49 protein-coding genes, 1 other RNA gene and 1 pseudogene (2 of these 51 running past the window's edge) are annotated in these 55,851 nt (G+C 72.8%); 24 read left to right on the forward strand and 27 right to left on the reverse strand.

Annotation, left to right across the window (positions count from 1 at the left end; translation table 11 throughout):
* A protein-coding gene (locus WFI16_RS13320) for a hypothetical protein (protein ID WP_419898302.1) crosses the window boundary here: on the reverse strand, positions 1-104 show its beginning. The gene continues 289 nt to the left of window position 1, outside the view; the window shows 104 of its 393 coding nt (coding positions 1-104); its start codon is at positions 102-104; its stop codon lies beyond the left edge, outside the window.
* 670 nt (positions 105-774) lie between these two features.
* Here WFI16_RS13320 and WFI16_RS13325 point away from each other — a divergent pair.
* Complete coding sequence (locus WFI16_RS13325; protein WP_419898303.1) at positions 775-2,445, forward strand: MFS transporter; 1,671 nt, start codon at positions 775-777, stop codon at positions 2,443-2,445.
* A gap of 125 nt (positions 2,446-2,570) precedes the next feature.
* Positions 2,571-4,457 (forward strand): AMP-binding protein, encoded by a 1,887-nt coding sequence (locus WFI16_RS13330; protein ID WP_419898304.1) that lies wholly within the window; start codon positions 2,571-2,573, stop codon positions 4,455-4,457.
* Positions 4,458-4,502: 45 nt separating this feature from the next.
* On the opposite strand, the gene WFI16_RS13335 is transcribed toward WFI16_RS13330, so the two are convergent.
* From WFI16_RS13335 to WFI16_RS13360, 6 genes are all read right to left on the reverse strand, one after another.
* Positions 4,503-4,865 (reverse strand): VOC family protein, encoded by a 363-nt coding sequence (locus WFI16_RS13335; RefSeq protein ID WP_419898305.1) that lies wholly within the window; start codon positions 4,863-4,865, stop codon positions 4,503-4,505.
* A 47-nt stretch (positions 4,866-4,912) separates the two neighbouring features.
* Positions 4,913-5,602, reverse strand: a complete 690-nt coding sequence (locus WFI16_RS13340; RefSeq protein ID WP_419898306.1) for a helix-turn-helix transcriptional regulator — start codon at positions 5,600-5,602, stop codon at positions 4,913-4,915.
* Entirely contained in the window at positions 5,599-6,222 is a 624-nt protein-coding gene (locus WFI16_RS13345) for a DUF1643 domain-containing protein (RefSeq protein WP_419898307.1), read from the reverse strand. The genes WFI16_RS13340 and WFI16_RS13345 overlap by 4 nt, the downstream gene beginning before the upstream one ends.
* A 129-nt stretch (positions 6,223-6,351) precedes the next feature.
* A complete protein-coding gene (gene prfB / locus WFI16_RS13350) occupies positions 6,352-7,482 on the reverse strand; it encodes a peptide chain release factor 2 (protein WP_419898308.1) in 1,131 nt (376 codons plus the stop codon).
* A gap of 162 nt (positions 7,483-7,644) precedes the next feature.
* On the reverse strand, positions 7,645-8,592 hold the full coding sequence (locus tag WFI16_RS13355) for a hypothetical protein (RefSeq protein ID WP_419898309.1): 948 nt from the start codon (positions 8,590-8,592) through the stop codon (positions 7,645-7,647).
* Between the two features lie 240 nt (positions 8,593-8,832).
* On the reverse strand, positions 8,833-11,454 hold the full coding sequence (locus tag WFI16_RS13360) for a penicillin-binding protein 1A (RefSeq protein ID WP_419898310.1): 2,622 nt from the start codon (positions 11,452-11,454) through the stop codon (positions 8,833-8,835).
* A gap of 185 nt (positions 11,455-11,639) precedes the next feature.
* On the opposite strand from WFI16_RS13360, the gene WFI16_RS13365 reads away from it, so the two are divergent.
* Positions 11,640-13,376, forward strand: a complete 1,737-nt coding sequence (locus WFI16_RS13365) for a cation:proton antiporter domain-containing protein (protein ID WP_419898311.1) — start codon at positions 11,640-11,642, stop codon at positions 13,374-13,376.
* Complete coding sequence (locus tag WFI16_RS13370; RefSeq protein WP_419898312.1) at positions 13,373-14,149, forward strand: alpha/beta hydrolase; 777 nt, start codon at positions 13,373-13,375, stop codon at positions 14,147-14,149. The genes WFI16_RS13365 and WFI16_RS13370 overlap by 4 nt, the downstream gene beginning before the upstream one ends.
* On the opposite strand, the gene WFI16_RS13375 is transcribed toward WFI16_RS13370, so the two are convergent.
* The 9 genes from WFI16_RS13375 to hisB all read right to left on the reverse strand — a co-directional run bounded on the left by WFI16_RS13375 (position 14,143) and on the right by hisB (position 22,784).
* On the reverse strand, positions 14,143-14,565 hold the full coding sequence (locus tag WFI16_RS13375) for a hypothetical protein (protein ID WP_419898313.1): 423 nt from the start codon (positions 14,563-14,565) through the stop codon (positions 14,143-14,145). The genes WFI16_RS13370 and WFI16_RS13375 overlap by 7 nt on opposite strands.
* The gene (locus WFI16_RS13380) at positions 14,562-16,145 is read right to left on the reverse strand and encodes an ABC transporter ATP-binding protein (protein ID WP_419898600.1); all 1,584 of its coding nucleotides are present in this window, start codon (positions 16,143-16,145) and stop codon (positions 14,562-14,564) included. The genes WFI16_RS13375 and WFI16_RS13380 overlap by 4 nt, the downstream gene beginning before the upstream one ends.
* Before the next feature lie 89 nt (positions 16,146-16,234).
* Positions 16,235-17,269, reverse strand: a complete 1,035-nt coding sequence (locus WFI16_RS13385; protein WP_419898314.1) for an ABC transporter permease — start codon at positions 17,267-17,269, stop codon at positions 16,235-16,237.
* Complete coding sequence (locus WFI16_RS13390; RefSeq protein ID WP_419898315.1) at positions 17,266-18,366, reverse strand: microcin C ABC transporter permease YejB; 1,101 nt, start codon at positions 18,364-18,366, stop codon at positions 17,266-17,268. Before WFI16_RS13390 ends, WFI16_RS13385 begins: the two co-directional genes overlap by 4 nt.
* Positions 18,367-18,415: 49 nt before the next feature.
* Positions 18,416-20,311 (reverse strand): extracellular solute-binding protein, encoded by a 1,896-nt coding sequence (locus WFI16_RS13395; protein WP_419898316.1) that lies wholly within the window; start codon positions 20,309-20,311, stop codon positions 18,416-18,418.
* 145 nt (positions 20,312-20,456) lie between these two features.
* Positions 20,457-21,026: a GNAT family N-acetyltransferase gene (locus WFI16_RS13400; protein ID WP_419898601.1), complete on the reverse strand. Its 570-nt coding sequence runs from the start codon at positions 21,024-21,026 to the stop codon at positions 20,457-20,459.
* A 2-nt stretch (positions 21,027-21,028) separates the two neighbouring features.
* Positions 21,029-21,679 (reverse strand): imidazole glycerol phosphate synthase subunit HisH, encoded by a 651-nt coding sequence (gene hisH / locus WFI16_RS13405; RefSeq protein WP_419898317.1) that lies wholly within the window; start codon positions 21,677-21,679, stop codon positions 21,029-21,031.
* A complete protein-coding gene (locus WFI16_RS13410; RefSeq protein WP_419898318.1) occupies positions 21,676-22,170 on the reverse strand; it encodes a DUF2628 domain-containing protein in 495 nt (164 codons plus the stop codon). Before WFI16_RS13410 ends, hisH begins: the two co-directional genes overlap by 4 nt.
* Positions 22,170-22,784 (reverse strand): imidazoleglycerol-phosphate dehydratase HisB, encoded by a 615-nt coding sequence (gene hisB, locus WFI16_RS13415; RefSeq protein ID WP_419898319.1) that lies wholly within the window; start codon positions 22,782-22,784, stop codon positions 22,170-22,172. Before hisB ends, WFI16_RS13410 begins: the two co-directional genes overlap by 1 nt.
* 175 nt (positions 22,785-22,959) lie before the next feature.
* Between hisB and hslV the strand changes: the two genes are divergently transcribed.
* The 3 genes from hslV to WFI16_RS13430 are packed head-to-tail and all read left to right on the forward strand — an operon-like array spanning position 22,960 to position 25,680.
* On the forward strand, positions 22,960-23,514 hold the full coding sequence (gene hslV, locus WFI16_RS13420) for an ATP-dependent protease subunit HslV (protein ID WP_076957793.1): 555 nt from the start codon (positions 22,960-22,962) through the stop codon (positions 23,512-23,514).
* A 3-nt stretch (positions 23,515-23,517) separates the two neighbouring features.
* The gene (hslU, locus tag WFI16_RS13425; protein ID WP_419898320.1) at positions 23,518-24,852 is read left to right on the forward strand and encodes an ATP-dependent protease ATPase subunit HslU; all 1,335 of its coding nucleotides are present in this window, start codon (positions 23,518-23,520) and stop codon (positions 24,850-24,852) included.
* A gap of 18 nt (positions 24,853-24,870) precedes the next feature.
* Complete coding sequence (locus WFI16_RS13430; protein ID WP_419898321.1) at positions 24,871-25,680, forward strand: EcsC family protein; 810 nt, start codon at positions 24,871-24,873, stop codon at positions 25,678-25,680.
* Between the two features lie 50 nt (positions 25,681-25,730).
* Here WFI16_RS13430 and recR read toward each other — a convergent pair whose 3' ends face one another.
* From recR to ffs, 4 genes are all read right to left on the reverse strand, one after another.
* The gene (gene recR / locus WFI16_RS13435) at positions 25,731-26,327 is read right to left on the reverse strand and encodes a recombination mediator RecR (protein WP_419898322.1); all 597 of its coding nucleotides are present in this window, start codon (positions 26,325-26,327) and stop codon (positions 25,731-25,733) included.
* A 10-nt stretch (positions 26,328-26,337) separates the two neighbouring features.
* The gene (locus WFI16_RS13440) at positions 26,338-26,682 is read right to left on the reverse strand and encodes a YbaB/EbfC family nucleoid-associated protein (RefSeq protein WP_419898323.1); all 345 of its coding nucleotides are present in this window, start codon (positions 26,680-26,682) and stop codon (positions 26,338-26,340) included.
* Between the two features lie 30 nt (positions 26,683-26,712).
* Positions 26,713-28,620, reverse strand: coding sequence for a DNA polymerase III subunit gamma/tau (locus tag WFI16_RS13445; protein ID WP_419898324.1), 1,908 nt, complete (start codon positions 28,618-28,620; stop codon positions 26,713-26,715).
* Between the two features lie 60 nt (positions 28,621-28,680).
* An RNA gene (ffs, locus tag WFI16_RS13450) (signal recognition particle sRNA small type) lies at positions 28,681-28,778 on the reverse strand.
* A 113-nt stretch (positions 28,779-28,891) separates the two neighbouring features.
* On the opposite strand from ffs, the gene nudC reads away from it, so the two are divergent.
* On the forward strand, positions 28,892-29,818 hold the full coding sequence (gene nudC / locus WFI16_RS13455) for an NAD(+) diphosphatase (RefSeq protein ID WP_419898325.1): 927 nt from the start codon (positions 28,892-28,894) through the stop codon (positions 29,816-29,818).
* A complete protein-coding gene (locus WFI16_RS13460; RefSeq protein ID WP_419898326.1) occupies positions 29,818-30,117 on the forward strand; it encodes a phosphoribosylamine--glycine ligase in 300 nt (99 codons plus the stop codon). The genes nudC and WFI16_RS13460 overlap by 1 nt, the downstream gene beginning before the upstream one ends.
* A gap of 107 nt (positions 30,118-30,224) precedes the next feature.
* Here WFI16_RS13460 and WFI16_RS13465 read toward each other — a convergent pair whose 3' ends face one another.
* From WFI16_RS13465 to WFI16_RS13475, 3 genes are all read right to left on the reverse strand, one after another.
* A complete protein-coding gene (locus tag WFI16_RS13465; protein ID WP_419898327.1) occupies positions 30,225-31,190 on the reverse strand; it encodes an SMP-30/gluconolactonase/LRE family protein in 966 nt (321 codons plus the stop codon).
* A gap of 94 nt (positions 31,191-31,284) precedes the next feature.
* The gene (hisN, locus tag WFI16_RS13470) at positions 31,285-32,055 is read right to left on the reverse strand and encodes a histidinol-phosphatase (RefSeq protein ID WP_419898328.1); all 771 of its coding nucleotides are present in this window, start codon (positions 32,053-32,055) and stop codon (positions 31,285-31,287) included.
* The gene (locus WFI16_RS13475) at positions 32,055-32,591 is read right to left on the reverse strand and encodes a c-type cytochrome (RefSeq protein WP_419898329.1); all 537 of its coding nucleotides are present in this window, start codon (positions 32,589-32,591) and stop codon (positions 32,055-32,057) included. The genes hisN and WFI16_RS13475 overlap by 1 nt, the downstream gene beginning before the upstream one ends.
* Before the next feature lie 281 nt (positions 32,592-32,872).
* Here WFI16_RS13475 and WFI16_RS13480 point away from each other — a divergent pair, with 281 nt between their 5' ends.
* Positions 32,873-33,727, forward strand: coding sequence for a prephenate dehydratase (locus WFI16_RS13480; RefSeq protein ID WP_419898330.1), 855 nt, complete (start codon positions 32,873-32,875; stop codon positions 33,725-33,727).
* 21 nt (positions 33,728-33,748) lie between these two features.
* Positions 33,749-34,162, forward strand: a complete 414-nt coding sequence (locus WFI16_RS13485) for a DUF3830 family protein (protein WP_419898331.1) — start codon at positions 33,749-33,751, stop codon at positions 34,160-34,162.
* Positions 34,163-34,216: 54 nt separating this feature from the next.
* Here WFI16_RS13485 and WFI16_RS13490 read toward each other — a convergent pair whose 3' ends face one another.
* Both WFI16_RS13490 and WFI16_RS13495 read right to left on the reverse strand, forming a co-directional pair.
* Positions 34,217-34,654: a GNAT family N-acetyltransferase gene (locus tag WFI16_RS13490; RefSeq protein ID WP_419898332.1), complete on the reverse strand. Its 438-nt coding sequence runs from the start codon at positions 34,652-34,654 to the stop codon at positions 34,217-34,219.
* Positions 34,655-34,695: 41 nt separating this feature from the next.
* Positions 34,696-37,494 carry an SLBB domain-containing protein gene (locus tag WFI16_RS13495; protein ID WP_419898333.1) on the reverse strand — a complete coding sequence of 933 codons (2,799 nt, stop codon included), beginning with the start codon at positions 37,492-37,494 and terminating at the stop codon, positions 34,696-34,698.
* Between the two features lie 73 nt (positions 37,495-37,567).
* On the opposite strand from WFI16_RS13495, the gene WFI16_RS13500 reads away from it, so the two are divergent.
* The 12 genes and pseudogenes from WFI16_RS13500 (at position 37,568) to WFI16_RS13555 (ending at position 51,845) form a co-directional block, all read left to right on the forward strand.
* Positions 37,568-39,361 (forward strand): heparinase II/III-family protein, encoded by a 1,794-nt coding sequence (locus tag WFI16_RS13500; protein WP_419898334.1) that lies wholly within the window; start codon positions 37,568-37,570, stop codon positions 39,359-39,361.
* Positions 39,340-40,173 carry a hypothetical protein gene (locus WFI16_RS13505; protein WP_419898335.1) on the forward strand — a complete coding sequence of 278 codons (834 nt, stop codon included), beginning with the start codon at positions 39,340-39,342 and terminating at the stop codon, positions 40,171-40,173. Before WFI16_RS13500 ends, WFI16_RS13505 begins: the two co-directional genes overlap by 22 nt.
* Before the next feature lie 8 nt (positions 40,174-40,181).
* Positions 40,182-41,471, forward strand: a complete 1,290-nt coding sequence (locus tag WFI16_RS13510; protein ID WP_419898336.1) for an O-antigen ligase family protein — start codon at positions 40,182-40,184, stop codon at positions 41,469-41,471.
* A complete protein-coding gene (locus tag WFI16_RS13515; protein ID WP_419898337.1) occupies positions 41,464-42,108 on the forward strand; it encodes a sugar transferase in 645 nt (214 codons plus the stop codon). Before WFI16_RS13510 ends, WFI16_RS13515 begins: the two co-directional genes overlap by 8 nt.
* 91 nt (positions 42,109-42,199) lie before the next feature.
* Positions 42,200-43,420: a DegT/DnrJ/EryC1/StrS family aminotransferase gene (locus WFI16_RS13520; RefSeq protein ID WP_419898338.1), complete on the forward strand. Its 1,221-nt coding sequence runs from the start codon at positions 42,200-42,202 to the stop codon at positions 43,418-43,420.
* 113 nt (positions 43,421-43,533) lie between these two features.
* Positions 43,534-44,412 (forward strand): annotated as a pseudogene (locus WFI16_RS13525) (glycosyltransferase family 4 protein); the annotation flags it as partial.
* 80 nt (positions 44,413-44,492) lie between these two features.
* On the forward strand, positions 44,493-44,684 hold the full coding sequence (locus tag WFI16_RS13530; RefSeq protein WP_419898339.1) for a hypothetical protein: 192 nt from the start codon (positions 44,493-44,495) through the stop codon (positions 44,682-44,684).
* Positions 44,681-45,961, forward strand: coding sequence for a non-hydrolyzing UDP-N-acetylglucosamine 2-epimerase (wecB, locus tag WFI16_RS13535; RefSeq protein WP_419898340.1), 1,281 nt, complete (start codon positions 44,681-44,683; stop codon positions 45,959-45,961). Before WFI16_RS13530 ends, wecB begins: the two co-directional genes overlap by 4 nt.
* Complete coding sequence (locus WFI16_RS13540; protein ID WP_419898602.1) at positions 45,961-47,145, forward strand: glycosyltransferase; 1,185 nt, start codon at positions 45,961-45,963, stop codon at positions 47,143-47,145. Before wecB ends, WFI16_RS13540 begins: the two co-directional genes overlap by 1 nt.
* An 89-nt stretch (positions 47,146-47,234) precedes the next feature.
* A complete protein-coding gene (locus tag WFI16_RS13545; RefSeq protein WP_419898341.1) occupies positions 47,235-49,154 on the forward strand; it encodes a polysaccharide biosynthesis protein in 1,920 nt (639 codons plus the stop codon).
* Positions 49,155-49,157: 3 nt separating this feature from the next.
* Positions 49,158-50,633, forward strand: coding sequence for a nucleotide sugar dehydrogenase (locus tag WFI16_RS13550; protein WP_419898342.1), 1,476 nt, complete (start codon positions 49,158-49,160; stop codon positions 50,631-50,633).
* A gap of 51 nt (positions 50,634-50,684) precedes the next feature.
* A complete protein-coding gene (locus tag WFI16_RS13555; protein WP_419898343.1) occupies positions 50,685-51,845 on the forward strand; it encodes a DegT/DnrJ/EryC1/StrS family aminotransferase in 1,161 nt (386 codons plus the stop codon).
* 20 nt (positions 51,846-51,865) lie between these two features.
* Here the strand turns inward: WFI16_RS13555 and WFI16_RS13560 are convergent, their stop codons facing one another.
* Positions 51,866-52,780 carry an aldose 1-epimerase family protein gene (locus WFI16_RS13560; RefSeq protein WP_419898344.1) on the reverse strand — a complete coding sequence of 305 codons (915 nt, stop codon included), beginning with the start codon at positions 52,778-52,780 and terminating at the stop codon, positions 51,866-51,868.
* A gap of 139 nt (positions 52,781-52,919) precedes the next feature.
* Between WFI16_RS13560 and WFI16_RS13565 the strand changes: the two genes are divergently transcribed.
* Positions 52,920-54,560, forward strand: coding sequence for a histidine kinase famiy protein (locus WFI16_RS13565; protein ID WP_419898345.1), 1,641 nt, complete (start codon positions 52,920-52,922; stop codon positions 54,558-54,560).
* A gap of 37 nt (positions 54,561-54,597) precedes the next feature.
* On the opposite strand, the gene acs is transcribed toward WFI16_RS13565, so the two are convergent.
* A protein-coding gene (gene acs / locus WFI16_RS13570) for an acetate--CoA ligase (protein WP_419898346.1) crosses the window boundary here: on the reverse strand, positions 54,598-55,851 show its 3' portion. The gene runs 681 nt beyond the window's last position; 1,254 of the gene's 1,935 nt are visible here — the last part of the coding sequence; its start codon lies beyond the right edge, outside the window; its stop codon occupies positions 54,598-54,600.

The raw sequence follows: 55,851 nt of genomic DNA on the forward strand, positions 1-55,851 counted from the left end.
GGCGGCTCGGCGGCCAGCACCGCCATCACCACGGCGATGCCGAGCGCCAGCGCGCTGAGCACGCGGCGGATCGAATGGTCAGCCAGTGTGCGGATCGTATCCATCAAGGCTTCCTTCCCTCCCCATGCTGACGCGCCGCCGGGCAAGATTCCAGCCGCTTTTCACGCCGGCCGCGACACGGCGCGCGATCGGGCCGGATCGGAGGGGCGGCGGGGGGCAGGGCCATGGTCTCTCCGGGCGGGCCGAGGGGCGATCAAGGGGATCGGCGGCGGGCTCCGGGCGAGCGGGAAGCGGCCGCCATCTCCATATGGGGCCAACGGTCAGGGGCGCCAAGCGGTTGCACGCGCGGCCAGCCCTGCCGCGCCGCCGGCCCCGCCGGCGCCCCCTGTCGCAAGGCTGCGGCAGGGAGGCCGCCCCTTGCCGCGCGCGCGGCGCAAAACCTCTAAAATTCCATTGCCGTTTCCGATCGTCTTCGCGCAGGCTGACAGCGGAGACGCGGCGCGGGTGGAGGTCCCTCCACGCGTGCCGGAAGTCGGGCCGCGGCGCCTCCTGCCGCTGCCCATGCCCTTCGTGGCCCGCCCCCCGAGAGCGCAACAGGCCGGGGGCGGCGGTCCATGCCGCGACCAACCCGCGTGACCAAGCACGCGGCAGATCAACAAGAAGTGGCGGCGCGACGGCATCGCGCTGTCCAGGGCAGGAATAGGTTCGACAATGGCATCCGCGATTCCACGGACAGAGGCGGCGAATCGGCCGATGACGCGCGAGGAAAAGCGCGTGATCCTGGCTTCCTCGCTCGGGACCGTCTTCGAATGGTATGATTTCTACCTCTACGGCTCCCTGGCGATCTTCATCGCCGCCAAGTTCTTCACCGTCCTCGGGGCGGATGGCAGGCCGATCTTCGACGAGGCGACCCGCAACGTCTTCGCCCTGCTGGCCTTCGCCGCCGGCTTCCTGGTGCGGCCCTTCGGCGCGCTGGTCTTCGGCCGCCTCGGCGACCTGGTGGGCCGCAAATACACCTTCCTGATCACCATCGTGATCATGGGCGCCTCCACCTTCATCGTCGGTGTGCTGCCGACCGCCGAGCAGATCGGCATCGCCGCCCCCATCATCCTGATCGTGCTGCGCTGCCTGCAGGGCCTGGCGCTGGGCGGCGAGTATGGCGGCGCCGCGACCTATGTGGCCGAGCATGCGCCGCATGGCCGGCGCGGCTTCTACACCAGCTTCATCCAGGTGACCGCGACCGGCGGCCTGTTCCTGTCGCTGATCGTCATCCTCAGCACCCAGGCCATCACCGGCGAGGCCGCCTTCCGCGACTGGGGCTGGCGCGTGCCCTTCCTGGTCTCCATCGTGCTGCTGGCGATCTCGGTCTGGATCCGCACCCAGATGGAGGAGAGCCCCGCCTTCAAGAAGATGAAGGCCGAGGGCACCCATTCGAAGGCGCCGCTGACCGAGGCCTTCGGCCAGTGGAAGAACGCCAAGATCGCCATCCTGGCGCTGCTCGGCCTGGTCGCCGGCCAGGCGGTGGTCTGGTACACGGGCCAGTTCTACGCGCTGTTCTTCCTCGGCACCGTGCTGAAGGTCGACAGCTACAGCGCCAACCTGCTGATCGCCTGGGGGCTGCTGATCGGCTCCGGCGGCTTCGTCTTCTTCGGCTGGCTGTCCGACAAGATCGGCCGCAAGCCGATCATCCTCGGTGGCTGCCTGCTCGCCGCGCTGACCTATTTCCCGCTGTTCAAGCTGATGAGCGCCGAGGCCAATCCGGCCCTGCACGCCGCCCACCAGAACATCACGGTGACGGTGCAGGCCGACCCGGCCAACTGCTCCTTCCAGTTCAACCCGACCGGCACGGCGCGCTTCACCAACAGCTGCGACATCGCCAAGGCGGCGCTGGCCCGGCTCTCGGTCAACTACCGCGTCGAGGACGCGCCCGCCGGCAGCCCGGCGGTGGTCAATATCGCCGGCACCACCGTCTCCACCACGGTGCCGAACTTCCCGCAGGCGCTCGGCGCGGCCATCACCGCGGCCGGCTACCCGGCGGCGGCCAATCCGACCGTCGTGAAGATGGCGCATCCCTTCGACATCTTCCGCGAGCAGACCGGCGTGCTGGTCCTGGTCCTGGCGGTGCTGGTGATCTACGTCACCATGGTCTACGGGCCGATCGCCGCGGCCCTGGTGGAGCTGTTCCCGACGCGGATCCGCTACACCTCGATGTCGCTGCCCTACCACATCGGCAATGGCTGGTTCGGCGGGCTGCTGCCGGCGACCAGCTTCGCCATGATCGCGCAGACCGGCGACGTCTATTTCGGCCTCTGGTACCCGATCGTCATCGCCCTGGTGACGGTGGTGATCGGCGCGCTCTTCGTCCCCGAGACGAAGGACCGCGACATCTTCGCCGACGACGCGGCGCCGGTGCCCAGCGCCCGCCCGGCGACGCTGCGCCGCTGACCCTGCCGGGTCGCCGCGCCTGACTGACCAGGGGGGCCTCGCGCCCCCCTGCGCTTTTCTGGCCACAGACAAGCTGGCCACCGACAAGCTGGCCACGGACAAGAACGCCAAGGGAGGTCACCGCCATGCCGAACGGGCATGCCGCCGTCCATGCCGAGTGGCAGCGCGACCCGCAGGGCTACTGGGCCCGCGCGGCTGCCGCCATCGACTGGTCCACCCCGCCGGGCCGCATCTTCGATCCCGACCAGGGGCCCTATGGCCGCTGGTTCCCCGATGCCCGGCTGAACCTCTGCCACAATGCGCTCGACCGCCATGTCGCCGCCGGCCGTGGCGACCAGGTTGCCTTGTACTGGGACAGCCCGGTCAGCGGGCAGAAATCCCGGCTGACCTATGCGGCGCTGCTCGACCGCACCGCGCGGCTGGCCGGCGCGCTCGCCGCGCGCGGCGTGCAGAAGGGCGATCGCGTCGTCCTCTACATGCCGATGGTGCCCGAGGCGGTGATCGCCATGCTGGCCTGCGCCCGGCTCGGCGCGGTGCATTCCGTGGTCTTCGGCGGCTTCGCGGCGGCCGAGCTCGCCGCCCGCATCGCCGATGCCACGCCGAAGGCGGTCATCGCCGCCTCCTGCGGGCTCGAGCCCGGGCGCATCGTGCCCTACAAGCCGCTGCTCGACGCCGCGTTGGGCCTGTCGCCGCACCAGCCGGATTTCTGTCTGATCCTCCGCCGGGAGGCCTCGCCAGGCACGCTCGTTCCCGGCCGCGACGAGGACCTGCTGGACGCCATCGAGGCCGCCGCCCCGCATCCCTGCGTCGAGGTCGCGGCGACCGACCCGCTCTACATCCTCTACACCAGCGGCACGACCGGGAAGCCCAAGGGCATCCTGCGCGACACCGGCGGCTATGCCGTCGCCCTCGCCCATTCCATGCCGCTGCTCTACGGGCTGCAGCCGGGCGATACCTGCTGGACCGCCAGCGATGTCGGCTGGGTGGTCGGCCATTCCTACATCGTCTATGCGCCGCTGCTCGCCGGCTGCAGCAGCGTCGTCTACGAGGGCAAGCCGGTCGGCACCCCCGATGCCGGCGCCTTCTGGCGGGTCTGCGCCGAATACGGGGTGAAGACGCTGTTCACCGCCCCCACCGCGCTGCGCGCCATCAAGAAGGAGGACCCGGAGGGGGCGCAGCTCGCCCGGCACGACCTGTCGAGGCTGGAGGCGCTGTTCCTGGCCGGCGAGCGCTGCGACCCCGACACCGCGCTCTGGGCGGAGCGGCTGCTCGGCGGCCGGCCGGTGATCGACCACTGGTGGCAGACCGAGACCGGCTGGTGCATCACCGGCAATTTCCGCGGCGCCGGGCTGTTCCCGATGCGGCCCGGCTCGGGGGGCAAGCCCGCGCCGGGCTACGACGTGCAGGCACTGGGCGATGACGGCCGGCCGGTCGCCGCCGGCGAGACCGGCAGCCTGGCGATCCGCCTGCCGCTGCCGCCCGGCTGCGCCCCCAGCCTGTTCCGCGCCAATGACCGCTTCCGCCAGGCCTATCTCGAGGCCTTCCCCGGCTACTACAACACCGGAGATGCCGGGATGATCGATGCCGAGGGCTATGTCTGGGTGATGTCGCGCACCGACGACATCATCAACACCGCCGGCCACCGCCTTTCGACCGGCGCGCTGGAGGAAGTCCTGGCCAGCCACCCCGACGTCGCCGAATGCGCCGTCATCGGCATTCGCGATTCACTGAAGGGCCAGGTGCCGATGGGGCTGGTGGTGCTGAAATCCGGCAGCCAGCCCGACCCGGCCAAGCTGGAAGCCGAGCTGGTCGCCCTGGTGCGCGAGCGCATCGGGCCGGTCGCCGCCTTCAAGCGGGCCAGCATCGTCCAGCGGCTGCCGAAGACGCGGTCGGGGAAGATCCTGCGGGCGACGCTGCGCAAGCTGGCGGACGGGGAAAGCTACACCGTGCCGCCGACCATCGACGATCCGCTGATCCTCGACGAGATCGGCGAGATCCTCACGAAAGCATAGGCAAGGCTGGGGGAAGGAATTCCCCCAGGCCCCCTCTTTCCCCTGTCAGTTCGGGGCAGGGATATAGGCGCGGAGGCGGTGGCCATCGGCATCGAGGGCCAGGCAGGTCTCGCCGAAATCCATCGCCACCGGCGGCTGCAGGATCGTCAGCCCCTGCGCCTGCCAGGCGGCATGCTGCGCCGCCACGTCGGCCACCTGGAAGCACAGCTCGCTGCCCGCCGATCCCGCCTCGGCCACGGGCGCCACCGCCTCGCGCCGCCACAGGCCCAATCGCGCGCCCACCCCCATCGGCAGCATCGCGAAGCCCTCGGTCTGCTCCAGCGGCGCCGCGCCCAGCAGCGCGCCATAAAAGGCGGCGCTGCGCGCCACGTCGGAAACATAGAGGATGATCAGGCGGAATTCGGTCATAGGCCGCGGCCCCTTGGTTGAGGCCCGCAGACTGCCGCGACCCGCTGTCAGTTCCTGTCAGGAGCCTCGATCGCCTGCGCCAGCCGCCACTCGGCCAGCAGCACCGCCCGCCGCCGCGGCAGCCGGTCCGGCAGCAGCGCCACCGCCTGCATCCGGTCCAGCCGGAAATGCCGGTGGTCCTGGCGCAGCTCGCACCAGGCGGCCAGCACCTCGGCGCCGGTGAAGAAGCCCACGGCCAGCGGCCAGACCACCCGCCGCGTCGCCACCCCCGCCTTGTCGGCATAGTCGAGCCGGATCTTGCTCTCCTGCCGCATCGCCTGGCGCAGCGCCGCCAGAGGCGCGACCTGCCCCGGCCCCGCGGCGGGCACCAGCCCGCTGCCCGAGGCTGCCGCCTCCACCGCCGGCGGCAGGATGGCAGCCAGCTTGCCGAAGGCGCTTTCCGCCGCCTCCGCCAGATCCGGATCGCCCCGCCGCGCCACCCAGCGCAGCCCGAGCAGCAGCGCCTCCGCCTCTTCCTCGTCGAAGGCCAGCGGCGGCAGGAAGAAGCCGGGGCGCAGGAGATAGCCCAGCCCCGCCTCGCCCTCGATGGCCGCGCCCTGGCCGCGCAGCGTCTCGATGTCGCGGTAGAGGGTGCGCAGCGACACCCCGGCCGCCTCGGCCAGGGCCTGCGCCGTCACCGGCCGCCGCCGCCCCTGCATCGCCTGCAGGATGCCGAGCAGCCGGGCCGAGCGGCTCATCCCGGCCGGGCCACCGGTGTCGAGGCGACCGATGTCGAGGCCACTGGCGCCCAGGCGACCGGCAGCGTGTCGCCGGCGATGTAGAGCGGGTGGCCCGGCTCGCCGGACTGGGTGACCTTCAGCGCCTCGACCGTCACGCCCTCGGCGGCCAGCATGGCGGCCACCGCCCGGCCGCGCGCGCGCAGCGGCTTCGGCGGCAGCCCCCAGGCGGCGATCACCCGGCTGGCCTGCCCGGCCCAGTGCCGGATCGCCGCGTCATTGCCCGGCCCGACCGGATCGGCGTCCTCCAGCAGCATCGCCGGTTTCGTGGCGCGCAGCGCGAAGATGTTGAGCACCACCATCGCCCCGTGGCCCCAGCGCCGGGTGAAGTCGCGGCAGCGGCGGACCGTGGGGTCGTCGACCTGCTCGTCGGCGGTCGAGGGGTTCATCATGATCCAGGCGACGATGCCGGGGCTGCCGAAGGGCTGCCCGTCCCAGCGCCGTTCCAGGAAGGTCCGGTAGCGCCCGCAGGCGGAGAATTCGGCCCGGCTGACCACGTCGCCGCTGACCGCCAGCCGCACCTTGCCGCCGGGATCGTGCCGGTCCTGCGGCCGGAGCGAATCAGGGAAGAGGTCGTCCATCGGCGCTCGCTGACAGGTCGCGTGGCGGGTTCAGTACCGTGTCCCGCGTGACCACGCCGGCACGGCAGTCACCGCAGAAAGAAGAAGGGGGTCCAGGGGGAATTCATTCCCCTGGCCTTGCCCTGGCCTTCACCGCGCGTTGGCGCTCGCCTCGCTGCGGGTGGTGCCGACGCGCGACGCCAGGGCGGCGGCCATGAAGTCGTCGAGCTCGCCGTCGAGCACCGCGTCGGGGTTGCCCTTCTCGACGTTGGTGCGGAGGTCCTTGACCAGCTGGTAAGGCGCCAGGACGTAGGAGCGGATCTGGTGGCCCCAGCCGATATCGGTCTTGCCGGCCTCGATTCCCGCCGTGATTTCCTCGCGCTTGCGCAGTTCCAGCTCGTAGAGGCGCGCCTTCAGCATATCCATGGCGATGACGCGGTTGCGGTGCTGCGAGCGGTCCTGGGTCGAGGCGGCGACGATGCCGGTCGGGATATGGGTGAAGCGCACGCCGGATTCGGTCTTGTTGACGTGCTGGCCGCCGGCGCCCGAGGCGCGGAAGGTGTCGGTCTTCAGGTCGGCCGGGTTGATCTCGATCTCGATCTTGTCGTCGATGACGGGGAAGACATAGACGCTGGCGAAGGAGGTCTGGCGGCGCGCCGCGGCGTCAAACGGAGAAATGCGCACCAGGCGGTGCACGCCGCTCTCGGTCTTCAGCCAGCCATAGGCGTTCAGCCCGGTCACCTGGATGGTGGCAGACTTGATGCCGGCCTGCTCGCCTTCGGATTCCTCCGTCAGCTGCACCTTCAGCCCGCGCTTCTCGGCCCAGCGCGAATACATGCGCAGCAGCATCTGCGCCCAGTCCTGCGCCTCGGTGCCGCCGGCGCCGGCATTCACCTCGACGAAGCAGTCGCGGAAATCGGCCTCGCCGGAGAGCAGGCTCTCGATCTCGCGGCGCTTGGCCTCGGCGGCGAAGCCCTTCAGGTCGCCGACGGCGGCATCGGCGGTGGCGGCATCGCCCTCGGCCTCGGCCATCTCGATCAGCTCGAGCGCGTCCTTGACGTCCTGCTCCAGCTTCTTGACGCCCTCGACCTGGTCGGCCAGCCGGCCGCGCTCGCGCATGACGGCCTGGGCCTCGTCGGGCTTCTCCCACAGGGTGGGGTCCTCGGCGCGGGCATTGACCTCGTCGAGCCGGCGCAGCGCCACGTCCCAGTCCAGGTGCCGGCGCAGCAGGGCGATGGAATCCTCGATCTGGCCGCGCAGGGCCTCGGCATCGGCGCGCATCGTGTCTTCCTTCGCTCGCACAGGGTCCGCCCGCCCGGACACCGGTTCATCCGCCCGGCAGGGCGGAGAAGGCCCCGCGGAGAGGCAGGCGCGGAAACGGCAACGGGGTGGGCGGGGATACTATCCCGCCCACCCCGCTGTCCAGTGCCGTCGCCCGGAGGCTCAGCCGAGCAGTTCGTCGGTGCGGCCCTCGCGGTAGCCGTTGGTGATGAAATGCGCGGTGGCGGCGTCATAGTCGGTGCCGAAGGCGGCCTGCAGGTCGGCATAGTTGGACAGGTAGGCGGCGGCGTCGAAGCTGTCGCGGGCGCGACCCTCGGCATGGCCGTTGCTGATGTAGTGGGCGACGCCGCGGTCGTAGTCGGCGCCGAAGCCCTCGATCAGGTCGCCATAGGAGGCGATGTATTCCAGCCCGTTGAAGGCGCCGCGTTCGCGGCCCTCGCGGGCGCCATAGGTGATGTAGTGGGTGGCGCCCGCCTCGCGGTTGGCGCCGAAGCCGTCGATCAGGTCGTCATAGCTGGCGATATAGACCAGGCCGTTGAAGCCGCTGGTGTCGCGCCCCTCGGCGAAGCCATAGGCGATGTAGTGGCTGTAGCCCTTGGCGGCATCGGCGCCGAAGCCGCCCAGCAGGTCGTCATGCGCGGCGATGTAGTCCAGCCCGTTGAAGGCGGTGAAGCTGCGCCCCTCGGCGAAGCCGCTCTGCGCGTAGTGCCAGGCGGCCGAGGCGGAATCGAGGCCGAAGGCCTGGATCAGGTCGGCATGCGAGGCGACGTAGCGCTGCGGGCTGAAGGCGGGCACGCCGGAGAGGTCGATGCTGCCGCCGTCGAAGGCCAGGCGGTCGATATTGACCATCCAGCTCACCGCGCCGGTGCCGCGCTCCTCGACCAGGGTCACGCCGCCGCGGGTCTGGACGCTGTACAGGGTGGAGGCGCCGGCGAAATAGGCGGTGTCATAGCCCGGCCCGCCATCGATGTAGTCCGACCCGCCGGCACCCTGGATCCAGTCATTGCCGGCATCGCCATAGATGTCCTCGTTGCGGGCGGAGCCGATGATCCGGTCGTCGCCCGGCGTGCCGGCGATCTTCGAGGAGGAGGCGATGATGGGACGGGACATGGACAGTTCTCGACATGCTGGATTTGTTGAGCCGAGATGAAGCTTCGCCCATGAATGCGAGAAAGCATAGGATTTTATTGGTTCCTATACTTCAAGTATTTTCAAACACCCATCCTTTTAGTTGATTTTTTCAACCTGGAAGAAAAATTTACCTGCAGAAACGACAGCGCCGTCTCTCCTGAAGGAAAGACGGCGCTGCATTATTTCATTGCGAGGAAACGCCTGGCCGGCGGCGCCGGGTCAGTAGAGCCCGCCCAGATTGCTGTCGACTCCGGCCGGCGTGTCGGAGGAGATGACGCTGTTCTCCACCGGCGGCCGCGCGGCGTTCTCGGTGCCGGGGCGGAAGGGCTCGAGGATGGTCTGGCCGTTGTCGAGCTGGACGCGGACCAGGGCCACGCCCGGCGGCGCGCGGAACGGCACCGGCGGGCTGTCCTGCAGGGCGGCGGCCACCACGTCGTGGAAGACGGGGGCGGCATTGCCGCCGCCGGTCTCGCCGCTGCCCAGGCTGCGCGGCTCGTCATAGCCGATCCAGACGGCAACCGCGATGTCGGGGGTGAAGCCGACGAACCAGTTGTCGTTGTAGTCGTTGGTGGTGCCGGTCTTGCCGGCGACCGGGCGGTTCAGCCCGGCGCCCGCCCGGTTGCCGGTGCCGTACTGCACCACGCCCTGCAGCAGCGAGACCATCTGATAGGCGGCGATCGGGTCGGTCAGCTGCTTGCGCTCGTCCACCAGCCGCGGCGGCTCGGCATTCGGGCCATTGCCGCAGCCTTCGCAGCGGCGGTTGTCGGCGCGCCAGACCAGCCGGCCGAAACGGTCCTGCACCGTGTCGATCAGCGTCGGCGTCACCTCCTTGCCGCCGGCGGCGAAGGCGGCATAGGCGGCGGCCATGCGCATCACCGTGGTCTCGCCGGCGCCGAGCGACATCGACAGCACCCGCGGCATGTTGGGGATGACGTGGAAGCGACTGGCGGTCTCGGCGACGCGGTCGATGCCGATCTCCTGCGCCAGCCGCACCGTCACCAGGTTGAGCGACTTCTGCAGCGCGGTGCGCATGGTCACCCAGCCGTTGAAATTGCCGCTGTAGTTGCCGGGGCGCCAGACGCCCTGCGGCGTCTGCACCTCGATCGGCCCGTCCAGCAGGCGCTGGTTCGGCGGAATGCCCATCTCCAGCGCCGGCAGGTAGACGAAGGGCTTGAAGGAGGAGCCGGGCTGGCGCAGCGCCTGGGTCGCCCGGTTGAACCAGCTCTTCTCGAAGGAGAAGCCGCCGGCCATGGCGAGGACGCGGCCGGTCTGCGGGTCGAGCGCGACGACGGCGCCCTCGACCTGCGGCACCTGGCGCAGCGCCAGCCGCGCCGGGCGGGCCGGGGTGCGGCCCTGGGCGGGGGTGGCGGCGGTCGGCTCGACCAGCACCACGTCGCCGACGGCGAGCACGTCCTGCATGCGGCGCGGCGCGGCGCCGAGCCGGCCGTCGCGGCCGACCGGGCGGGCCCAGCCGGAGACCGCCTCGAAGTCCAGCGTGGCCTGGCGCGGCTGCGCCGGGGTGCTGCGGTCGGCCGGGCGCTCGACCCAGGCGACGCGGGCCTCGCGGTTCTCGACGCCGAGCACCACGGCGAGCTTCCATTCCGCCGGCGCGCCGGGCGGGCGGGTCGCGGCTTCCAGCGCCGGCATCCACTCGGTCGGGCCGGTGGCGATCTTGGTCACCGCCCCGCGCCAGCCGCCGCGGCGCCGGTCATAGGACAGCAGCCCGTCGCGCAGCGCGGCCTCGGTCGCCGCCTGCAGCCCCGGCTCCATGCTGGTGCGGACCACGAGGCCGCCCATGGTGGTCTGGTCCTGGCCGAAGCGGGCGACCAGCTCGCGCCGCACCTCCTCGGTGAAATACTGGCCGGTCGCCACCAGGTCGGGGCGGGCGCGGCCGCGCACCACGATCGGCTCCTGCTTGGCCGTCTCGGCCTCGGCGCGGGTGATCACGCCATCCTCGGCCATGCGGTCGATCACCCAGTCGCGCCGCGCCTTGGCCGCCTCGGGATAGCGGTTCGGGTTGTAGTTGTTGGGCGCCTTGGGCAGGGCGGCGAGGAAGGCGGTCTCGCCGATGGTCAGCTCGTCCAGGCCCTTGTTGAAATAGTTCATCGCCGCCGAGGCGACGCCATAGGCCTGGGCGCCGAGGAAGATCTCGTTCAGGTAGATCTCGAGGATGCGGTCCTTCGGCATGGCGCTTTCCAGCCGGAAGGCCAGGATCGCCTCGCGCACCTTGCGCATGATGGTGCGGTCATTGCCGACCAGCATGTTCTTGGCGACCTGCTGGGTGATGGTGGAGGCACCCCCCGCGCGGCGGCCGGAGGCCAGCGCCTCGACATTGGTCAGCATGGCGCGCGCGATGCCGATCGGGTCGACGCCGTGATGCTCCCAGAAGCGCTGGTCCTCGGCGGCGGTGAAGGCGGCCTGGACGCGCTTTGGGATGGCGCCGATCGGCACGAAGACCCGGCGCTCCAGGGCGAGCTCGGCCATCAGCTTGGAATCGGCGGCGTAGATGCGGCTCATCTGCGGTGGCTGGTAGTCGGCCAGCCAGGCATGCTCCGGCAGGTCGGCGGTCGCCTGGCGGTAGAAGCCGTAGCCGGCGATGCCGCCGACGGCGACGCCGGCCAGGCCGATCGCCAGGCCGAAGCCGGCCAGCCGCGCGATGAAGCGGCCGACGCCGCCGCGCTTGCCGCCGCCACCGCCGCCACCCTTCTTGCCGGTCTTGCGCGGCGGGCGTGGCGGACGGCCGGGCGGTGCCGCCGCGGGCTCCTGGCCGGCAGGGTGGGAGGCGGCGGGCGCGCGGTCGCCGACCAGAGGACGGTCGGCGCGGAGGTCATTCGGTGCCATGGCCGGCTCCCCTTACACCCTCGGACGCTGCGGCGCGAAGCTCCGAGTGGAGATGGCAGACAGATGGGACAAGCTGGGCAGTCACACCAGGGTGAGGCGCGTAACGCCCGGTAAGCGCCAATGGCTATCGCTGGTTGCAGCCCGCTCCTACTCTGGCGGCTCAGTCCTGCCGGTGCCCCCCTGCCATGCACAACGCGCCCCCGCTGCTCGCCATCCTGGTGCTGGCCCTGACGCTGTCCTTCGTCTTCGGCCTGGCGGCGCGGCTGCTGCGGCTGCCGCCGCTGGTCGGCTACCTGGTGGCGGGCGCCCTGGTGGGCCCGCACACGCCGGGCTTCGCCGCCGATCTGGGCTTCACCGCGACGCTGGCCGAGGTCGGCGTCGGCCTGCTGCTGTTCGGCGTCGGGCTGCATTTCCGCGCCGAGGACCTGCTGGCGGTCTGGCGCGTGGCGCTGCCCGGCGCGCTGGCGCAGGTGGCGATCGGCGGCACGCTGGGCGGGCTCGCCGGCATCGCGCTGCTCGGCCTGTCCGGCCCCGGCGCGCTGGCCTTCGGCCTGGCGCTCTCCATCGCCTCCACCGCCGTCGCCACCCGGGCGCTGGAGGAGCGCGGCCGCCTCTCCGGCGAGGCCGGGCGGCTGGCGCTGGGCTGGCTGGTGGTGCAGGACCTGGTGGTGGTGCTCGGCCTGGTGCTGCTGCCGGCGCTGGCCAGCGGCCAGGGCAGCGCGGCGGCCGAGGGGCTGGGCCTGGCCATGCTGCGCGCGGTGGGCGAGCTCATCGCCTTCATGGCGGTGATGCTGCTGGCCGGCCGCCGGGTGCTGCCCTGGGCGCTGAAGCGCGTCGCCCGCACCGGCTCGCGCGAGCTGTTCACCCTCGCCGTGGTGGTCGCCGCCCTGGGCGTCGCGTTTTCCGCGACCATCCTGTTCCACGTCTCCTTCGCGCTCGGCGCCTTCTTCGCCGGCATGGTGCTGGGCGAGAGCGACCTCGGCCACCAGGCCGCCGCCGAGACCGTGCCGCTGCAGCGCGTCTTCGCCGCCATCTTCTTCTTCTCGGTCGGCATGCTGCTCGATCCGGCCAACCTGGCGGCGGCGCCCTGGGCCTCGGCGGCGGCGGTCCTCGTGGTGCTCGTCGGCATCGGCGGGGCAACCTTCGCCCTGCTGCTGCTGCTGCGCGTGCCCCCCGCCACCGCCGGCGTGGTCGCCGCCGCCATGGCGCAGATCGGCGAATTCTCCTTCGTGCTCGCCGAGCTGGCGATCGGCCAGGGCATGCTGCCCGCCGCGGTGCGCGGCCCGGTGCTGATGGGCGCCTTCGGCACCATCCTGCTGACCCCGCTGACCTTCCGCGCCCTGGCCTGGGCGGCGCAGCGCCTGGCCACCCAGCCGCAGCTCTCCCGCTGGCGCGAGGCCGGCCGCCGGCCGCCGCCGCATGCGGCGCTCCCCGGGCTGCAGGGCCATGCCATCCTGGTCGGCTATGGCCGCGTCGGCCGTACCATCGCCGCGGCGCTGCGCCGCCACAACCTGCCGCTGGTCCTGGTCGAGGAGGACCGCCATGTCGCCGACCGCGCCCGCGCCGACGCCCTGCCGGTGATCTGGGGTGACGCCGCCCGCGAGGAGGTGCTGAACGCCGCCCGGCCGCGCCAGGCGAAGCTGCTGATCCTGGCCCTGCCCGGCGCCTACGAGGCGCGCCAGGTCATGGCGCTGGTGCGCGCGGTGAACCCGGCCATCGAGGTCGCCGTCCGCACCCATGACGACGACGAGATCGCCTGGCTGCGCCAGGAGGGGGGCGTCGGCCTGGCCGTCATGGGCGAGCGCGAGGTGGCGCTGGGCATGGCCGACTTCGCGCTGCAGCGGCTGGGCGTGCCGGCCTCCACCGCGCAGGCCACCGTCGACGTGCTGCGCGCCCGCATGCCCGGCGAGGTCGCGGCATGAGCGCCGAGGGCCCGCTCGCCCGGCCGCATCTGGCGCATCGCCCGGCCGCCGGCAGCCCGACCCTGCTGCTGCTGCACGGCGCCGGCTGCGGCGGCTGGGTCTGGGACTTCCTGTCCGATGCCTTCCAGCAGGCCGGCTATCCGGTGGAGGTGCTGGACTTCACCCGGCAGGCCCAGGGACGCGAGGCGGGGCTCGGCGACTATGTCGCCCAGGCACGCGCCGCCCTGGCGGCGACCGGCGGGCCGGTGGTGGCGGTGGGCCATTCGCTGGGCGCCCTGGTGGCGCAGCGCCTGCTGCTGGAGCCGCGCCTCGTCGCCGCCGCGCTGCTCTGCCCGGTGCCGCCGGAAGGCCTGTGGTTCTCCGCCGCCCGCCTGGCCTTCGCCGACCCGATCCTCTTCTCCGAGGCCGCGCGCATGGACGCGCCCCCGGGCAGCGCGCCGGCCGAGCTGGCCGACAGCCTCTTCGGCCCCGGCATGCCGGAGGCGGAGGCCCGCGCCTGCCTGGCGCGGATGGGCGGCGAAAGCCGGCTGGCCCTGTGGGAGGCGCAGGCGCCGCAGCCGGTGCCGCATGGCTGGCTGCACCGCCGCCCGGTGCTGGTGCTGGGCGCCGGCGGCGACCGGCTGATCCCGGCCGATGCGGTCGGGCGCTGCGCCCTCTGGCATGGCGCCGCCGCACCCGGCTTCCTGCCCGACCTCGGCCACCTGATGATGCGGGAGCCGGGCTGGCCCGCCATCGCCGAGCGGGTCCTCGCCTGGCTGAAGCGGCTTCAATAGGCGCTGGCGATCTCGCGCGTGAAGTCGCGCCAGCTGTGCTTGCGGGTGGCGGCCTTCGGCGTGCCGTCCGGCAGCGTGGCATAGAGGGTCAGCGCCCCCTTGGCCCAGAGCCCGTCGAACAGCCGCTCATCCGAGAAGGCCAGCTCCGTGGTGCGGACGAAGACGCCGTCCTTCACCTTCGGCTGCACCTTCCACAGCCAGTAGGTGATGCCCGCCAGCAGCAGCAGCGCGCCGATATGGATGTTGATGATCCGCGCGCCCAGGAAGCTGACCACCAGGATCAGCACCGGCATCCACAGCGTCTCCACCGGGCGGTAGACCGGCGAACCGGGCGTGTTCATCTTGCGGATATGCACGCCGAGCTTGATCCGGTCCTGCCGGACCAGCTCCTTCAGCGTCTCGAACTCTTCGCTCATGCGGCGCTCGTTTCACTCCCCTCGCCGCCGGGGTTGAAGGCGGCGCGCATCAGCGCCTTGGTATAGGGGGCCTGGGGGTTGGACAGCACCCTGGCCGCCTCCCCTTCCTCCACCACCTGGCCGCCTTTCAGCACCATGATCCGGTGCGCCATCGCGCGCACCACCCGGAGATCATGGCTGATGAACAGATAGGCCAGGCGGTGGCGCGCCTGCAAATCCCGCAGCAGCTCCACCACCTGCGCCTGCACCGAGACGTCCAGCGCGCTGGTCGGCTCGTCCAGCACCAGCAGCCGCGGCTGCAGCACCAGGGCGCGGGCGATGGCGATGCGCTGCCGCTGCCCGCCGCTGAACTCGTGCGGGTAGCGCTCGGCCGTCGCCGGGTCGAGCCCGACCTCCTGCAGCGCCGCCGCCACCCGGCCCTGCCGCTCGGCGCGGGACAGGCCGCGGGCATGCACGGCCAGGCCCTCGCCGACGATCTCGGCCACGCTCATCCGTGGCGACAGCGAGCCATAGGGGTCCTGGAAGACGATCTGCATCCGCGCCCGCAGCGGCTGCAGCTGCTGCCGCGTCAGCCCCTGGATCGGCTGGCCCTCGAAGCGGATGCCGCCGGTGCTCCTCTCCAGCTGCAGCAGGGCGAGCCCCAGCGTGGTCTTGCCCGAGCCGCTCTCGCCGACCAGCCCCAGCGTCTCCCCCTCGCGCAGGTCGAAGGAAATATCCTGGCAGGCGCGGATGGCGCCGACCTGGCGGCGCAGCAGGCCGCGGCGGATCGGGAATTCGACATTGACCCGCTCGGCCTGCAGCAGCACCGGCGCCTCCGCGGCGACCGGCGCCGGCTGGCCGCGCGGCTCGGTCGCCAGCAGCATCTTCGTGTAGTCGTGCCGCGGGTTGTGCAGCACCTCGGCCGCCGGCCCCTGCTCGACGACGCGGCCATGCCGCATCACCACCACCTTGTCGGCATGGGCGCGGACGATCGACAGGTCGTGGGTGATCAGCAGCAGCGCCATGCCGGAGCGCCGCTTCAGCTCCTGCAGCAGCGCCAGGATCTGCGCCTGGATGGTGACGTCGAGCGCCGTGGTCGGCTCGTCGGCGATCAGGATCTTCGGGTCGTTGGCCAGCGCCGCCGCGATCATCACCCGCTGCCGCTGCCCGCCCGAGAGCTGGTGCGGGAAAGCGTCCAGCCGCTGCGCCGGGTCGGGCAGCCCGGCCCGCTCCAGCAGCTCGATGACGCGGGCGCGCAACGCCGCGCCGCGCAGCGGGCGGTGCAGCTGGATCGCCTCCGACACCTGCCGCCCCACGCTGTGCAGCGGGTTCAGGCTGGTCATCGGCTCCTGGAACACCATGCCGGCGACGCCGCCGCGCAGCCGCTGCAGCTCGGCCGGGCTCGCCTTCAGCACGTCGACCCCGTCCAGCACGATGCGGCCGGAAGGGTTGGCGCCGGCGGCGGGCAGCAGGCGCAGGCAGGACAGCGCGGTGACGCTCTTCCCCGAGCCGCTCTCGCCGACCAGCGCGACCGTCTCGCCGGGCATCACGTCGAAGGACACATCCTCGACGACAACCCGGCCGCGGAACCCGACACTCAGGCCGTCAACCGAAAGAAGAGCGCCAGGGGCGCTGCCCCTGGACCCCGCCGGGGGGACAGTGTCCCCCCGGACCCCGACATCAGACAGCGTCATGCCTCACCCCCGGGCAGCTTGCGGGGATCGAAGGCATCGCGCACCGCCTCGCCCACGAAAATCAGCAAGGTCAGCACGCCACCCAGTACGAAGAACGCCGAGAAGCCGAGCCAGGGGGCCTGCAGGTTGTTCTTGCCCTGCGTCACCAGCTCGCCCAGCGAGGGCGAGCCCGGCGGCAACCCGAACCCCAGGAAGTCCAGGCTGGCCAGCACCGTCACGCTGCCGGAGAGCAGGAAGGGCAGGAAGGTCAGCGTGGCCACCATGGCATTGGGCAGGATGTGGCGCCACATGACGGCAGCATCCGAGACGCCCAGCGCCTTGGCCGCCCGGACATAGTCCAGGTTGCGGCCACGCAGGAACTCGGCCCGCACTACCCCCGTCAAAGTCATCCAGGAGAACAGCAGGAGAAAACCGAGCAGCGTCCAGAAGCCCGGCTCGATCATCGAGGACAGGATGATCAGCAGGAACAGCTGCGGCATTCCCCCCCAGATCTCGATGAAGCGCTGGAAGCCGAGATCGACCCAGCCGCCGTAATAGCCCTGCACCGCCCCCGCCGCGACGCCGATGACGGAGGCCGTCAGCGTCAGCGCGAAACCGAACAGCACCGAGATGCGGAAGCCATAGATCACCCGCGCCAGCACGTCGCGCGACTGGTCGTCGGTGCCGAGCGGGTTGCGCCAGGAGGGCGGCGCCGGCGAGGGCCGCCCCAGATCCTTGATGATGGTGTCGTAGCGGAAGGGCAGCGGCGGCCACAGCACCCAGCCGCCCTTGGCTGCGATCTCCTCCAGCAGCGCCGGGTCGCGCCAGACGGCCGCCGTCGGGAAGCCGTCGGGGATGATGTCGCTCTCGGCATATTCGACGGCGACGGGGACGTACCAGCGGCCCTCGACCCGGGCCAGCAGCGGCTGGTCATTGGCCACCAGCTCGGCGAAGAGCGTCACCAGGAACAGCGCCAGGAAGATCCACATCGACCACCAGCCGCGCCGGTTGGCGCGGAAATTGGCGAGCCTGCGCCGGGTGATCGGGCTCATCGCCGCGCCTCGAAGTCGATCCGCGGATCGACCAGCGTGTAGGTCAGGTCGCCGACGATCTGCATGACCAGCCCCAGCAGGGTGAAGATGTAGAGCGTGCCGAACATCAGCGGATAGTCGCGGCGGATCGCCGCGTCGAAGCCGAGCTGCCCGAGCCCGTCCAGGGTGAAGACGATCTCCACCAGCAGCGCGCCGGTGAAGAAGATGCCGATGAAGGCCGAGGGGAAGCCGGCGATGATCAGCAGCATGGCGTTGCGGAAGACATGGCCGTAGAGCACCCGCCCCTCGCCCGCCCCCTTGGCGCGCGCGGTCAGCACGTACTGCTTGCCGATCTCGTCCATGAAGGAGTTCTTGGTCAGCATGGTCAGCCCGGCGAAGCCGCCCACCACCATCGCCGTGGTCGGCAGCACCATGTGCCAGGCATAGTCCAGCGCCCGCTGCCACAGCGGCCAGTCGGCGGCGCCGGAGGAGGCCAGGCCGCGCAGCGGGAAGATCTGCAGGAAGGAGCCGCCGGCGAACAGCACCACCAGCAGGATGGCGAAGAGGAAGCCGGGGATGGCATAGCCCACCAGCACCACGCCGGAGCTCCAGACGTCGAAGCGGCTGCCGTCGCGCACCGCCTTGTGGATGCCGAGCGGGATCGAGATCAGGTAGATCAGCAGCGTCGACCACAGGCCGAGGCTGATCGAGACCGGCAGCTTCTCCCAGATCAGGTCGATCACGCGGCGGCCGCGGAACAGGCTCTCGCCGAAGTCGAAGGTCAGGTAGCCCTTCAGCATCTTCATGAAGCGCTCGGCCGGCGGGCGGTCGAAGCCGAACTGCCGCTCGATGTCGCGGATCACCGCCGGGTCCATGCCGCGCGCGCCGCGATAGGTGCCCGACGCCCCCTCGCCGCCGCTGCCGGCGGCGGCGCGGATCTCGCCCTGGCTCTCGCCGGTCAGCCGGCCGACGGCGCTGCCGGCCTGGCCGCGCAGCTCGGCCAGCGCCTGCTGCACCGGCCCGCCCGGCGCCGCCTGCACGATCAGGAAATTGATCAGGATGATGCCGAACAGCGTCGGCACGAGCAGCGCCAGCCGACGCAGCAGATAGGCACCCAAGCCTCAGCCCTCCCGCCGCGCCGCGCCGCGTCCGCGCATCCCGCCCCCGTCAGCCGGCCTGGCGGCGATCGGCCGGCAGCGCCCGGTCGCGCGCCGTGTCCACCCACCAGCTGTCCAGCGCCAGGGCGTAGCGCGGGTTGCGCTCCGGCCGGCCGAACTTGTCCCACCAGGCCACCCGGAAGGTCCGGCTGTGCCAGTGCGGGATGACGTAGAAGCCCCAGAGCAGCACGCGGTCCAGCGCCCGCGTCCGGTCGATCAGCGCCTGCCGGTCGGGGGCGGCGATCACCAGCTCAACCAGCGCATCGACCACCGGGTCGGCAATGCCGATCAGGTTGCGGCTGCCCGGCTCCCTCGCCTTCTCCGACGACCAGTAGTCGCGCTGCTCGTTGCCGGGCGACAGCGACTGGCCGATCACGTCGATCGTCATGTCGTAGTCGAAGGCATCCATCCGCACCTGGTACTGCGCCGGGTCGATGGTGCGCACCCGCGCCTCGATGCCGAGCCGCTGCAGCGCCTGGATATAGGGCAGCGCCACCCGCTCGAAGGTCGGGCCCTCCAGCAGGATCTCGAAGCTGAAGGCCTCGCCCTTCTCGTTCGACAGGCGGCGGTCCTTCACCGTCCAGCCGGCCTCCTTCAGCAGCGCCAGGGCGCGGCGGGCATTCTCCCGGTTGGCATTGCTGCCATCCGAGGTCGGCACGCGGTAGGCGGTGGTGAACAGCTCCTCCGGCACCCGGCCGCGGAAGGCGGAGAGCACCATCAGCTCGCCTTCCGAGGGCAGGCCGCTGGAGGCCAGCTCAGAATTCGAGAAGTAGGAGGTGGTCCGGGTGTAGCTGCCGTAGAACAGGTTGGCGTTCATCCATTCGAAGTCGAACACCAGCCCGAGCGCCTCGCGCACCCGGCGGTCCTGGAACATCGGCCGGCGCAGGTTCATCAGGAAGCCCTGCATGCCGGTCGGCAGCTCGTGCCGGATCTCCTCCTTCTTCACCAGGCCGCGGCGCAGCGCCGGGAAGTCGTAGGCGGTGGCCCAGTCCTTGGCGACATTCTCCGAGCGCAGGTCGACCTGCCCGGCCTTGAAGGCCTCGAGCGCCACCGTGCTGTCGCGGAAATACTCGTAGCGCATCACGTCAACATTGTTGGTGCCCTTGCGGGTCGGCAGGTCCTTCGCCCAGTAGTCGGCCACCCGGCGGTAGGTGACGCTGCGCCCGGCCTCGAAGCTCTCCAGCCGGTAGGGGCCGGAGCCGAGCGGCGGCGTCAGCAGCGGCGCCGCGAAGTCGCGCCCTTCCCACCAGTGCTTCGGCAGCACCGTCAGCTGGCCGAGGATCTGCGCCAGCTCGCGGTTGTCGGCGGTCTTGAAGCGGAAGGTGACGCGGTGGTCGCCCTCGGCCGCCACCTCCGACACGTCGCCCCAATAGGCGCGGTAGAAGGGGCGGCCCTTGTCGCGCAGCGTCTCGAAGCTCCAGACCACGTCGGCGGCGGTGATCGGCTTGCCGTCATGCCACGTCGCCGCCGGGTTCAGGATGAAGGTGACGCCGCGGTTGTCGCGCGGCAGCTCCACCGCCTGGGCGACATGGCCGTATTCGCAGCTGGCCTCGTCGCTGCTCGGCACCATCAGCGCGTCGTAGATCAGGCTGCTGCTGCCGGCCGCCGGGGCGCCGCGCAGGATGAAGGGGTTGAAGCTGTCGAAGCTGCCGATGGTCGACAGCACCAGCTGGCCGCCCTTCGGCGCCGCCGGATTGACCCAGGGCCAGTGCGGGAAGTCCGCCGGCAGCGCCGGCTCGCCCAGCAGCGACAGCGCATGCGCCCGCCGCGGCGGCGGCCCGGCCTCGGCGGGCGGCGCGGCGGTGCCGGCCGGCGCCGGCGCGGCAGGCGCCTGGGCGAAGGCGCGCGGCATGGCCGCGGCAGTGGCGAGGAGGAAACCGGAGGTGAGCAGGTCGCGACGGCGCATGCCCCCAAGATGGAGGCATCCCCCCACCCCGACAACCTTTCTTGCAGGCTGCCGCCATCTTGTTCGGAGGCGGGACGTCGCCACCGCCGCGCGGCCAGCATCGGGCGCCCCGGATGGCCAGTGAAACAGCGGCGGCCGGGACGCCTCAGCCCGGCCGCCGCAGGTCCAGCGTGCGGCCGTGCGGCGGCTCCAGCAGCTTGTAGTAGTAGTGGCCGGAGACCGTCCGCCCCTTCACCCGGGCATAGGCCGGATGCGTGCCCCAGCGCGTGTAGCCCAGGGTCTCGAACAGCGCGATGGCGGTGTTCTGGGTCTCGCGCACGTCGAGGTTCAGCACCCGGTGGCCGAGCGCGGCAGCGCGTTCCTCGACCCGCCGCACCAGCAGCCGCGCCAGGCCATGGCCGCGCGCATAGGGGGCGATATAGGCATGCGTCAGCTGGGCGCCGAAGGCCTGGGCCTCGTTGTTGCGCGGCGGCCGGATCAGCTGCGCCGAGCCGACCGGCACGCCGTCGAGCCGCGCCACGAAGAGCTCGCAGGCCGGCACCAGCAGCACGCCGCGGAAATGCCGGGCCAGCGCCTCGCGCCCCTGCGGCTCGACCCAGCCGAAGCCGCCGCCCTCGATGATGGCCGCGTCGGTCGCCTCGCAGAGATCGGCCAGCTCGGCGTCGTCGAGGGCCTCGGCGCGTTCGACCTGCAGCTCGTGCTGGGTGGTGGGCATGGTCATGGGCGCCAGGTCATGAAGTTGGCCAGCATGCGGAGGCCGGTGAACTGGCTTTTCTCGACATGGAACTGGGTGCCGAACAGGTTGTCGCGGCCGATGATCGCGGCGACCGGCCCGCCATAATCGGTGGTCGCCAGGGTTTCCCCCGGCAGGCCGCCGGTCAGGGCATAGGAATGCACGAAATAGGCGTGGTCGCCCGGCGCCACGCCCGCCATCAGCGGATGGCCCGGCGTGAAGTCGAGGGCGTTCCAGCCCATCTGCGGCAGCGGCAGCGGCCGGCCCTCGGCATCCTGCGGGTCCATCGGCGCGATGTCGCCCTGGATCCAGCCGAGGCCCGGCGTCACCCCGTGCTCCAGCCCGTGCCCGGCCATCAGCTGCATGCCGACGCAGATGCCGAGGAACGGCACGGCGCGGCGCAGCGCCGCGTCCTCCACCGCCTCGATCATGCCGGGCATGGCGTCGAGCCCGCGGCGGCAGGCGGCGAAGGCCCCCTGGCCGGGCATGACGATGCGGTCGGCGCCGGCGACCGCCTCGGCCCGGGTCTCCACCGTGATCTCGGCTTCGACGCCGGCATCCTGCGCCGCGCGGGTCAGCGCCCGCAGCACCGAGGCCAGATTGCCCGAACCCGGATCAACCACCGCGACCTTCATGCCGGCCTCCCCTGAAGAGTGTCCCGTCCGGCGGCCGCCCGCTCCGCCACCGCCCGCTCCGCCGCCGCCCAGTCGGGGCGGCCCTGCAGGGCGCGGGCCAGGGCGGCATCCGCGTCGCGCGCCAGCACCACGCCGGCGACCGGCCGGCCGGCCCGCGCCAGCGTCCAGCGCCGGATGTCCTGCGCCTGCAGCCCGGTCAGCAGCGCCAGCAGGCCGAGGCCGAGGCCGCGCAGCGCCTCCGGCATCAGCAGCGCCAGCACCACCGCCACCGCCAGCCAGAGCAGCAGCGCCAGCCATTGCCCGTGCCGCAGCAGCCAGAGCGGCCCGAACAGGAAGGCGCCCAGCGAAAAGCCCTCGGGCACCAGGTCCAGGCCGCGCCCCGGCGACCCAGCCTGGGGCGGCAGCGCGCCGGTCGCGGGCACGGAGGAGCGCGGGGGCGTCGCCGCCATGGCGGCCATGCCGGCCGGCAGGTGGACGGTCCAGCCGCGCATCACCCCTCCAGCACGCCCTTGGTCGAGGGGATCACCCCCGCCGCGCGCGGATCGGGCTCGACCGCCTGGCGCAAGGCGCGGGCGACCGCCTTGAACACGCCCTCGGCGATGTGGTGGGCGTTGGTGCCGGCGCGCTGGACGATGTGCAGGGTGATCCCCGCATTCATCGCGAAGGCGCGGAAGAATTCCTCGAACAGCTCGGTGTCCATCTCGCCGACCTTGTCGCGCGGGAAGCTGACGCTCCAGGCGAGGAAGGGGCGGCCGGAAATGTCGATGGCGGCCTCGGCCAGCGCCTCGTCCATCGGCACCACGGCATGGCCGTAGCGGCGGATGCCGCGCTTCTCGCCGAGCGCGCGCTTCACCGCCTGGCCGAGCACGATGCCGACATCCTCGGTGGTGTGGTGGAAGTCGATGTGCAGGTCGCCCTTGGCCTCGACGTCCAGGCCGAGCATGCCGTGCCGCGCCAGCGCGGTCAGCATGTGGTCGAGGAAGCCGATGCCGGTGGCGATCCGGCCGGCGCCCGCCTCGGGGCCGGCATCCAGGTCCAGGCGCAGGCGGATGTCGGTCTCGCTGGTGGTCCGGACGATCTCGGCGGTGCGGGGCGCGGGCTGCATGGCGCCTGATTAGACCGGGGGACCCGGCTTGCCCAGGGGTCGCGGTGGGGCAGCCGTGTCGCGCGGTTTTTCGCCCCGTGGAAGTTAACCTGGAGCAAGCCAGCGGAGACGTGACAGGCGGTGCCGCGGCGCCCCCCGCTTGCTGCGGCGCCTGGCCGATGCCATCTGCCCCGGCATGAACGTCTCATCGCACGATCCGATCGGCTGGCACGGCACCACCATCCTCTGCGTCCGCAAGGATGGGAAGGTCGCCATGGCCGGCGATGGCCAGGTCAGCCTCGGGCAGACCGTGGTGAAGGGCAATGCGCGCAAGGTGCGCCGCATTGCCAATGGCAAGGTGCTGACCGGCTTCGCCGGCGCCACCGCCGATGCCTTCACGCTGCTGGAGCGGCTGGAGGCCAAGCTGGAGCGCTTCCCCGACCAGCTCGAGCGCGCCGCCGTGGAACTCGCCAAGGACTGGCGCACCGACCGCTACCTGCGCCGGCTGGAGGCGCTGCTGGCGGTGGCCGACAAGGACCGCTCGCTGCTGATCACCGGCAATGGCGACGTGCTGGAGTCGGAGGATTCGATCATCGGCATCGGCTCAGGCGGCAATTACGCGCTGGCCGCGGCGCGCGCGCTGATCGACATCGAGGGCATCTCCGCCGAGGAGATCGCCAAGAAGGCCATGGGCATCGCCGCCGGCATCTGTGTCTACACCAATGGCCGCTACGTCCTGGAGACGCTCTGACCCATGTCCGAGTCCCTGATCGCCGACGCCGTCAACCTCTCGCCGCGCGAGATCGTCTCCGAGCTCGACCGCTACATCATCGGCCAGAACGAGGCCAAGCGCGCCGTCGCCATCGCGCTGCGCAACCGCTGGCGCCGGCAGCAGCTGCCGGAGGCGATGCGCGAGGAGGTGGTGCCGAAGAACATCCTGATGATCGGCCCGACCGGCTGCGGCAAGACCGAGATCGCCCGCCGCCTGGCCAAGCTGGCTGATGCCCCCTTCATCAAGGTCGAGGCGACCAAGTTCACCGAGGTCGGCTATGTCGGCCGCGACGTCGACAGCATCATCCGCGACCTGGTCGAGATTTCCATCACCCGCCTGCGGGAGAGCTCGCGCAAGGCCGTCCAGGCGAAGGCCGAGCTGGCGGCCGAGGAGCGGCTGGTGACCGCGCTGGTCGGCGAGGGCGCGTCCGGCGAGACCCGGATGAAGTTCCGCCGCATGCTGCGCGAGGGCAGCCTGGAGACCAAGGAGGTCGAGGTGCAGGTGGCCGAGCCGGCCAGCCCGGCCGCCGGCATGGAAGTGCCGGGGATGCCGCCGCAGCAGATGGCCGGCATCCAGGAGATGATGGGCAAGATGTTCGGCCGCCAGGCGCGGCCGCGCAAGCTGACCGTGGCCGAGGCGCGCACGGCGCTGACGCTCGACGAGGCCGACCGGCTGCTCGACCAGGAGAAGCTGACCCGCGACGCGGTGGCGCATGCCGAGAATCACGGCATCGTCTTCCTCGACGAGATCGACAAGGTCTGTGCCCGCTCGACCGATGGCGGCGGCCGCGGCGGCGACGTCTCGCGCGAGGGCGTGCAGCGCGACCTGCTGCCGCTGATCGAGGGCACCACGGTCGCCACCAAGCACGGGCCGGTGAAGACCGACCATATCCTGTTCGTGGCCTCGGGCGCCTTCCACATCGCCAAGCCCTCCGACCTGCTGCCGGAGCTGCAGGGCCGGCTGCCGATCCGCGTCGAGCTGGGCGCGCTGACCCGCGACGACTTCCGCCGCATCCTGACCGAGCCGGAGCATTCGCTGTCCAAGCAGTATGTCGCGCTGCTGGGCACCGAGGGGATCACGTTGGAGCTGACCGAGGATGCGATCGACGCGGTGGCCGACCTCGCCGCCGACATCAACGCGCGGGTGGAGAATATCGGCGCCCGCCGCCTGGCGACCGTGCTGGAGAAGCTGCTGGAAGAGATCTCCTTCAGCGCCAGCGACCGCCAGGGTGAAACCGTGAAGGTCGATGCGGCCTATGTGAAGGAGAAGGTGGCGCCGCTCGCCGCCAGTGCCGATCTCAGCCGCTTCATCCTGTAACCCGGAGCCCGCCGCGCCATGAGCGACAGCCTTCCCGCCACCCTGCCGGCCACCCTGCCCCTGCCGGCCGAAGCCGAGGCCCAGCTCGCCGAGGCGCGCCGGGTGCTGGAGGAAAGCTCGCTGGCGGCGCGGCTGGCCGGCATGGCCGGCACGCCGATCGAGGCGCTGCGCCGCCGCCTGCCCGGCGTCGCCCAGGGCATGGTGGACAGCGCGGTGAAGACGGCGCTGTCCAAGGCACTGTCCGCCGCCATGCGCAGCGAGCCCGGGCGCAGCCTGCCGGGGGTTTCCTCCGACTGGCTGCATCGCGGGCTGGCGGCGGCGAGCGGGGCGGCCGGCGGCGCCTTCGGCCTGGCCGGCACGCTGGTCGAGCTGCCAGTTTCCACAACCCTGCTGCTGCGCCAGATCGGCGCCGAGGCGGCGGCGGCCGGCGAGGACCCGACCCAGCCGGAGACCGGCGCCGAATGCCTGAAGGTCTTCGCGCTGAGCGGCAACAACCCGGCCGATGACGCCGCCGAGACCGGCTATTTCGCCACCCGCCTGGCGCTGGCCCAGGTGTTGCCGACCATGGGCGCCAATCTGCTGCCCGGCTTCATCGCGGCGATCGCCGCCCGCTTCACCGGGCCGGTGCTGCTGAAGCTGGGCGCCCAGGCGGCGCCGGTGATCGGCGCCGCCGCCGGCGCCGCGGTGAACCTGGCTTTCCTGGAGCATTTCCGCAGCCTGGCCCGCGCGCATTTCTGCGTCCGCCGCCTGGAGCGGGAATATGGCGCGGACGCGGTGAAGGCGGCCTATGACGTGCTGGACGCGCGCGCCCGCCACCAGCGCGGCTGAAAATGGATGTGGGGGTCCGGGGGCATTCAATGCCCCCGGCGCTTGCTTGCTTAAGCTGGCCTTCGCGCCTTGAGCGCCGCCGCCAGCGTCCCGTCATCCATGACATCCAGCGCCCCGCCCATCGGCACCCCCTGCGCCAGCTGCGTGACGCTGACTCCCGAGGCAGCCAGCCGGTCCGCCAGGTAATGCGCGGTGGTCGCGCCATCGACGGTGGCCGGCAGCGCCAGGATCACCTCGCGGATCTCGCCGGCGGCGACGCGTTCCAGCAGCGGCTCGATGCGCAGGTCTTCCGGGCCGACGCCGGCCAGCGCCGCCAGCACGCCGCCCAGCACATGGTAGAGCCCGCGATGCACATGGGCGCGCTCCAGCGCCCAGAGATCGGCGACGCCCTCGACGACGCAGACGATCTCCTGGTCGCGGTGCGGGTCGGCGCAGATGCGGCAGGGGTCCTCGGTGTCGAGGTTGCCGCAGATGCGGCAGGGCCGCACCGACTCGGCGGTGTCGTGCAGCGCCTGGGCCAGCGGCAGCATCAGCCCGCCGGGATCCTGCAGCAGCTTCAGCGCGGCCCGCCGGGCGCTGCGCCGGCCGAGGCCGGGCAGCCGCGCCAGCATCGCCACCAGGCGCTCGACCTGATCGGGACCGCGCATCAGAGGCCGATCAGAACGGCAGCTTGAAGCCGCCGAGGCCGCCGCCGCCCATCCCCGGGATGTTCAGCCCGGCCGTCGCCTTCTGCATTTCCTCGGCCATCATGGCCTCGACCTTCTGCTTGGCGTCGGCATGGGCGGCGACGATCAGGTCTTCCAGGACCTCGCGCTCCTCCGGGTCGACCAGGGAGGGGTCGATGGTCAGCTTCTTCAGGTCGCCCTTGCCGGACAGCGTCACCTTCACCATCCCGCCGCCGGCGGCGCCGTCGACCGTCATGGCGTCCAGCTTGGCCTGCATCTCGGCCATCTTGGACTGCATCTGCTGGGCCTGCTTCATCATCGAGGCAAGGTTCTTCATGGGACCTCCGCGGGAGACTTGAGGGGAAACTTACGAGTCGAGGTCGTCGAGATCGGCGAATTCGGCGTCGAGCGGCGCGAAATCCGGGCCGTCCTCGGGCGCCTCGGGGCCGTCGAGCGCCTCGGGCGCCGGCGGCAGGCCATAGGCGTCCAGGCTGTCGTCACGCAGCGCCTCGACCTGGGCGCCGGGGAAGGCCAGCAGGATCGCCTGCACCATCGGATGGGCGCGGGCGATCTCCAGACGCTCGCTGGCGACGTGGCTGCGCTGCTGGGCGATGGTCGGCTCGCCCTCGGCGTTGGAGAGCGAGATGGTCCAGCGGCTGCCGGTCTGCTCCAGCAGCAGGGCGGCCAGCTGCGCCGCCAGGTCGCGCGGCGCCGCCGGGGTCTGGCGGATCTCGATGCGGCCGGGGGCAAAGGCGACCAGATGGGTCGAGTGCAGCAGATGCGCATGCACCATCGGCGCGCGGCCGGAGGCCAGGGCCACCACCTCGCGGAAATTGCGCGGCTGGGCGATGGCGGCCGGCGCCGGGCTCGCCGCCAGCATCGCCGCCCCGCCGCCGCCGGCCATGGCCCGGCTGCCGCCACCACCACCGCCGGAGGGGGCGGCGGGCGGCGCGGCCAGGCTGGCGCCATTCTCGGTCAGCCGCTTCACCAGCTCGCCCGGCGTCGGCATCTCGGCCAGATGCGCCAGGCGGATCAGCACCATCTCGGCCGCCGCCCGGCGGTCGGGCGCCTCGGCCACCTCGGAAATGCCCTTCAGCAGCACCTGCCAGGCGCGGCCCAGCACCGGGATGGTCAGCTTCTCGGCCAGCGCCGTGCCGCGCACGCGTTCCTGCTCCGGCAGCGAGGGGTCCTGGCGCAGCGCCGGAACGGCGCGCAGCCGGGTCAGGGTGTGGGTCAGCTCCAGCAGGTCGGCCAGCACCACGCCGGGATCAGCGCCGCGCTCATGCCCGCCATCCATCGCCGCCAGCACGGCCGGGATGTCGCCGCGGAAGGCCGCTTCCAGCAGGTCGAACAGCAGCGAGCGGTCGGCCAGGCCCAGCATGTCGCGGACCAGCCCGGCCTCGACGCCTTCAGGGCTGCCGGCGGTCTGGGCGATGGCCTGGTCCAGCAGCGACAGCCCGTCGCGCACCGAGCCGTCGGCGGCGCGGGCGATCATCGCCAGGGCCGCCTCCGAAGCGGGGACACCCTCCGCCGCGGCAATCCGGGCAAAATGGGCGCGCAGCTGCTCCTGCGGCACGCGCTTCAGGTCGAAACGCTGGCAGCGCGACAGGATGGTCGCCGGGACTTTCCGGATCTCGGTGGTGGCGAACAGGAACTTCACCTGCGGCGGCGGTTCCTCGAGCGTCTTCAGCAGCGCGTTGAAGGCCGCCGTCGACAGCATGTGCACTTCGTCGAGGATATAGACCTTGAAGCGGGCGCGGGCCGGGCGGTAGCGCACCGCCTCGCGCAGCTCGCGGATATTGTCGACGCCGTTGTTGGAGGCGGCATCCAGCTCCAGCACGTCCGGATGGCGGTCGGCCAGGATCGCTTGGCATTCGGCGCAGACGCCGCAGGGCTCGGCGGTCGGGCCGCCATTCCCGTCGGGACCGACGCAGTTCAGCGCGCGGGCGATGATGCGGGCGGTGGTGGTCTTGCCCACGCCGCGCACGCCGGTGAGCATGAAGGCATGCGCCACCCGGTTCTGCGCGAAGGCATTTTTCAATGTCCGCACCAAAGCGTCCTGGCCGATCAGGTCGGCGAAGCTCTGCGGGCGGTATTTGCGGGCAAGGACGCGATACGGGGTGGCCGGCGCATCGACGACCGGAGGCGGGGCGGCAGCCGCCGCGGGCGCCTCGCCGAACAGCCCGGGCCCTTCCGGCGGCGGCGGGTCGCCGAACAGGCCGGGACCCTCGGGCGGCGGCGGGTCGAGCGGGTCGCTGAGATTGTCGCTGGGCATGCGCGCGGCGGATCCGGGTGGCGGCCCGGCGCGGGCCAGTGGGTGCAGCGAGGCTTTGGGGTGGAAGACCGACGGAACGACCCAAGCGGAAACTCGCTGCGGCTGCTTCCTTCCGGACCTGACCGGGTTGGCAAGGCGCCTGTCCGCCGCCGACCTTCCGAGGGCACCATATCATGCCGCCCCCCCTCCGAGGCAAGGGGCCGCCCGGAAGCCAGGGGCAAAACCGGCCTCAGTTGCCGTGCTGGCGCCCGCATGGCAGGCTCAGCCCCGCATGCTGTCCATCCCGGCCTCCCGACCCAATGCCTATACCGGCAGCCCTCTCGACCGCGCCTCGGCCCGGCGGGAGGACGCCGATTACATCGCCGCCTGCCTGGCCTCGCCCGAGGTGGTCTTCGCCCCCGTCTGGCGCAGCCGCAGCCTGATGCGCGGGGTCGAGGCGGGCACGCCCGAAGCCGTGCTGCTGACCGCCCGCGCCGCGGAGTCGGTGCGCATGGCCGGCGGCCCCTGGGCCTTCCTCGGCCTCTGGGAAGAACGCCCGGTCTTCGCGGTGGACTGCTCCGCCGCCGAGGACCCGCTGCCGCTGCTGCCGCCCGACATGGGCAGCTTCACCGACCTGCGCGCCGTCGCCGGCCTGCTGCCGCCCGGCGAGGCCAGCGTGCTGGCGCATGCCCGCGGGCTGATGCACTGGCGCGTCCGGCACCGCTTCTGCGGCGTCTGCGGCGGCAGCTGCGAGCCGCGCAGCGCCGGCAATGCCATGGCCTGCACCGCCTGCAACGCCCAGCACTTCCCGCGCACCGACCCGGCCGTGATCATGCTGGTCACTGACGGGCCGCGCGCCCTGCTCGGCCATTCCACCCGCTTCCCCAGCAGCATCATGTATTCGACGCTGGCCGGCTTCGTGGAGCCGGGCGAGAGCCTGGAGGAAGCCGTCCGCCGCGAGGTGCTGGAGGAGGTCGGCGTCAAGGTCGGCGCCGTGCACTACCACTCCTCGCAGCCCTGGCCCTTCCCGGCCTCGATCATGCTGGGCTTCCACGCCGAGGCGCTGTCGGAGGAGATCACCATCGATCCGGAGGAGCTGCGCGACGCCCGCTGGTTCACCCGGGCCGAGATCCGCGACAACGAGAAGCACGGCTTCGGCCTGCCGCGCCTCGACTCGATCGCCCGGCGATTGATCGAGGACTGGCTGGAGGCCGAATGATGATCCGCACCACCACGCTCGGCCTGGCGCTGCTGGCCCTCGGCGCCTGCGCCTCCGGCACGCCCGCGCCGTCGCCCCTGGCCGAGGCGCCGCTCTCGCCCACCCATGCCGCCTGCCGCAGCGAGGCCCGCGACGACCCCTCGGTGGTCGCGCTGACCCAGCAGATGAACCCGCTGAACTTCGCCAACCAGAACCGCCTGGCGCATGAGACGCGCCTGGCCGAGCTGCGCGCCTATCGCGAATGCCTGCGGCGGAACGGGATCATCGCGCCCGGCGGTGTCGAGGCGGTCAGGCGCTAGGGGGCTTCGGCCGGGCCGGGCCACGTCCCGTCTTCACCTGGACACGGCAGTCCGACAGAAAAAAGAAGGGGTCCAGGGGAATTCATTCCCCTGGCCTGCCCCTGTCTTCAGCCCCCCGCCACGCCTTGGGCATTCACCATGATGCTGTAGAGCGACCGCGAGGCCGCCATGAACAGCCGGTTGCGGTGCCGCCCGCCGAAGCAGAGATTGGCGCAGCGTTCCGGCAGGTCGATATGGCCGAGCGGCGTGCCCTCGGCATTGAACACCCGCACCCCGTCGAATTCGGGCCCGCCCATGCCCCAGCCGCACCAGAGATTGCCCTCGGTGTCGACGCGGAAGCCGTCGGGCGTGTCGCCGGGCGCGCCCTGCACCACCACGCGCTGCTTCGACACCTTGCCGCCGGCGCCGACCTCGAAGCCGACGATACGGCGCGGCTCCGCCCGGCTTTCGACCACGTAGAGAATCGTCTCGTCGGGGCTGAAGGCCAGGCCGTTGGGGCCAGCCAGGCTGTCGGTCACCAGGGTCACCGCGCCGGTCTGGCCGTCGATGCGATAGACCGATTGCGGCAGTTCGGCCTCGGCCTTCTCGCCCTCGACATAGCCGGCGATGCCGAAGGGCGGGTCGGTGAACCAGATGCTGCCATCCGACTTCACCACCACGTCGTTGGGCGAGTTCAGCCGGCGGCCGTCATAGCGGTCGGCCAGCACGGTGATGCTGCCATCGTATTCGGTGCGGGTGACGCGGCGGGTCAGGTGCTCGCAGGTGACCAGGCGGCCCTGGCGGTCGCGGGTATTGCCATTGGCGAAGTTGGAGGATTGGCGGAAGGTGGCGACCTGGCCGGTGGCCTCGTCCCAGCGCAGGATGCGGTCGTTCGGGATGTCCGACCAGTAGAGCGCGCGCTGGTCGCCGAACCAGACCGGCCCTTCGGCCCAGCGGCAGCCCCCGGCCAGCTTCTCCACCGTGCCGTTCATCGCGCGGAAGCGCAGGAAGGACGGGTCGAAGGCACGGAAGCGCGGCTCGGGGTAGCGCTGGCTGGGTTCCCAGGGGGTCTCGTTGTCGAAGGCCTGCACCATGACGGCTCCCTCTTGCTTGTCTGATGACCAGACTGGCATGGGGCCGCAGCAGGGGGAAGCCGCTGGGGGGGAAGCCGGCCTTCCCCCCGCCGTCTCAGGCGAGCGCGGCGATGACCCCGGGCAGCAGCGACTTGTCGCCCAGCGCGATCACCTCGCCCGGGCCGTCGAGGCGCAGCGGCCGGCCCTGCCAGTCGGTCAGGCTGCCGCCGGCGGCTTCCAGCACCGGCTGCAGCGCCACCCAGTCCCAGGGCTTCAGGTCGCCCTCGGCGATGACATCGACCAGGCCGAGCGCGATCAGCCCATAGGCGTAGCAGTCGCCGCCCCAGGTGACGCGGCGGACGGCCTTGCGGAGCCTGGCGTGGCGCGGCGCCTGGTCGGCCGTGAACATGTCCGGGCTGGTGCAGGAGAGTTCCGCGTCCGACAGCGCGGCGCAGGCGCGGATGCGCGGCGTGCCGCCCATCGGGCTGCGGAACCGCAGCTTCTGTCCCTCGACTCCCAGCCAGCGCTCGTTGGTCGCCGGCTGGTCGATCATGCCGAGGATCGGGCGGCCCTTGTGCATCAGCCCGATCAGGCTGCCGAACAGCGGCCGGCCGGTGACGAAGGCGCGGGTGCCGTCGATCGGGTCGATCACCCAGACATAATCGGCGTCCGACCGCTCGGCGCCGTATTCCTCGCCGATCACGCCGTGATCGGGGAAGCGCTCGGCCAGCAGGGCGCGGATCGTGCGCTCGGCGGCCTTGTCGGCTTCCGTCACCGGGCTGGCATCGCCCTTGGCCTCGACCAGCAGGGCGGAACGGAAAAGGGGGCGGATGACCGCCCCCGCCGCCTCGGCGGCCGCTTCGGCCGCCGCGATGAACGCCTCCATTACGGAAGCGGCTTCGGATTCGCGTCGAGCGAGCGCAGATAGGCGATGACGTCGGCGCGCTGCTTCACGTCGCGGATGCCGGCGAAGGCCATGCGGGTGCCCTTGATGGCGCGCGCCGGGCCGGCCAGGAACTCGTTCAGCGCGGCATAGTCCCACGGCTTGTCGGACAGTGCCTTCATCGCCGGCGAGTAGTTGAAATTGTCCAGATGGGCATGGTGGTTGCCCAGCACGCCATACAGGTTCGGACCCACCTTGTTGGCGCCGCCCTGCTCGAAGCTGTGGCAGGAGGCGCAGAGCCGGCCGGCGACCTGCTTGCCGGTGTCGGCGCTGGCGGCGGCCAGCAGCGGCTCGACCGGCTCGAGCGCCGGGGCGCTGTCTGCGGGGGCCGCGGCCTGCTGGCCGACGCCCTCGATGGTGATGGCCGGCTTATCCAGGCGGTGCGGATGCACCACCGTCTCGCCCACCAGCCCCGCCACCATAAAGGCGATACCAGCGGTCAGAACGGCTGCGAACGCCTTGTTGACCTCCAAGCTCATGCTGCCGATCCATCCCATCCCAAAAGCCATGCGACTCGACTAGCGAGGGAGCGCGTTTGCGCGCGGCAGGGGCCTCGACTAGAAGCGGTCGGACCATAGTGGCAGAGGCCGGGCGCTTCAACCCGTTGCCCCACCGGGACGCTCCGGCGCCGGGACGAAAGCGCCCGCGCCCTTCCCGGACGGCAGCGCGGGGGGTCGCGCCGCCGGCTGCGGCCGCCGTTCTTCCCGGCCTTTCCGCCTCGCGGAAGGGGCGGATCCTGCCAGATGGAAACGAGACCAGAATGAGCGGAGTGATCGCCTTCCAGGGCATGCCGGGCGCCTATTCGGACCTGGCCTGCCGCAGTGCCTATCCCGGCTGGACCACCCTGCCCTGCCCGAGCTTCGAGGCCGCCATGGAAGCGGTGCGCGACGGCCGCGCCGGGCTCGCCATGCTGCCCTGCGAGAACTCGCTGGCCGGCCGGGTGCCGGACATCCACCGCCTGCTGCCCGATTCCGGCCTGTTCGCGGTCGGCGAGCACTACCAGCGCGTCGAGCACTGCCTGCTGGCCAACAAGGGCGCGACGCTCGACGGGCTGAAGCGCGCGCACAGCCATCCGGTGGCGCTCGGCCAGGTGCTGAACCTGCTGAAGGACATGCGGCTGCAGCCGGTGATCGAGGCCGACACCGCCGGCGCCGCCAAGCTGCTCGCCGAGCATCCGAATCCTGAGGACTGCGCCATCGCCTCCTCGCTGGCGGCCGAGATCTACGGCCTCGAGATCCTGCGCCACAATGTCGAGGACGCGGCGCACAACACCACGCGCTTCTACGTCATGTCGCGCCAGGCGACGCGCCCGCCGGTCGACGCGGTGAACACGGTCACCACCTTCGTCTTCCGCGTCCGCAACATCCCGGCCGCGCTCTACAAGGCGCTCGGCGGCTTCGCCACCAACGGGGTGAACATGACCAAGCTGGAGAGCTACATGCTCGACGGCCATTTCACCGCGACGCAGTTCCTCTGCGACGTCGACGGCCATCCCGACCATCCGGGGCTGAAGCGGGCGCTGGAGGAGCTGGACTTCTTCTCGCGCGAGCTGAAGGTGCTCGGCACCTATCCCGCGCATCCCTACCGCCTCGGCCAGATCGCCGAAGCCGACTGAACCCAGGAAGGAGAGACGAGAATGGCTGACATCGCGATCGACATCGGCGGCGAGATCTTCCTGGCCGATTTCGAGGAGAAGGCGGCGCCGCGCACCGTCGAGCGCTTCCGCACCCTGCTGCCCTACAAGGACCGCATCATCCATGTCCGCTGGTCGGGCGAGGCCTGCTGGATCCCGATGGGCGAGCGCGACCTCGGCATCGGCTACGAGAACGCCACCTCCTACCCGGCGCCGGGCCAGGTCATCGTCCATCCGGGCGGCATGAGCGAGACCGAGATCCTGGTCGCCTACGGGCCCTGCTGCTTCGCCAGCAAGGCCGGCCAGCTGGCGGGGAACCACTTCCTGACCATCAAGGGCGACCTCGACAAGCTGGCTGAGGTCTGCCGGTCGGTGCTGTGGGATGGGAACAAGCCGATTACGTTCCAGAAGGCTTAAAGAAAGCCAGCAAGGCTGGGGGAAGGTATTCCCCCAGGCCCCCTTCTATTTTTGTCAGACAGACTTCCGCATGAAGACATGCGGGATGCCGACGTCCAGAAATTCGTCGCCCTCGGCCACATAGCCCAGCCGCTCGTAGAACGGCACGGCATGCACCTGCGCCTCCAGCACGAAGTCGCGCACCCCGGCCACCGCCGGATCGCCCTCGATCCAGCGCATCACGGCAGCCCCCGCGCCGGTGCCGCGCGCCAGGCGCCGCACCGCGACCCGGCCGATCTTGGCGACCCGGCCCTCCTCCTTCAGCACCACCCGCGCGGTGGCCACCGGCTCGCCGCCGCGCCGCGCCAGCACATGCAGCGCCGTGCCATCCAGCGCGTCGTATTCCTCGGCTTCCGGCACCTTCTGCTCGTCGATGAACACCTCGCGGCGGATGGCAAAACAAGCCTCGCGCGCCGCGTCGCTCTCCGCCCGCGCAATCTCCAAGCCACGCATCAGCCACCGCTCCAGACAGGTCAGAAAGAACGAACCTCCCGTCATTTGGCCTGCCTGGCAATCACCGCCAGCGCCGCGGCACTGATGGAGATCTGGCCCAGCGTCTGCGTCAGGTCGCGGATGAAGCCCCAGGTCTCGTAAGGGCTGGGGTCCTGCGGCACCACCACCAGCGAGCCCGGCGGCACCGGCGGCCCGCCCGCCTGCCAGGCGCCGAGGCCGGCCGCCGCCGACTGCCCGTTCGGCAGCACCACGAAGGCCCGCCCGCCATCGGCGAAGCGCTGCGTGCCGCCCGAGGCGCGCACGTAATCCGCGGCGCGCCAGCCGCTGCTGAACTGCAGGCTGCCCGGATTCAGCACGGCGCCGACCACGGTGACCTCGTTCGGCCGCTTCGGGATGGCGATCAGGTCGCCCGGCTCCAGCAGCACGTCGAGCTCCGGCCGCGCCGCCAGGATCACCGGATTGGCCTCCACCACCATCCGCCCGGCGGCGCGCGCCTCGCGCAGCGAGGCCGCCAGCTCCCGCCCCGCGGTGATGGCGCCGCCCAGGTCGCCGCCCTGGTTGCGCCCGCCCGCCATCGCCTGCCCGGCGGCGACCTGGATCAGGCTCTGCTCCAATTCGCGGGCGCTGCGGGAAAAGCCCTCCTGCTGGCGCTGGCGGACGCTCTCGCGGGTGAAGACGGCGCCGTAAGGGTAGGCCTGGGGTGACAACCCGCCGGCGCGCGCCACCAGCTCCGACAGCCGCTCGCCGCGGCGGATGTCATAGATGCCGGGGCGCAGGAACTCGCCGACCAGCGTCACCGGCCCGCTGTCGCGGTCGCCGAAACCGCGCGGCAGCCGCACCGCGTCGCGCGGCGACAGGCGGATGGCGGCGAAATTGCCGCTGCGCAGATCCAGCAGGGTGCGCGACAGCGGGATGGCGCCCGCCTGTTCCAGCGGCTCGCGCGACAGCTCGACGGCGGAGAGGTCGACCGTGTCGGTCAGCCCGCCGGCGGCGGCCAGCACCTGGTCCAGCCCGGTATCGTCGAGGATCGGATAGAGGCCGGGCAGCCGCGCCTCGCCCGAGAGCAGCACCGCCTGGTCGAGCAGGTAGGGCAGCAGCGCCGGATAGTCGACGAACAGCGCCGGGCAGGGCGGCGCGCCCAGATCGGGGAAGCCGGCGCCGCGCACATGGGCGAAGCGCACCGGCGAGGAACGCGCGGCCACCGCCAGCGCCTGCAGCGCCGGGCAGTCGGTGGCGGCCTCGCCGCGCAGGGCCCGCTGCACCGAGGGGCTGGCCAGCCAGAGGATATCCGCCTGCGCGATCAGCAGGATCTCGTCGCCGGGGCGCAGCGGCAGGTCGGCCTGGCGCTGCAGCACGCGGCCGAGATCGAAGCCGATGAAGCGTCGCACCCGGGTCTGCGGATCGACCCGCCAGATGATCGCCAGCCGCAGATAGGGGTCGGGCTTCACCAGCAGCGGATCGGCCAGCAGCCCGCGCAGGCCCCCGGCCCCCGCCGCCCGCAGCACTGGCGCCGCCACATGCCCGGCGAGCCGCACCTGGCCGGCCAGCACGTCGCTGCCCGGCTGCACCAGCAGCGCGTCGCCGCGCCGCAGCCGGCCCTGCGGCCCGATCTCCGACAGGCTGCGCCGGCCTTGCGCATCCGTCCCCTGCAGCAGGAAGCGCTGGCCGGCCGGGCGCAGCGGCTGCCCGGCCAGCCGCAGCAGGGTCGCCAGCGGCATCTGCTCCACGCCCGGCGGCATCTCGAAGATGCCGGGCCGCGTCACCTCGCCGGCGATGGCGAAGGCGGCGCCGAGCGGCGGCACGACGATCCGCTCGCCCTCGCGCAGCGCCAGGTCCGGCGTGCCGGCCTCGCTGCCGATGACGCTGTAGAGGTCGACGAGGCGGGGCCCGCGCGGCCCCTCGACGCGGATCGCGCGCAGGCTGCCGGTCTTCTTCACGCCGCCGGCCAGCGCCAGCGCGTCCAGCACCGAGGCCAGCGCCGGCAGCGGGTAGAGGCCGGGCCGCAGCACCTCGCCGGCGATGAAGACGCCGATCTGCCGCAGCTGGCCCAGGCTGACAAAGGCCTCCGAGCCGCCCAGCTCGCGCGCCACCCGCGACTCGATCTCCGCCCGGACATCGCCCAGCGGCCGGCCGGCGGCGGAGATCGGCGGCAGCTCGGGCAGCAGCAGCTGGCCGTCGCGGCGGATGCGCAGCGCGTGGTTCTGCTGGCTGCGGCCACGGATGCTGACCAGCACCTCGTCGTCGCGGCCGAGGATGTAGTCGTCCGGCACCTGCGCCATCGGCGGCTGGCCGGGCGGCGCGGCGCCGAGCTCCTTGAAGGTGTCGTAGCCGAACTGGCGCAGCACCGCGCCCTCGAGGCGGGCGGCGAAATGCGCCTCCGCCTGGGACAGCGGCTCGCCGGGCGGGGCCGGCGCGGCGGGCATCGGATAATGCGGCAGGCCGTGCCCCCCCGGCAGCCCCCCTGGCAATCCCCCGGGCAGCCCCGCCGTCGAGGCCGGCGGGATGGCGGGCGCGGCGGGCTGCAGCGGCGCCGGGGCGCGGCCATTGCCGCTGGCCTCCAGGATCCGCTGCAGGATGTCCTGCTGCACCGCGGGCGGCAGGCTGGGCAGCGGCAGCCCGCCTGGCAGGGTCAGCGGCAGCGGCGGCGTGCCCAGCATCGCCCCGCCCGGCGGGGAGGCCACGGGCGGCAGGGCCAGCGGCGGCATCGTGGCCGCCGGCGGCGGCGCCGGCTGGGCGAAGCCGGGAGCGACCTGGCCCAGCGCCAGCACCGCGGCCATCAGCAGCCGCGCCGGGCGTACGGCGGCAGGCAGGACAGGGCGGCGCGGCAGCGGCTTCGACACGGCGATCACCCGGGAAAAGGGGGACGGTTCAGAATGCTCGCGTAATCGTGATTATTGCTTTATCAAAACCTCAATGGCGATCCAAGCACGCAATCTTCAACCAGGGCGGGCCTGGCTCTGGCTGCGGACCGGAGCCCGACTCGGCCCCCTGCCGCTGGCCCGCTATGGCTGGCACCGGCTGCGCCTCGCCGCCGGCCTGCCGCAGCGCGCGCTGTCCTCGCCCGCCGCGCTGCCGGACACGCCCCTGTTTCCGGACGGCTTTTCCGGCGCCCCGCCGGCGCTTGACGCGGCTGCCAAGGCGCGGCTGCGCGCGGCGCTGGCGGCCCTGCCTGGCCCGGTCCGCCATGGCGGTTTCGACGCGGCGGCACCGGCCCTCGGCCTCGACCTCTTCGGCCCGGGCGACATCCGCCCGGTCTGGGAGGCGAATCGCCTGGCCTGGCTGCCGCTGCGGGTGCAGGCCGCCCGCCTCTGGCCGGCGGAAGGCCACCAGGCCGCCCTGGAGAGCAGCTGGCAGGCCTGGTGGGCGGCGAACCCGCCCTATTTCGGCCCGAACTGGGCCTGCGGGCAGGAGGCGGCGCTCCGCATCCTGCATCTCGGCCTGGCCCTGGTGCTGGCCGGGCGGCCGCCCTCGCCCGCCGCCCGCGCCTTCCTGCGGATCCATGCCGCGCGCATCGCCGCGACCGCGAGCTATGCCCGCGCCCAGGACAACAACCACGCCATCAGCGAGCCGGCCGGCCTGCTCGCCGCCGCCTGGTTGCTGCAGGACGCGGCCGGGGCGGCGCGGGCTGAACAGGCGCTGTCCGCGGCGATGGCGCGGCTGGTCGCCGCGGATGGCGGCTTCGCGCCGGTCTCCACCGGCTATCACCGGCTGCTGCTCGACACGCTGGGCGCGCTGGAGGCGATCCGCCGCCATCTCGGGCGCCCGGCGCTGGCCGCGCCGATCCCGGCGCGGGCGGCGGCGGCGGCGGTCTGGCTGGCGCGCGTCATGGCCCCCGGCGGCGCCCTGCCCCGCCTCGGCCACCAGGATTCCTCCGCCCTCGCCGATCTCGGCGCCCATGGCGCCGGCGATGCGCGCGGCAGCGTCGAGCGGGCGCTTCGCCTCTTCGCCGGGTTCTCGCTCACCGAGGCCGAACCGGGCTGCGCCTGGCTGGGCCTCGGCCCGGCGCCGCCGCTGCCGCGCGCGGCCAGCTGGACCGCCACCGGCAGCCGCGGTTGGGCGGTCGCCGGCGCCCGCGCCCTGCTGCGCACTGGCCCGCTGCGCTTCCGCCCCGGCCAGGCCGACCTGCTGCATTGCGAGTTCTGGGACGGCGACACGCCGCTGCTGACCGATGCCGGCACCGGCGCCTACAACCCGCCGCCCGGCGCGCGCTGGTGGCTGGACTATTTCCCGGCCCAGGCGGCGCACAACACCATCCAGTTCGACGGGCAGGAGCCGATGCCGCGGCTCGGCCGCTTCCTGTTCGGTGCTTGGCCGCGGGTCTCGGCGCTGCCGCAGGGCGCCATGGTCACCGACCGCTTCGGCCGCCGCCACCGCCGCCAGATCTGCGCCGAGGGCCGCCACTGGCTGGTCACCGACCTGGTCGAGGGAGAGTTCGCGCGCGCGGTGCTGCGCTGGCGGCTCGGCCCCGGCGACTGGGCGCTACAGGCCGATGGCGTGGCCGGGCCGGCGCGGCTGCGGATCACCGCCGATGCGCCGCTGACGCTGCGGCTGGAACGCGGCTGGGAGAGCCCGGCCTATGGCCAGGTGCGGCCCTGCCGGGTGCTCGCCGCCGAGGCCGAGGCGCCCCTGCGCTGCCTGCTCACCCGCATCCTGCTGCCGCCCCTCGCCGCGGCTCCGGAGGCGCCATGCCGCTCGACCAGCTGCTGAGGGGCGTCTGGCGGCTGCGGCAGCTGGTGGCGCTGGCCGCCCTGCTGCTGATGGCCGCCGGCACCACGCTGATCCTGGCCTGGCCGCGCGCCTATGTCGCCCAGGCGGTGGTGGCACCGGCCGAGACCACCGGCATGGCCGCCTCCAGCCTGATCTCCGCCAGCAGCCTGGCGCCGGGCTCGCTGCTGGACACCCGGCCGGGCGGCAATTTCGCGGTCTATCTGGCGGCGCTGCGCAGCCCGGAGGCCACCGCCATGCTGCTGCGCGATACCTCGCTCCTGGACGCCCTGGCGGTGGCGCGGGCCGACAGCCCGCTGGCGCCGCTGCGCGCGCTGCTGGGGATGGAGCGGCCGCCGGATGGCGACGACGCGCAGCGCTGGCTGGAGCGCAACCTCTCGGTCACCCAGTCGCTGGCCTCGGTGACCTGGACGCTGGAGATCGCGCATCCCTCGCGCGACACCGCGCTGGAGATCCTCGAGCGGCTGCACCGCTTCGCCGAGGCGCGGGTGCGCGAGGATCTGGCGCTGCTGACCCGCCGCCGCATCATCGCCCTCGAGGGCCGGCTGGCGACCGAGCGCGACCTCTACCTGCGCACCCCGCTGTTCGAGCTGCTGGCGCAGCACCAGCGTGCCGCCCTGGTGGTGGCGGCCGAATCGACCCTGGCCTCGCGCCTGGTCTCCGGCCCCAGCGTCGAGCTGCGGCCCTCGGTGCCGAACCGGCCGCTGCTGCTGCTGCTGCTCGGCCTCGCCGCGCCGATGGCCTGCCTGTTCATGGCCGCCTGCTGGGTGCTGCTGCGCGGGCCCGGGCCATGATGGGGGCCGTGACGATCCTGGCGATCCGGCCCGGCCTGGCCCGCTGGCGGCTGGACACCGCCAGCCTGGCCTCGCTGGCCGGCGCCAGCGCCGCGGCGCTGCATTTCGCCGGCGCGCTGAAATCGACGCCGGCCGGCGCCCGGCTGCCGCTCGACCTGACGCTGCTGGCCGGGATGGCCACCCTGCCGCTGCTGGCGCTGCTGCTGCTGACCCGGCGCTGGCGGCTGCACCCGCTGGTCGGCCCGCCGCTCGCCGCCAGTTCCCTGCTCTGGCTCTGGCTGGTGCTGGCCGGGGCGTGGAGCGCCAGCCATACGGTGCTGCCGCAGAAGCTGGCCGATGTGCTGCTGCTGGGGCCGCCGATGCTGCTGGCCGGCCTCGCCATCGGCGCCGATGCCGCCGCCCGCCGCGCCTTCGCCGCCGCCACCCTGGCGATCGGCCCGCTGGTCGCCGCCAGCATCGCCTGGGGCCTGGCGCAGGGCCAGGTGGTGCTGGGCGGCCCGTCGGAGGGCATGGCGCAGCCCGACCTGCTGCGCGTGCAGTACCAGCTGGCCGGCCAGGCGATCGCCTGCGCCGCCGGGCTGGGCGCGGTGCGGCTGATCGAGTCGCGGCCGCTGCGGGCGCGGCTGTTCTGGGCCGGCTATGTCCTCGCCCTGGCGGTCGCCGCCCTGCTGCCGGGCGGGCGGCTCGGGCTGATCGCGCTGGTCGCCGCGGTGCTGCTGGTCCCCGCGCTGCGCTGCTGGTCGGCCGGGCGGCCGCGTGCGGCGCTGGGCTGGCTGGCGCTCTCGGCGCTGGCCGCCCTGGCGGCGCTGCTGCTGCTGCTGCTGCGGCTGGCCGAGACCGAGGGGCTGCGCACCCTGGAACGCTTCACCGCATCCGGCCTCGAGGCCTCGGCGCGGCCGGCGCTGTGGCGCGCGGCGCTGGACTGGGCCGGGGAGACGCTGCCCTGGGGCCTCGGCACCGGCGGCTTCACCATCGCCGCCGGGCATGGCGAGCGGCGCGGCCTCTACCCGCACAACCACGCGCTGGAGGCGCTGGCCGAGGCCGGGCTGCCGGGGCTGCTGCTCTGGCTGGCCAGCTTCGGCGGCGGCGCGCTGCTGCTGCTGCTGCGCGCCCGCCACGCCGCCCCGGCGCGGGTGGCGCGGATCGCTGCCCTGGTGCTGCCGGTGGCGCTGGCGGCGCTGGTCTCGACCGATCTGGGCAACCGGATGGTCTGGTTCGCCCTCGGCCTGGCGCTGTCGCTCGGCATCGTCGCGCGGCGTGACCGCGGCCGGCGGCGGCCCGGAGCGCCGGATGGCTGAGACCCGCTATGCGCGCTGGCTGAAGCGCCCGCTGGATCTCCTCGTGGCGGCCGCCCTGCTGCTGCTGCTGTCGCCCCTGCTGCTGGCGGTGGCGCTGGCGGTCCGGCTCGCCCTGGGCCGGCCGGTGCTGTTCCGCCAGGTCCGGGCGGGGCGCTACGGGGCGCCGTTCCTGCTGCTGAAATTCCGCTCGATGGCCGAGGGGGGCGGCGATGACGCGGCGCGGCTCGGCCGCTTCGGCCGGGTGCTGCGGGCGACGGCGCTGGACGAGCTGCCGCAGCTGGCGCAGGTGCTGCGCGGCGAGATGAGCCTGATCGGACCGCGGCCGCTGCCGCTGGCCTATCTGCCGCATTTCGACCGCCGGCAGCGCTCCCGCCTGGCGGTGCGGCCGGGCCTGGCCGGCGCCGCGCAGGCCGCCGGGCGCAATGCCCTGCCCTGGCGCGAGCGGCTTGAATGCGATGCAACCTATGCCGAGCACGTCTGCCTCGCCGGCGATTTTCATGCCGCTTTAGGAACAATTCATATCCTGTTGATCGGCCAGGGAGTGCGCGCGCCGGGCCACGCCACCATGCCGCGCTTCGACGCCGCTCCCGCACAAGTGGCTGAACGGATTGAGGAAGATTTAAACACTTCCGGTTGATTTGCTGCTTGCAAACTCATCCCGAGGCTGCTTGCCTGCGGGTGCGCTCACAAAAACGTGAGTGGTCTGCGAGCAAGAGCGAGCATCGACCATGGCAGCGATCCAGAACGGGGCGGGCAGCATGGCAGGGGTGGCGGCAGGCGGGATCCTGCGCTTCCCGGAGCGGGCACGGGCCGCGCCTTCGCTCCACCCCCGGCTGCATCTCTCGCCGCCGAGCCTGGTGGGCGGCGAGCTGGCGGCGCTGAGCCGCACGCTGACCGCTGGCTGGATCGCCCCGGCCGGCCCGGTGCCCGCGGCCTTCGAGGCCGCCCTCGGCGCCGCCACCGGCTTCGCCCATGCCGCCGCCGTCGCCTCCGGCACCGCGGCGCTGCACCTGGCCTACCGGGTGCTCGGCGTCGAGCGCGGCGACGAGGTCTGGACCCAGAGCCTGACCTTCGTCGCCACCATCGCCCCCGCGGTGCAGATGGGGGCGAAGCCGCGCTTCCTCGACGTCGCGCCGGAAAGCTGGACGCTGGACCCCGAGGTCCTCGAAACCCAACTCCGGCTGGCCGCGCGGCGCGGAAAACTGCCGCGGGCGGTGGTGCCGGTGGATCTCTACGGCCAGCCGGCCGATCTCGACGCCATCCTGGCGATCTGCGGCCGCTGGGGCGTGCCGGTGCTCTGCGACAGCGCCGAGGCGCTGGGCGCGCATTACCGCGGCCGGCCGGTCGGCAAGGGCGCCGCCCTGGCCGCCTTCTCCTTCAACGGCAACAAGATCATCACCGCCGGCGGCGGCGGCGCGCTGTGCTCGGACGACCCGGCGCTGATCGCCCGCGCCCGGCACCTGGCGACCCAGGCCAAGGAGGCGGCGCCGCACTACCAGCACGAGACCACCGGCTATTCCTATGGCCTGTCCTCGGTGCTGGCCTCGGTCGGGCTGGCGCAGATCGGCGCGCTGCGCGCCCGCGTCGCCGCCCGCCGCCTGGTCTTCGCCCGCTATGCCGAGGCGCTGTCCGACCTGCCCGGGCTGACGCTGATGCCCGAGCCCGGCTGGGCCCAGGCGACGCGCTGGCTGAGCGTGCTGCAGCTCGACCCCGCCCGCTTCGGCGCGACGCCCGAGGAACTGCGGCGCGCGCTGGAGGCGGCGAATATCGAGAGCCGCCCGGTCTGGAAGCCGCTGCACATGCAGCCGGCCTTCCGCGGCGCCCGCTGCCACGGCCCCGGCCAGGCGGCGCGCCTGTTCGAGCGCGGCCTCTGCCTGCCGAGCGGCGCCATGAGCGGCGCCGACCAGGACCGCGTCATCGAGATCATCCGCGCCGCCGCCAGGGGGTAAGGTCCATGCGCATCCTCTACCTGCACCAGCATTATTCCGGCCCCCAGGGCGCGACGGCCACCCGCAGCCACGCCATGGCCAGCGCGCTGCAGCGCCAGGGGCATCACGTCACCATGCTTTGCGGCCGCTATGCCGGCGCGGTGACCGGGCTGATCGGCGGCTACAGCCGCGGCCGGCGCGAGGGCCTGCTGCGCGGCATCCGGCTGGTCGAGCTCGACATCCCCTATGACAACGCCATGGGCCTGGCGGCGCGGACGGCGGCCTTCGCCCGCTATGCCGCGCAGGCCTCCCGGCTGGTGCTGGCGCAGCACTGGGACCTGGTGATCGCCAGCTCCACCCCGCTGACGGTCGCCATCCCGGCGCTGCTGGCGCAGCGGCTGCGCGGCACGCCCTTCCTCTTCGAGATCCGCGACCCCTGGCCGGAGTTGCCGGCGGCACTCGGCGGGCTGCCGCGCCCGGTGCTGGCGGCGATGGGCCGGCTGGCCGATGCCGCCTGCCGCCAGGCCAGCGCCGTCGTCGCGCTGTCCGAGGGGATGGCGCAGACCGCGCTGGCCCGTGGCGCCGAGCCGGGCCGCGTGCATGTCGTCCCCAATGGCTGCGACCTCGAGCTGTTCGGCCCGCATGTCACGCCCTGGCGCCCGGCCGGGGCGGCGCCCTGGGAGGCGCTGGCGGTCTATGCCGGGGCGCATGGCCGGGCCAATGGCCTCGACCAGCTGCTCGACGCGGCCGCCCTGCTGCAGGCCCGCGGCGAGCACCGGCTGCGCCTGCTGCTGGTCGGCGACGGCGCCGAGAAGCCGCGCCTGGTGGCGCGCGCCGGCGAGAGGGGGCTGGCCAATGTCAGCTTCCTCGACCCGATGCCGAAGCGGCAGCTCGCCGCCCTGCTGGCCGGCTGCCAGATCGGCGTGCAGTGCCTGGCCGCGGTGCCGGAATTCGCCGAATGGACCGCGCCGAACAAGCTGATGGACTACCTGGCAGCCGGGCTGCCGGTGGTCTCGACCCTCCACGGCCGGGCAGGACGACTGCTCGCCGAGGGCCCCTGCGGCATCGTCCCCCCCCGGGCGATGCCGCGGCGGTGGCCGGGGCTCTGGCCGACGCGCTGGCCTGGCTGGCCAGCCATCCGACGCAGCGCGCCGCCATGGGCCGCGCCGCCCGCGACCAGGCGGTGCGCTGCTGGGACCGCCGGCTGCAGGCGGCCCGCTTCACCGAGATCGTGCGGCTGGCCGCCGCGCGCCCCGCCCCCGCAACCGCCCTGGTGCCGGCATGACCCCGCCCGACGGCTACCGTTCCGAACGGCCGCTTCCCGGCCTGCCGCCGCTGGCGCCGCCGCCCGGCCTGCTGCGGCGGGAGGAGGAGCGCCCCGGCCGCGGCCCGCATCCGCTGCCCGAGCTGCACCTGGTCGCCGCCACCCGGCCCAACCTGCCAAAGCTGGCGGCCCTCTGGCACGCCCTGGCGGCGCACCAGGCCAGCGGCCGCCCGGCCTTCTGCCGCCCGGTGCTGCTGCACACCGGCCAGCATGCCGACCACGCCATGTTCGGCCGGCACCTGGCCGAGCTGAACCTGCCGGCGCCGCAGATCGCGCTGGGCGTCGCCGGCGGCGACGGCCATGCCGGCACCACCGCCCGCACCCTCCTGGCCTGCGCCGAGACCTGGACCCGGCGCCGCCCTGGCCTGGTGGTGGTGGCGGGCGACGTCGATGCGACGCTGGCCGCGGCGCTGGCCGCCCGCAAGCTGGGCATCCCCGTCGCGCATCTGGAGGCCGGGCTGCGCTGCGGCGACCGCGACATGCCGGAGGAGATCAACCGCCGCGCGGTGGACGCCATCAGCGACCTGCTCTGGGCGCCGGACCAGGCGACGGCCGACCGGCTGCTGCGCCAGGGCCACCCCGCCCGCGCGGTGCGCGCCGTCGGCAACGCCATGATCGACACGCTGCTCGACCGGCTGCCCGCCGCCCGCGCCCGGCCGCTGCCGGAGGGGCTGCTGCCGCGCGCCTATGGCATCGTCACCCTGCACCGCGCCGCCAATGTCGACGATCCGGCGGCCCTCGCCCCGATCCTGGCGGCGCTGCAGCGCGCCGCCGCGCGGATCCCGCTGGTCTGGCCGCTGCATCCGCGCACCGCGGCGCGGCTGCAGGCGGCCGGGCTGCGCGTGCCGCCCGGCATCCGGCTGCTGCCGCCGCTGGGCTATCTCGATTTCCTCGGGCTGATGAGCCGCGCCCGGCTGGTCGCCACCGACAGCGGCGGGGTGCAGGAGGAGGCCAGCCTGCTCGACCTGCCCTGCCTGACGCTGCGCCCCTCGACCGAGCGGCCGGTGACGCTGGACTGCGGCAGCAACCGGCTGATCCCGCCCGCCAGCCTGCCGGATTCGCTGACCGGGGCGGTGGAGGAAATCCTGGCCGGCGCCTGGCCGCCGTCGCGGCCGATCCCGCTCTGGGACGGCCGCGCCGGGCCGCGCATGGTCGCCCACCTGGCCGAGTTTTTGTCCGGGGCCGCGCTCGATGGCGCGGCCAGCCGCAAAGCCCGGCGCCAGCGGAGCGCGGCGTGATGCCCGCCCGGCCGCCCGCGGACCCGATCGCCTTCCCGCCGCGGCCGCGGCAGCCGGCGATGCTGGCGCCGCCGCCGCTGGTCTGCCTGCTCTCGGCCGCGCATCCGCCGACCGACCTGCGGGTGGTCGGCAAGGAGGGCGCAGCACTCGCCGCCGCCGGCTGGCGCGTCCTGCATCTCTGCCCCGGCAGCGCCGCGCCCGAGCAGCATGCCGGCGTCACCATCCGCCCCTATCGCCGCGCCGCCGGCTGGCGCGGCCGGCTGCTCGGCATCGGCGCCCTGGCGCGGCGGGCGCGGGAGACCGGCGCCGCCGTGCTGCACGCCAACGAGCCGGATGCCTGGCTGGCGGCGCTCTGGGCGGCGCGTGGCGGCCGGGCGCGGGTGGTGCTGGACGTGCACGAGCATTACCCGTCGCGGCTCGACGGCCGGCTGCCGGCGCCGCTGCGGCCGCTGGCCCGCCTCGCCCTGCGGCTGGCCTGCCGCGCCATGGCCCGGCGCGCCGATGCGGTGGTGCTGGCCAAGGACGGGCTGGCCGCCGACTATGCCGGCGCGCCGCGCTGCGTGCCCGTGCGCAACTATGCCGCCGGCCTCGCCGTGGCGCCGCGCCGGCACGCGGAAGGGCCGCTGACCCTGCTGCATCTGGGCGCGCTGGGGCGGGAGCGCGGCGCCTTCACCATGCTGCAGGCCCTCGCCCTCTGCCCGCCGGGGACGCGGCTGAAGCTGGTCGGCCGCTTCACCGACGGGTCGGAAGCCGCCTTCCGCGCCGAGGTGGAAAAGCTCGGCCTGGGCGATCGGATAGAAATCCGTGGCTGGCTGCCGCATGCGCTGGCGCTGGACGAGGCGGCGACCGCCGATATCGGGCTGGTGCTGTTCCAGCCGGGGATCGAGAACCACCGCCTGGCGCTGCCGCACAAGCTGTTCGACTGCATGCTGGCCGGGCTGCCGGTGATCGCCCCCGCCTTCGCCGCCGAGGTCGCCGGCATCGTCAACGGCGCCGGCAACGGGCTGCTGGTCGACAGCGCCGACCCGGCCGCCATCGCCGGCGCGGTGGCCGAGCTGGCCTCGCCGGCGCGGCGCAGCCTGATGGCGACTCGCGGGCGGGAGGCGGCGCAGGGCCGCTTCGGCTGGGCCGCCGAGGCGGCGCGGCTGGTCGATCTCTACCGCGAGCTGGCGCCGATCCGGTGAGCGGGCGCGCGCTGCATGGCAGGGGCTTGATGGCGCCGCATGGCGGCAAAGCTTCACCCTCGCCTGCTGCGCGCCTATACGCGGCCTTCATGGCCCTCACCCGCATCCTGTTGAACATCGGCCTGGACGCGCTGCTCGCCGCCCTGGCCCTGCCGCTCGCCGTCTGGCTGGCCGCCCCCGGCGCCTGGCCGCCGCCGCTCTGGTGGGCCGCCGCCCTGCCCGGGGCGGTCGCCGCCCTGCTGCTGGCCGGGCTGCCGGTGCGGCTGCCGCAGCAATACTGGCGCTTCGCCGCGCTGCGCGACCTGATGGGGGTGCTGGGCGCCGGCATCGGGGCCGCGCTGCTGTTCGGCCTCGGCCTGCTGGTCTTCGGCGCCTGGATGCCGCCCAATGCCGCCTTCCCGCTGATCCATGCCGGGACGCTGGCCGCCGCCCTGCTGGCGCCGCGCATCATCGGCCGGCTGAAACAGGCGCACCGGGTCGGCTCGGCCAGCGAGGCGCCGGCCCAGCCGGTGCTGCTGGTCGGCACCGGCGATGCCGCCGACCTGTTCATCCGCGCGCTGCTGCAGCAGCGGGCGCCGGGCTACCGCGTCACCGGCATCCTGGCCCGCCGGCCGCGCGCCGCCGGCCGCCGCATCCATGGCTATCCGATCCTGGGCGGCTTCGAGGAGGCCGGCGAGGTGCTCGACCGGCTGCGCGAGGAGCGCCGGCTGCCGGCCGCGCTCGTCCTCGCGGACCCGGACCTGCAGGGTCCGGAACTGGAAGAAATGCTCGACATCGCCGAGCGGCACGGGGTGCTGGTCAAGCGCGCGCCGCGGCTGACCGCGCTGGACCCGGCGCCGCGCAGCCAGGCGACGCGCCGCTTCGACCTGCGCCCGGTCGCCATCGAGGAGCTGCTGGACCGCCCGCAGGTGCCGCTGGACCGCGAGGGCATGGCCCGCCTGGTGCAGGGCCGCCGCGTGCTGGTGACCGGCGCCGGCGGCACCATCGGCGGCGAGCTGGCCCGCCAGGTGGCGGCGCTGGGCCCGTCCCATCTGACGCTGCTCGACCATGGCGAATTCGCGCTCTACGGCATCGACCTGGAGCTGGCGGAGACGCATCCCGGCGTGCCGCGCCGCGCCGTGCTGGCCGATGTGCGCGATGCCGCCCGCATCGCCCGGCTGATGCAGGAGGTCCGGCCCGAGCTGGTCTTCCACGCCGCCGCGCTGAAGCATGTGCCGATGGTCGAGAACGACCCGCTGGAAGGGCTGCAGACCAATGCGCTGGGCACCCGCATCATTGCGGACGCCGCCCGCGCCGTCGGCTGCCGCGCCATGGTCTTCATCAGCACCGACAAGGCGGTGAACCCGACCAGCGTGATGGGCGCGTCGAAGCGGCTGGCCGAGATGTACTGCCAGGCCTTGGACAAGCAGGCGCGGCATGGTGCTGACGGCGGCCAGGGGGGGGGCATGCGCTGCGTCACCGTGCGCTTCGGCAACGTCCTGGGCTCGACCGGCTCGGTGGTGCCGCTGTTCCGCCGCCAGCTGGAGCGCGGCGGGCCGCTGACCGTGACCCATCCCGACATGCGCCGCTACTTCATGACGGTGCGCGAGGCGGTGGGGCTCGTCCTGCAGGCCAGCGTGATCGGCGCCGAGGACCGGCAGGACCAGCCGCCGGAGCTGGCCGATGGCGGCATCTTCGTGCTCGACATGGGCAAGCCGGTGAAGATCGTCGACATGGCCCGCCGCATGATCCGCCTGGCGGGGCTGCGGCCGGACGAGGATATCGAGATCCGCTTCACCGGTCTGCGCCCCGGCGAGAAGCTGTTCGAGGAACTGTTCCACGGGCAGGAGCCGCCGCGGCCGACGCAGTTCGCGGGGCTGCTGGTGGCGACGCCGCGGACCACCGATGCCGACCAGGTCGGCCAGGCGATCGACGCCATCGCCGCCGAGGCCCGGGCCGGGGCCGCCGCCCCGGCGCTGGCGCAGCTCGCCCGGCTGGTGCCGGAATTCGACCACAACCCAGGGGGATAGCGCATGCCACAGGCCCTGACCGGCACCGGGGAAAGCCTTCCCTGGATCGCCGCCGCCGGCTTTCCCGAGGCGCTGGAGGCGCCGGGGATTGCCGTGGATGTCAGGGCCTGGATGCTGGCGCGGCTCGCCCGGCGCGAGGCGCGGATCGGGGTGATCGGCCTGGGCTATGCCGGCCTGCCGCTGGCGCTGCGCTTCGCCGAGGCCGGCTTTCCCGTCACCGGCTTCGACATCGACCCGCAGAAGATCGCCGCGGTCGAGGCCGGGCTGAGCCCGATCCACGGCATCGACCATGCCCGGGTGGCGGGCGCGAAGATCACCCCGCACCAGCACCTGTCCGCCGGCGCCGCCGCATGCGACGTGCTGGTGATCTGCGTCCCCACCCCGATCGGGCCGCACAAGGAGCCCGATCTGGGCCCGGTGCAGGAGACGGTGGCGGCGCTGGCCCCGCATCTGCGGCGCGGCCAGGTGGTGGCCCTGGAAAGCACCACCTATCCCGGCACCACCGAGGATTTTCTGCTGCCGGCCCTGCTGGCGGCCGGGCTGCAGCCGGGGCGCGACGCTTTCCTGCTCTACAGCCCGGAGCGCGAGGACCCCGGCAACCCGGAGGGCACCGTCGGCCGCATCCCCAAGCTGCTGGCGGGCGCGACGCCGGCATGCCTGGAAGTCGGCATGGCGCTGTATGGCCCGGTCGCGGGCGGGGTGGTGCCGCTGTCCTCGCTGCGCGCGGCGGAGCTGGCCAAGCTGTATGAAAACGTCTTCCGGGCGGTGAATATCGGCCTGGTCAACGAGCTGAAGCGGATCAGCCACGCCCTCGGCCTCGACGTGCAGGAGGTGATCGACGCCGCCGCCACCAAGCCCTTCGGCTTCATGCCCTTCCGCCCGGGCCCCGGCCTCGGCGGCCACTGCATCCCGGTCGATCCCTATTACCTGGCCTGGAAGGCGCGCGAGCTCGGCGTGCCCAGCGATTTCGTCGAGCTCGCGGGCCGGGTGAACGACGCCATGCCGGCCTATGTGGTCGGGCGGCTGCGCGACGCGCTGGATGCGCGGGGGAAGGCGCTGCGGGGCTCGCGCATCCTGCTGATCGGCCTGGCCTACAAGCCCGGCGTGCCGGACACCCGCGAAAGCCCCGCCCTGGAAATTTTCTCCCTGCTGGAGGAGCGGGGCGCGGAGATTTCCTACCATGACCCGCTGGTGGCGCAGTTCCCGGCGACGCGGCGGCTGGGGCGGGCGCCGGGGCTGGCCAGCGTCGCGCTGACGCCGGCGCTGCTGGCGGCGCAGGATGCCGTGCTCATCGTCACGCCGCAGCCGGGCATCGATTTCGCGGCCCTGCGCCGGCATGCGCGGCTGATCGTCGACACGCGGGGCGTGTACCGGGACGCGGCCGTCACCCCCACCTTGCCCCCCACGTTGCCCTTTGAAACGCGCGGTGATTTCCCTCTGCAGGGTGAACGGGCCTATCACGCCGTCATCCAGGCCTGAGCGCCGGTCCGCGGGCCGGCCGGGCCGGCCCGACGCACGGAGCTGATCCTGATGACCGCCGAGACCACCACGCGCCCGATTGGCCTGTTCGACATGAAGGCGCAGCAGGCCCTGATCCGTCCGGAGATCGACCGCCGCATCGCCGCCATCCTGGACAGCGGCGCCTTCATCAACGGCCCCGACGTGCGCGAGGTGGAGCAGAAGCTGGCCGAGTTCGCCGGCGTCGCGCATGCGGTCGGCGTCTCCTCCGGCACCGACGCGCTGCAGATCGCCATGATGGCCGAGGGCATCGGTGCCGGCGACGCGGTGTTCCTGCCGGCCTTCACCTATACCGCGACGGCCGAGGTGCCGCTGGTGCTCGGCGCCACCCCGGTCTTCGTCGATGTCGAGGAGGACGGCTTCAACATCGACCTGGCCGATCTCGAGAACCGCATCGCCCTGGTGAAGGCCGAGGGCCGGCTGCGCCCGCGCGCGGTGGTCGGCGTCGACCTGTTCGGCCGCCCGGCCGACTGGCCGAGGCTGCAGGAGATCTGCCGGCGCGAGGGCATGTTCGCCCTCGACGACGCGGCGCAGGCCTTCGGCGGCGCGCTGCATGGCAAGCGACTGGGCAACTGGGCCGATGCGACGGCGCTGAGCTTCTATCCGACCAAGACGCTGGGCTGCTACGGCGATGGCGGCGCCATCCTGACCAACGACCCGGCGCGGGCCGAGCTGTACCGGATGCTGCGCACGCATGGCGAGGGCAAGACCCGCTACGAGGTCGAGCGCACCGGCATGAACGGCCGGCTCGACAGCATCCAGGCCGCGATCCTGCTGTGCAAGCTGCCGCTGCTGGAGCAGGAGCTGAAGGACCGCGCCCGGGTCGCCGCGCATTACAACCGCCGCCTGGCCGGCCATGTCGTGGTGCCGACCGAGATGGAGGGCGCGCAGTCGGCCTGGGGCCTGTATTCGGTGCTGCTGCCGGATGCCGCGACCCGTTCGAAGGTGCAGGCGGCGATGCAGGCGCAGGGCGTGCCCAGCGCGATCTACTATCCGAAGCCGCTGCACCACCAGCCGGCCTATGCGGCCGCGCATCGGGACGGCCTGCGCCAGGGCCCGCCGCTGCCGGTCAGCGAGCAGGTCAGCCAGCGCATTCTTGCCTTGCCGATGCACCCCTATCTGGACGAGGCGCAGCTGGATCGCGTCTGCGACGCGCTGATCGCCGGCCTCTGACGGCGGGGTCCGGGGGGATCCTATCCCCCCGGCGGGGGTATGGGGGCGGCGCCCCCATGCTTGATTTCTATCGTCCAGGTGAAGTCGCGTCTGGCGTTGGGCGCGATGTGCAGCAGCCCCGGCTTGTCGGCGAACTCGCCGTCCCAGCCTCTGGGGCTGCTCATCCCTGACCAGGGCTCGATGCAGAGGAAGCCGGCGCCTTCCGGCTTCGACCAGAGGCCGAGGTCGGTATAGCCCTCCCATTCCATCAGCAGCGCGGTGCCGTCGGGCGCCGCGTAGCGGAGCGCGCGGCTGGCGATGCCGGGCAGGATCAGGGCGTCGCGCGCGAACAGGTCTTCTTTCAATGCGAGCTCGCGGCCGCTGACCGGGTTGGGCTCGGGGTCGCCGAGCAGGCCAGCCTCCAGCCGCAGCGAGGGCCCGGTTTCCGCCTGGGCGAAGGTCAGCCGGTGGGCGTCCTTGGGCGCGCCCTCGACCAGCGGCCAGCGGAAGGCGGGATGCGCGCCGAAGCTGCAGGGCAGCGGCGCCTTCCCGGTATTGGCGATCTGGCTGCGCACCGCGAGGCGGCCACCCTCGATGCGGTATTCGACCTCCAGCTGGAAGGCGAAGGGGTAGAGGGCGCGGCTCTCGGCATCGTCGACCAGGCGCAGGCGGCAGCGGTCGGCCGCGCGCGCGACCCAGGCGAAGCGGCGGTCGCGGGCGAAGCCGTGCTGGGTCATGCGGTAGCTCCTGCCGCCATGCCGCAGGGTGTCGTTGGCCAGGCGGCCAACGATCGGGAAGAGCAGCGGCGCATGGCGGCGCCAGGCGGGGCCGGCCTGCCAGAGATATTCGGCGCCGGCCCGGTCGCGCAGGCTGACGAGCTCGGCGCCGGCGGCCTGGATGGTGGCGGCCAGCGGGCCGGCCGTGATGCGGTGGCGATCAGCCTGGGGGGCGGTCATGCGGGGAGAGGCCATGGGGGCGACATTGGTTGCCAATTCTCCTTGCCGGGACCGGACTGTCACGCTCAAGAATGCCGGTAACGGGACGTTCATCAATAACTGAGACATGTGAGACGTGCCGGTCCGGGGAAAGCTGCCGATGCCAGACAGTGAATGCGCCCGGCCGCGCCCGCCGGAGCAGGTCCTCCCGGCGCTGGAGACGATCCACCCTCCCGCGCCGCCGCGCTACCGCGAGATCTTCCACGCCGCGATGGAGACGACGCGGATGCCGATGGTGGTGACCGATGCGCGGGCGTCGGACCAGCCGATCATCTATGCCAACAACGCCTTCCTGCGGATGACCGGCTATGCGGCGGAGGAGGTGCTGGGGCGGAACTGCCGCTTCCTGCAGGGCGCCGAGACCGACCGGGCGACCCTGGCCGCGCTGCGTCGCGCCATCGCCGAGGAGCGCGAGATCGCCCTGGAGGTGCTGAACTACCGCAAGAACGGCTCGAGCTTCTGGAACGCGCTGTTCGTCTCCCCGGTCTATGACGAGCAGGGGGAGCTGGCCTATTTCTTCGGCTCGCAGCTCGATGTCAGCCGCCGGCGGGATGCCGAGGAGGCGCTGCGGCAGAGCCAGAAGATGGAAGCGCTGGGCCAGCTCACCAGCGGCATCGCGCATGACTTCAACAACCTGCTGCAGGTGATGCAGGGCTATCTGGAGCTGATCGCGGTCGGGCTGGACAAGCCGGAACCGGACGCAGCGCGGCTGCGGCGCGCGCTGGAGCCTGTGCGCGGCGCCGCCCACCGCGCCGGGCAGCTGACGCAGCAATTGCTGGCCTTCACGCGCCGGCAGCCGCTGGAGGGCCGGCCGCTCAGCCTGAACAGCCTGGTCGAGGGGATGCGCGAGCTGGCCGGGCGGACGCTGGGGGAGGCGGTGGCGCTGCGGCTGCGGCCGGCGCCGGGGCTCTGGACCTGCCGGCTGGACCCGACCCAGGCGGAGATGGCGCTGCTGAACCTGCTGATCAATGCGCGCGACGCCATGGTGCCGGGCCGCGGCGCCGAGATCGGCATCGCCACCGCCAATCTGCAGCTCGATGCCGCCACGGCCGCCGGATTCGACGCCGAGCTGAAGCCCGGGCCCCATGTGCTGCTCGAGGTCTCCGACAATGGCTGCGGCATGGCGCCGGCGGTGCTGGCGCGCGTGCTCGACCCCTTCTTCACCACCAAGGAGGTGGGCAGGGGCACCGGGCTCGGCCTCTCCATGGTGCATGGCTTCGTCCGGCAGTCGGGTGGCGGCCTGCGGCTGCGCTCGGTCGAGGGGGAGGGCACGGTGCTGCAGCTGGTCTTCCCGGCCCTGGCGGAGGCGGCGCGGCCGGTCGCCCCGCGCAGCCTGCCGGCTGCCGGGATGCCGGGCCAAGAGACCATCCTGCTGGTCGAGGACCGCGCCGACGTGGCGGAGCTGGCGCAGGAGATCCTGGAGGATCTGGGCTATCGCGTGCTGCGGGCCGCCGAGGCGGAGGCGGCGCTGGCGGTGCTGGACGGGGCGCAGGGCATCGACCTGCTGTTCTCCGACCTGGTCATGCCGGGGCCGATGAACGGGGTGATGCTGGCGCGGGAGGCACGGCGGCGGCGGCCGCGGCTGAAGGTGCTGCTGACCACCGGCTATGCCGGGGCCGCCACCGCCGGGGGCCAGGATGGCCGCCCGCTGGAATTCGCGATGATCGGCAAGCCCTATGGCCGCCTCGAGCTCAGCCGCCAGCTGCGGCTGGTCCTGGACGGCCCCGTCGGCCTTCCCTGACGGCCGGGGGGCCCGGAAGCCCCCCGGAGGTTCCGCGTCAGCCGACCTTGTTGCCGATCAGCTCCTGCACGACGGTCGGATCGGCGAGGGTCGAGATATCGCCGAGGCTGTCGGTCTCGTTGGCGGCGATCTTGCGCAGGATGCGGCGCATGATCTTGCCCGAGCGGGTCTTCGGCAGGCCCGGCGCCCACTGGATGGCATCCGGCGAGGCGATCGGCCCGATCTCCTTGCGCACCCAGGTGACCAACTCCTTCTTCAGCGCGTCGGACGGCTCCTCGCCGCTCTTCAGCGTGACATAGGCATAGATGCCCTGGCCCTTGATCTCGTGCGGCATGCCGACGACGGCGGCCTCGGCGACCTTCGGGTGGGCGACCAGCGCGCTCTCGATCTCGGCGGTGCCCATGCGGTGGCCGGAGACGTTCAGCACGTCGTCGACCCGCCCGGTGATCCAGTAGTAGCCATCCGCATCCCGCCGCGCCCCGTCGCCGGAGAAGTACTTGCCCGGGAACGTCGAGAAATAGGTCTGGATGAAGCGGTCGTGGTCGCGGAAGACGGTGCGCATCTGGCCGGGCCAGCTGTCGAGGATGACCAGGTTGCCCTCGGCCGCGCCTTCCAGGATCTGGCCGTCATTGTCGACCAGGCCGGGCTGCACGCCGGGCAGCGGCAGGGTCGCCGAGCCGGGCTTCTGGTCCACCGCGCCGGGCAGCGGCGAGATCAGGATGCCGCCGGTCTCGGTCTGCCACCAGGTGTCGACCACCGGGCAGCGCTCGTCGCCGACGACGCGGTAGTACCACATCCAGGCTTCCGGATTGATCGGCTCGCCGACGCTGCCGAGCACGCGCAGTGACTGGCGCGACCACTTCTTCACCGGCGCCTCGCCCTCCCGCATCAGCGAGCGGATCGCGGTGGGGGCGGTGTAGAAGATGTTGACCTTGTGCTTGTCGACCACCTGCCAGCAGCGGTCGATGCCGGGCCAGTTCGGCACGCCCTCGAACATCAGCGTGGTCGCGCCGTTCGCCAGCGGCCCATAGACGATATAGGTGTGGCCGGTGACCCAGCCGACATCGGCGGTGCACCAGTAGATCTCGCCCTCGCGGTAGTCGAAGACATGCTCATGGGTGAAGCCGGCCCAGACCATGTAGCCGCCGGTGGTGTGCAGCACGCCCTTCGGCTTGCCGGTCGAGCCGCTGGTGTAGAGGATGAACAGCGGGTCCTCGGCGCTCATCGGCTCGGGCGGGCAGTCGGCCTCGGCGGCGGCGCAGAGCTCATGGTACCAGAGGTCGCGGCCCTC

Source organism: Roseomonas sp. USHLN139 (assembly GCF_037145735.1).
In the GTDB taxonomy this organism is placed as follows: Bacteria; Pseudomonadota; Alphaproteobacteria; order Acetobacterales; family Acetobacteraceae; genus Pseudoroseomonas.

Excerpts from the sequence above, each read along its gene's own strand:
- hslV (WP_076957793.1), top strand. The coding sequence starts at position 22,960 with ATGAACGTCTCATCGCACGATCCGATCGGCTGGCACGGCACCACCATC.
- WFI16_RS13515 (WP_419898337.1), top strand. The coding sequence starts at position 41,464 with ATGGCTGAGACCCGCTATGCGCGCTGGCTGAAGCGCCCGCTGGATCTC.
- WFI16_RS13340 (WP_419898306.1), bottom strand. The coding sequence starts at position 5,602 with ATGAGCCGCTCGGCCCGGCTGCTCGGCATCCTGCAGGCGATGCAGGGG.
- hisB (WP_419898319.1), bottom strand. The coding sequence starts at position 22,784 with ATGCAGCCCGCGCCCCGCACCGCCGAGATCGTCCGGACCACCAGCGAG.
- WFI16_RS13370 (WP_419898312.1), top strand. The coding sequence starts at position 13,373 with ATGAGCGCCGAGGGCCCGCTCGCCCGGCCGCATCTGGCGCATCGCCCG.
- WFI16_RS13565 (WP_419898345.1), top strand. The coding sequence starts at position 52,920 with ATGCCAGACAGTGAATGCGCCCGGCCGCGCCCGCCGGAGCAGGTCCTC.
- WFI16_RS13560 (WP_419898344.1), bottom strand. The coding sequence starts at position 52,780 with ATGACCGCCCCCCAGGCTGATCGCCACCGCATCACGGCCGGCCCGCTG.
- prfB (WP_419898308.1), bottom strand. The coding sequence starts at position 7,482 with ATGCGCGCCGATGCCGAGGCCCTGCGCGGCCAGATCGAGGATTCCATC.
- WFI16_RS13400 (WP_419898601.1), bottom strand. The coding sequence starts at position 21,026 with ATGCCCACCACCCAGCACGAGCTGCAGGTCGAACGCGCCGAGGCCCTC.
- WFI16_RS13480 (WP_419898330.1), top strand. The coding sequence starts at position 32,873 with ATGAGCGGAGTGATCGCCTTCCAGGGCATGCCGGGCGCCTATTCGGAC.
- WFI16_RS13540 (WP_419898602.1), top strand. The coding sequence starts at position 45,961 with ATGCCCGCCCGGCCGCCCGCGGACCCGATCGCCTTCCCGCCGCGGCCG.
- WFI16_RS13505 (WP_419898335.1), top strand. The coding sequence starts at position 39,340 with ATGCCGCTCGACCAGCTGCTGAGGGGCGTCTGGCGGCTGCGGCAGCTG.
- WFI16_RS13520 (WP_419898338.1), top strand. The coding sequence starts at position 42,200 with ATGGCAGCGATCCAGAACGGGGCGGGCAGCATGGCAGGGGTGGCGGCA.
- hisH (WP_419898317.1), bottom strand. The coding sequence starts at position 21,679 with ATGAAGGTCGCGGTGGTTGATCCGGGTTCGGGCAATCTGGCCTCGGTG.
- WFI16_RS13465 (WP_419898327.1), bottom strand. The coding sequence starts at position 31,190 with ATGGTGCAGGCCTTCGACAACGAGACCCCCTGGGAACCCAGCCAGCGC.
- WFI16_RS13430 (WP_419898321.1), top strand. The coding sequence starts at position 24,871 with ATGAGCGACAGCCTTCCCGCCACCCTGCCGGCCACCCTGCCCCTGCCG.
- WFI16_RS13345 (WP_419898307.1), bottom strand. The coding sequence starts at position 6,222 with ATGGACGACCTCTTCCCTGATTCGCTCCGGCCGCAGGACCGGCACGAT.
- WFI16_RS13410 (WP_419898318.1), bottom strand. The coding sequence starts at position 22,170 with ATGCGCGGCTGGACCGTCCACCTGCCGGCCGGCATGGCCGCCATGGCG.
- WFI16_RS13545 (WP_419898341.1), top strand. The coding sequence starts at position 47,235 with ATGGCCCTCACCCGCATCCTGTTGAACATCGGCCTGGACGCGCTGCTC.
- WFI16_RS13460 (WP_419898326.1), top strand. The coding sequence starts at position 29,818 with ATGATCCGCACCACCACGCTCGGCCTGGCGCTGCTGGCCCTCGGCGCC.
- WFI16_RS13360 (WP_419898310.1), bottom strand. The coding sequence starts at position 11,454 with ATGGCACCGAATGACCTCCGCGCCGACCGTCCTCTGGTCGGCGACCGC.
- hisN (WP_419898328.1), bottom strand. The coding sequence starts at position 32,055 with ATGGAGGCGTTCATCGCGGCGGCCGAAGCGGCCGCCGAGGCGGCGGGG.
- WFI16_RS13475 (WP_419898329.1), bottom strand. The coding sequence starts at position 32,591 with ATGAGCTTGGAGGTCAACAAGGCGTTCGCAGCCGTTCTGACCGCTGGT.
- WFI16_RS13365 (WP_419898311.1), top strand. The coding sequence starts at position 11,640 with ATGCACAACGCGCCCCCGCTGCTCGCCATCCTGGTGCTGGCCCTGACG.
- WFI16_RS13490 (WP_419898332.1), bottom strand. The coding sequence starts at position 34,654 with ATGCGTGGCTTGGAGATTGCGCGGGCGGAGAGCGACGCGGCGCGCGAG.
- wecB (WP_419898340.1), top strand. The coding sequence starts at position 44,681 with ATGACCCCGCCCGACGGCTACCGTTCCGAACGGCCGCTTCCCGGCCTG.
- WFI16_RS13555 (WP_419898343.1), top strand. The coding sequence starts at position 50,685 with ATGACCGCCGAGACCACCACGCGCCCGATTGGCCTGTTCGACATGAAG.
- WFI16_RS13335 (WP_419898305.1), bottom strand. The coding sequence starts at position 4,865 with ATGACCGAATTCCGCCTGATCATCCTCTATGTTTCCGACGTGGCGCGC.
- WFI16_RS13445 (WP_419898324.1), bottom strand. The coding sequence starts at position 28,620 with ATGCCCAGCGACAATCTCAGCGACCCGCTCGACCCGCCGCCGCCCGAG.
- WFI16_RS13395 (WP_419898316.1), bottom strand. The coding sequence starts at position 20,311 with ATGCGCCGTCGCGACCTGCTCACCTCCGGTTTCCTCCTCGCCACTGCC.
- WFI16_RS13375 (WP_419898313.1), bottom strand. The coding sequence starts at position 14,565 with ATGAGCGAAGAGTTCGAGACGCTGAAGGAGCTGGTCCGGCAGGACCGG.
- WFI16_RS13385 (WP_419898314.1), bottom strand. The coding sequence starts at position 17,269 with ATGAGCCCGATCACCCGGCGCAGGCTCGCCAATTTCCGCGCCAACCGG.
- nudC (WP_419898325.1), top strand. The coding sequence starts at position 28,892 with ATGCTGTCCATCCCGGCCTCCCGACCCAATGCCTATACCGGCAGCCCT.
- WFI16_RS13500 (WP_419898334.1), top strand. The coding sequence starts at position 37,568 with ATGGCGATCCAAGCACGCAATCTTCAACCAGGGCGGGCCTGGCTCTGG.
- WFI16_RS13440 (WP_419898323.1), bottom strand. The coding sequence starts at position 26,682 with ATGAAGAACCTTGCCTCGATGATGAAGCAGGCCCAGCAGATGCAGTCC.
- recR (WP_419898322.1), bottom strand. The coding sequence starts at position 26,327 with ATGCGCGGTCCCGATCAGGTCGAGCGCCTGGTGGCGATGCTGGCGCGG.
- WFI16_RS13485 (WP_419898331.1), top strand. The coding sequence starts at position 33,749 with ATGGCTGACATCGCGATCGACATCGGCGGCGAGATCTTCCTGGCCGAT.
- hslU (WP_419898320.1), top strand. The coding sequence starts at position 23,518 with ATGTCCGAGTCCCTGATCGCCGACGCCGTCAACCTCTCGCCGCGCGAG.
- WFI16_RS13550 (WP_419898342.1), top strand. The coding sequence starts at position 49,158 with ATGCCACAGGCCCTGACCGGCACCGGGGAAAGCCTTCCCTGGATCGCC.
- WFI16_RS13355 (WP_419898309.1), bottom strand. The coding sequence starts at position 8,592 with ATGTCCCGTCCCATCATCGCCTCCTCCTCGAAGATCGCCGGCACGCCG.
- WFI16_RS13330 (WP_419898304.1), top strand. The coding sequence starts at position 2,571 with ATGCCGAACGGGCATGCCGCCGTCCATGCCGAGTGGCAGCGCGACCCG.